Origin of the sequence: Pinibacter aurantiacus (assembly GCF_019130065.1) — a bacterium.
GTDB classification, from domain to species: Bacteria; Bacteroidota; Bacteroidia; order Chitinophagales; family Chitinophagaceae; genus Pinibacter; species Pinibacter aurantiacus.
Map to the genome: position 1 here is coordinate 1 of NZ_JAHSPG010000014.1, position 57,671 is coordinate 57,671.

Genomic DNA, 57,671 nt, shown 5'->3' on the forward strand with positions numbered 1-57,671 from the left:
TTAGTTTCTAGTAATTCTAGGGAAACGGATTAATATTTATCTAAAGGCTCTTTGCGGTTAAACAAGCCTTCTCTTAGTGAGGCTTAGTGTACTTAGTGCCTTAGTGGTAAAAGAAAGTGCTGCACTCACATTTTTTTCAAAACCTTAGCAGCCACTTCAATCGCATGATCAATATCTTCTTGAGTATGTACTGCATTAATATACCACAAACCTCTTCCAATTACACGCACACCACGATCATGCATTTGCGAAATAAATTTTCCCAGTCTCGCCTTATCGCAAGCCAGCGTATCCCGGTGATCTTTTATTTGTGCAAGATCCGTAAACGCTGTATTGAACATTGGTCCCGGGCCCTGCACAAGAAGATCCTGGTTTGCATCGAACGCTGCTTTTCTTAAACCTTCCATTAATCGGTTTCCCAGGGCAAACATGCGATCATATGGCTGTTCATTTTCAAGAACCTCAATGGTAGCCAATGCTGCGGCAATGGTTGGATTGCTTGCGTTCATGGTACCGGCATGTATCACTTTCGCATCTTCAATGGCATCCATCCATTCCTTCCTGCCCACTATTGCACTGATCGGATAACCGCTTCCCATGGCCTTGGCGAAGATGGACATATCGGGAGTGATGCCAAAATATTCTTGCGCACCGGCAAGTGAAAGTCTGAAGCCGGTGATCACTTCGTCGAAAATAAGAGCGATGCCATGCGTTGTACACAACTCACGCATGCCTTCTAAAAATCCCTGCTCCGGAAGAATACATCCATTGTTGCACATCACGGGTTCGGTGATGATTGCAGCCAATTCATCGCGATATTTTGCAACGGTTTCTTTCAGCAATGCAAGATCGTTCCATGGAAGAATAATGAACTCATCTCTCGCATGTTCAGGCAACCCTTCGCTCCATGGATACACATTGGGCGCATAGCGCTCTCCCAATGCGGGCGCATTTCCTGAAAGTCCCCAGGCAACATTATCGAACCATCCGTGATAGTGGCCCTCGAAACGAAGAAACTTTTTTCTTCCTGTCTTTGCTCTTGCTACGCGAAATGCCGTATGCACGGCGGAGGAACCATCGAGACAAAAACGCATCAACTCTGCAGAAGGTATAAGCTTGTTCAATTTCTCCGCCAGCTCAATTTCTTTTATATGTTGTCCTGCAAACAATTGTCCTTTCTCTGTATAATCTGCAACACTCTTTAACACATGCGGATGCGAATGCCCGATGATCAATGGCCCCTGGCTCAAAGTGAAATCGAGATATTCATTCCCGTCCACATCGTATATGCGGCTGCCATCTGCATGACTGTAAAAAATAGCATGCGGATGATTGTATTTTCTAAACTCAGAAGAAACGCCACCTGCTAAAACTTTTTTCGCTCTCTCCAATAGTGACGCGGATTTCGCGTAAGATACATTCTCCATAATGGACGATTTTTAAAATAACATTTTGATACTAGTAAAACTTCAAAAATCAAAAACATTTATTGTACGCTTGCCGATAGCCGGCGGGCGAATGCAATTCGCCCCTACACCCCCTGCTCCTCAGCATAACTTTCAACTTCAACAACTGCCGGCTTCCAATTCTCCAGCTTATATCCTTTGCTGGAAAAAAATACCAGCACAAGGTAACATGGAACCAGCACCAGCACTGCATTCTGTGGCCTTATGCTATTCAGGTCGATCAGTTTGCCAAACAACAAAGGGAAAACGCCGCCGCCTACTACAGACATCAACAGCATTGCTGAACCCACTTTTGTAAATTTCCCCAGGTCCCTGATGGCCAGTCCCCAAATCGTGCCCCAAAGCATGGCAGCTCCAAACCCCGTGCACACAAGGCAATACATAGAAATAACACCGGAGCTGTAATAGGCTCCCATCGTTAAAACAATGCCTAGTATTGCGCTCCACAACAATGCTTTTTGTTGTGATAAAAAACGTGGAATAAGAATTGTGCTCGCAGCATAACCTGCAATCATAGCATACAAGGTGTATTGCGTGAAATGACGTGCCTCTTCATAGGGAACGCCAAGTGATCTGCCATATATCACAATGCCATCAATAGGCAATCCTTCACATGCGGCAGAAAAGAAAAGCGCTACAATACCGATCAGCAAATAAGGATAGTGAAACACACTTGCTTTGTGTGTAACACTCGTAACTTCTTCACCGTTCCCGTCTCCCGTTTCGCTTATCTCAGGCATTTTTGAAAAATAAATGATCACCGCCAGCACAAGCAGGATCAGGGTTATGATGATGTAAGGATTAACGATCTTTAATGAATAACTACTTAGCAACGCTGCTTTCTCTGTGGGAGAAACTTTGTTTACATTGGCCACGATGGCATCTGCATCGAATAAGAAAATGGAACCAAGAATAGCGGTACTCAGGATGCCGGCAAATTTATTGGCAAGCCCCATGAAACCAATTCGCTGGGCAGTGCTTTCTATAGGACCAATGATGGCAACATAAGGATTGACGGCAGTTTGCAGCAGGGTAACGCCACCGCCCGTGATAAACAACCCGGTAAGAAACAACGGATATGTGCGTGTGTATGCAGCGGGAATGAACAACACTGTTCCTATTGCCATGACAACCAAACCTATCACCATTCCGTTCTTGTAGCCGCTTCGTTTCAGCACCCATGCTGATGGCAGCGCCATTGCGAAATACGCTATGTAGGAAGCGAACGCAACCAGCGATGCCTGTACGTTTGACAGATCCAGGCATATTTGAAAATAAGGAATCAAAATGCCCGTGAGCCACATCAGAAAACCAAACGAAAAGAACAATGTTGCGATGATGGAAAGCGGGTAAATATATGATCTTGTGTTTGCTGTCATTGCTGATGGTGTTGATAGGTTCTTACCAATTTTAAAAACTTATTTGCTATACCCTTGTCTTTTTTTTCTCACGCTGCGAAGGATACATTGCTGCAAGCCTGTAGATATCTACGTTAAATGCTGCAAATGCTTCATCCCATCGTTTTGCTTCATCGGGCGTATAAGAATAAAGCCCGAGGCAATTGCGTGTGCCTTTTGCATTTTTTTCTACCATGTTCTGCATTAAAGGGGGTATTTGTTCATCGTTACAAAAATGCGGAGCGAGCCTGTTGTATGTTTCGAATGCATCTTTCAGCCCCAGGTAGTCCAACCTTCTGAATATGCCCATGAGCGTTATCCATGAACCGACATCGTACCTGAATGCTTTATCAACATCTTCAAATGTTGCATCACCTTTGGCAACAATGCTCAGGCCTTCTCTGTACACTGCGTACATCAAACGATTGGTGACGAAACCACGAATATCTTTTCGCAATAGCGTAGGTTCCTTACCCCACTGATGTGCCAGCTCATATACCCATTCTGCAAGGACCGCATCTGTTTGCGCACCGCAGGTGATCTCCATGAATCGCGTGAAATAAGAAGGCTCCGCCCAGTGAATACCAAGAAAACGTTGTGGCGCAAAAAGACCTTTTTGCAACTCACTGATAGGTATTGCTGAAGTGTTGCTTGCAAGAATAGCATCGGTACTTATTATTGCTTCTACTTTTTTGTAGACAGAACGTTTTATTTCCGGAATTTCTATAACACACTCCAGCACAAGATCGCACGGGGCCAAAAGAAGATAGTCTTCTGAGATTACCAGTTGTGATAAATAACAATCAACCGGCCGGTCGAGCGTTCCGGCATCTTCACAAATCATTAAATGCTCGCGAATGCGTTGTGGCGCATCTTCCATATCTTCCGGGATGGGAGCGATAGCTTTCACCTTGTGACCCGCGATCAGCAGCGATACAATAAGACTTGTTCCCATAAGGCCAAGTCCTACCACGCCTACGTTTATTTTCTCTGTATCAATACTTTTCATTGGGGCGTATAATATTTTTTGATCTTGTAACTTCAAGACTGTGCTTTATTTGAAAATTTGAGGATTTGAAAATTTGAAAATTCTTTCTGTGTGACTTCTCATTTTTTTAATTAGCTCCTAAATTATCAGGGAGCAGCGATATATTCAGAATGCCGCACCCAAAGCATTTTCAAATTTTCAAATCCTCAAATTTTCACAATACAATCAATCTCCACTTTAATGCCCTCAGCCAATACGGACTGCACAGTGGTTCTTGCAGGTCTTACACCTTGAAAGTAGCTTGCATACACTTTGTTATACCGGTCAAACTCCTTGATATCACTGAGATGTACGGTGCTTTTTACAATCCGGTCCATTGTTCCGCCAGCCGCTTCTATGATTGCTTTGATATTGTCAAGTGTGCGTGTCGTTTCTTCTTCTATAGTGCCCAGTACGAACTGCGACGTTTTAAAATCGACAGAGGCCTGGCCGCTCACAAATAAAAAGCCATCCATAATTACGCCGTCGGAATAGGCGCCTGTAACGAAGGAAGGGTCTCTGTCGGGATGGTTCACTTGTATCTTATCCATAAGTATGTTTATTTCACAGGTTATGCAATGGCAAGCAAAATGATACAATCTGCCAGCGTATCACTGCATTATCTTTTTGTTCTATTTTACTGTAATTGTTGTTTGCAACAGGATATTATCTGATGCTGTGCCAGCCTGCAATTCATACTCTCCTGCTTCTACTACTTTTTGCATATCTGCATTGTACAGGCTGAGTTCGCTTATAGGAAGATCGAATGCAACTTTTGTTGTGCTTCCTTTTTTTATCAACACTTTTTCAAATCGTTTCAATTCCTTTACAGGCGTTTCTACGGAACTCACCTTATCACGTACATACAATTGCACTACTTCTTTTCCATCCATATCGCCGGTGTTGCTCACTGTTATTTCGATATGGCAGGTATCTTTTTGGGAGAAAAGTTTTTTCGACACTTTCATATCACTATACCTGAAGTTTGTATAGCTTAATCCTGTACCAAAGGCCCACAAAGCGTCTGGGCTTGAGAAAACATAATCTCTTCCCATGCTGTCAACGGAACCAGGTTTGTGATAATAACCTTTATCAGAAGGATAGTGATTGTAATACACAGGCAGGTGCCCCACACTTTGCGGAAACGACACATTGAGTTTGCCGGAAGGATTTATTTTACCAAACAACACTTCCGCGATGGCTGTACCACCTTGCTCGCCGGGATACCATTGTGTTACGATGGCTGGAATATTTTTCTTTACCCATGGCATGGCAAAAGGCTTTCCGGCTACAAGTACTACCACAACAGGTTTACCCGTTGCCTGCACCGCTTTTATCAAATCTTCCTGTGCGCCCGTCAGCGTAAGATCAGTGAGATCATAACCTTCGCCGCTTGTTGCATTTGGATATTTGTGGCCCGATGATGCGCTTGCTGACCCCACGAAGATCACTGCTGCGTCACTCTTTTGCGCCGCGGCAACTGCTTCCGCTATACCGCTTTTGTTTTGTGTATGTATCTGGCAACCTTTTGCATAGTTGAGTGTAACACTGTTTCCCACAAGTGTGCGAAGACCTTGCAAAGGTGTTACTCCATATTTGTTATCTCCCGTCCATGTATAATCACCAAACTGTACCTGGTCCGCACTCGGGCCAATCACCGCCAACGACTTGATATTGCTTTTGAATGGCAACAATCCATTTTCATTCTTCATCAGCACAATCGATTCTCTTGCAATATCCAATGCAAGCTGAACAGATTGCGGTGTATGAACAGCTGTTTTCAACAGTTCAAATTCAGGGTAAGGATTTTCAAAAAGGCCGATCATAAACTTTGCCCGTAATACCCGCGCTACTGCTGTATCAATGTATTTAACGGGCAATGCGCCAGTTTGTACAAGACTATCCAGCGTGCTATAGCAGTCGCTCCACACTTCCAGGTCAAGGCCTGCTTTCACTGCCTGCAAAGCCGCTGCAGCAGAGTCTTTTGCGGTATAATGAAAATTGTAAAGCATTTGAACGGAAGCCCAGTCGGAATAAACATATCCTTTAAAACCAAGCTCGTTACGAAGTATATCAGTGAGTATATGATGCGATGCAGCAACAGGCACCCTGTCATACGAACTGTAGGCATTCATGATGCTGAGTGGCTGCGCTTCTTTTATTACTGCTTCAAAAGGTTTCAGATAAATAGAACGCAACTCTCGTTCACCACCCGCTACTGTTGCGAGATTCAAGCCACCTGCTGGAGAGCCGTGTGCGACAAAATGTTTAGGTGTACAAACAATATCGACATCTTTGAATCCTTTCACAAAAGCAACGCCCATGCGTCCTGTGAGATAGGGGTCTTCTCCATAAGTTTCTTCCACCCTTCCCCAGCGCAGTTCGCGGGCAAGGTCAAGATCAGGGGACAGCACCTGGTTAGAACCTTGTGCCTTCAGCTCCGGCGCAATCATTTTCACCATTGCATTTACAAGCGATGGATTGAATGTACTGCCCAATGCAATGGCCTGCGGATAAATAGTGGCTCCACCGTGCACACAACCATGTAATGCTTCGGAAGATGTAAACACGGGAATACCGAGACGAGTATTCTCTACCATGTAATGTTGTATGGCATTGATCGCTTGCGCGTATTCTTCTACTGTAAGACCCATGCCTTCAAAAACGCCATAGCTAAGGCCTTTGAGCCTTTTATTCATTTTGTCCGCATCAATCTTTTTGCCATCGGCAAATTCACTGAATGACAGATCCTGCATTTGCGCTACCTTTTCCTGTAGCGTCATTCGCTTCATCAAATCCTTTACCCTTGCTTCTATTGGCGCTTTCGCATCTTTATAAAGAGGTGCTTCAACAACTTTTCTTTTGGGTTGAGCAAGCATAAGGCCGGGTACTATGGCAAATAAAAAAAGCAGCTTCTTTTTCATACGGTCACATCGTTTTGCGATCTTCTGCAATCGCTCATTTCAAAAATAATTAAACCCTATTTCGCTCTAGCATACTATTTACAACAATTATGATACTTTCTTACAGGGATGGTTTGAGATTCGAAATTCAATGTCGATTGGTTAAACATGGTGACTTTGCCATGTTAATGTCCTACGGACAAAAGGATCAGCTCTCTTATATTTTCTACTGACATTAATGCCCTACGGGCAATAGAACGTTTTCCGTAGGAAATCAATATCAATAGAAATCGGCACATCCGCACATTGTTGCCCGTAGGGCATTAATCTGTGTAAGGCGTAATCGACATTGTTGGCATCGAAGCCTGGCTTGCCGCGCAGGCGTACCAGCTACAATTGCGCAGTTGGCTGTCGGTGGGCCATACACAAAAGCTACCCTTCACATCAACACCGGCGGCCCGAATGTCTTTTGAATTTTGACTTTTTAATTTTCACTTTTCTCTCACCTCTATCGCAATAAATAATCCGGAAACTCTGCTGCCCTGGAGCCTGACTTGCTGCGCAGATCATTTTTCCCGCCATTGTCGGGATACAATGGCACGAACATGCCTTGTCCCTTTTTCAACTCATCAAACATATCCTTGTTCATTTTCGTCACAACATTTTGATAAGCGGAATCTCTTATAAGGTTCTTCGTTTCCTGCGGATCATTTTGCAAATCATATAGTTCATCGGTATCCCATATACCCGTGTAGTGAATGTATTTATAACGATCACCTCTCAATGCATGTATCGTAGGCGTTTGCGGGAAATTCCGCTCCCAGTAATATTCATACAGCAATCCTTTTCGCCACTCGGTGTTCTTGCCTTGCAGCAACGGAAGAAAACTTGTCCCATCCATATATGATGGTGCTTTCAGTCCGGCAGCATCAAGCAAAGTTTCTGCCACATCAATGTTTGCAACCACATTGCTTACAACTGTGCCTGGTTTTATAAGATCAGGACAATACGCCAGCATGGGTACACGCATGGATGCTTCGTAAGCGGTGCGCTTGTCTATAAGGCCGTGCTCGCCAAACTGAAAACCATTATCACCCATGTATATGATCAGTGTTGAATTCAATAAACCTTCCTTTTGCAATTCATCTAACACGCGGCCAACATTTTCATCAACGCTGTATAATGTTTCTGCATAACGTTTGTAATACTCGCCTATATCAAGACTGCTATGGTAAGGGAACTCTACGCCGTGCCATGAGTTCCGTTGATTTTGTAACCACATAGGCGCATCGGTACAGCTGCCGGGCGCCATAGTAAGTGGTGCCACAAATGTGTGATCTTTGAACATTCCCTTGTTGCGTGCAGCGGGCACAAAATCTGCGTGCACACCCTTATGTGAGAGGTACAACATAAAAGGTTTGTTCTTATCGCGGTTCTTCAAAAAGTCTATTGCATAGTCAGTAAGCTCATCGGTGATGTATCCTTTTTGTGCTACGTGCTTTCCATTTACATTTAATCCATTCGCCTCCGGCAAATAAGAGCCCTGCCCTTTGAAAGACACCCAGTAATTGAAGCCACGTTGCGGTTCATCATGGTCGCCACCCATGTGCCACTTGCCTATCATTGCCGTCTGGTAGCCGATTTGCTGCAGGTATTGGGGATAAAAAACAAGATTTGCATCAACCGGATTATTGTTGTCAACCACTTTGTGTTTGTGTGCATACAAGCCTGTGAGAATAGACGCACGTGATGGAGAACACAATGAAGTTGTTACAAATGCATTCTTCAAATATGCGCCGCCACTTGCGAGTTTATCGAGGCTTGGCGTTTTGATAAAAGTTTGTGCTTTCAGAAAACCCAATGCATCATAGCGATGGTCATCTGTCAAAATGAAGATGATGTTCCGTGGTTTTGCACCTGCGATTTTTTGCAAAGTAAGCGAGCCGTTGGGCTGGCGCACCACACCATTTTGCGCAAGCGTAAACAATGGCAAAGCGAAGCCAATGGCAACAAAAAGCAGCCTGTAGTAATGATTTGCTTTGAAGTTTTGCTTCATCATTTGGTCAGTTAGTTTTAATGTCGTTTTTCTACCACTAAGGCACAAAGGACACAAAGTTTCACTAAGGCATTCTCTTAGTGTAGCTTAGTGCACTTGGTGACTTAGTGGTAATTTTTGAGATGCTCCACATCTCTGTTTCTTGTCAACTAAAGTTCGCACTTTTTTTACATCAACTTTATTGCATAGTCGCCAGATCCTAATTTCACTTTGATCGTTCCGTTTTGTTTATCCACTATTACATTGGATGCGTTCTTTGCCAATACAACATCATCCAATAATATTTTTTTATTGCCCGGCAAAACAACTTCTCCGGTTGTGTTTGCAGGAATGGAAATATTGTAGGTAATAGCATCCTTTGTTCTTGTCCAGGCCGCCTTCACATTGCCATACATGCTCTGGTGCGAGGCTTTTGCCCATGTAAGTTCCGGTGCAAAATACGGACGGAACAAAATGCGTTTGAAACCGGCTGCATCTTTATCAGTATTGATTCCTGCAAGATTTTTATAGAACCACGCACTTACGTCACCAAACATGATGTGGTTGTGCGACTCTGTACCGTTCCATTGTTCCCAAAGGGTTGTAGCGCCTTGCTCTATCCAGTTGCCCCAGCTGGGAAATGTGCGCTGGTTCACAATTTTGTAGGCAACATCAGGACGACCGTTGTCTGATAGTGCATTCAACAAATATTTTGTACCCAGCATGCCGCAATCAAGATGGTTATCATTTTTCTTTACACTATCTGCCAATGCCGCAAGCGTGGGCTTTAAATTATTTCCGCAAAGTCCCTGGTAAATTGCGCAGGACAATGCGGTTTGACTTCCTTCTCCATAAACGCCTTTATTGTGATAATAACGTTTGTTGAATGCATCATTTATCGTTGTGGCAAGCGCTGCATATTTTTTTGCATCATCGGTATAGCCAAATATTGTCGCCATTTTCGAGAGTAACATTGCATCTACATAATAGTACGCCGTCGATGTGATATCTGCAGGCGTTTTTGTTTTTGCAGGCGCCCAGTCTCCCAATCCAATGCTCACAATGTTATTCTCCGCTTTGGTTCCGAGGTAGTCGACATATCTTTTAATGTGCGGATACATTTGCTGTAATATCATTGCGTCGCCGCTGTACTCGTACATGTACCAGGGAATGAGCACCATCGCATTGTCCCAGGCGGGACCATTTCCCCAGAAATAACCCCAGCCGGCAGTTGGCACGATAGCAGCCAATTCCCCTGTTGCTTTCTGTTCGTCAGCAATATCGTTCAGCCATTTTGTATAGGCATTTTGCGACCTGAAATTATACAGGCCGGTTTCTGCAGCCAGGTGCGCATCACCTGTCCAGCCATTCTTTTCGCGCTGCGGGCAATCAGTGGGATAACCCATGAAATTGCTTTGATACGAATTGAGCGTAGCTTGCTGAATACTGTTGAACATTTCGTTGGAACATTCAAAGCTTCCGGCACTTTCCATCGCAGTGTGTACTTTAACACCCGTCAACATTTTTTCATCGGGGGTTTGGGTCAAGCCGCTCACTTCAACATACTGAAAGCCATGATACATAAAGGAAGGATGCCAGGTTTCTGTCCCTTCTCCTTTGCAGATGTATTTATCTGTCTGCACCATTTTGCCCGCCACGTGTTGCGCAATATCTGCCTGGTCCACGCGACCATTGGCATCAAGACGCTCCGCATACTTCAACGTGATGGCTGTTCCTGCAGGCGCATTGATTGTAAGCTCTGCAAAACCGGCGATATTTTTTCCAAGATCAAATACATAAATGCCGGGAGATGGTTGTGTTATTTTTTTGGGAACGAATCTTTCCGTTGCATTCACGGGTTGGATCATTTGTGCTTTCAGCTTTCCCGCGGGGCCGCTTGCTATCAACGGCGCTAACCAGTTTGCATCATTAAAGCCGGGGCTGTTCCAACCTTTTGTTTCTTTCGTTGCATCGTAGAACTCGCCTTGTCGTATGCTGTTAAATACAATGGGACCTGGTGCTGTTTTCCACGACTCATCTGTGGCAACAATTGTTTTGCTGCCGTCTTCAAATATCATTTCTATTTGCGCCAGCAGGCAGGGCGCACTTCTCCACTGGGCATGGTCATAACCCCAAACATCTTTCGTAAACATGTTGTACCAGCCATTTCCCAAAGTCACTCCTATCACATTCTCGCCTGTCTTTATTTTGTCTGTAACATCGTACACAGAATAGAGTACCGTTTTATCATATCGTGTAAAAGCCGGATCAAGTAAGCGCTCGCCGATCTTTTGCCCGTTCATGCAAGGTACATTGTAACCAATGCCGGAAATATAAAGTCTTGCCTGCTTTACTTTTTTCGACACGGCAAATGATTTTCTGAACTGAGGCGCGGCATCACCGGCCTCGGGCTTATCTTCTTTTATGTGTAATTTTCTTTGGCCCACGAACGATGCCCAATCATACACTTTAGGTGCAGAGAGCCATTTGCCCTGCCAGTCATCCTTCTTCAGCAATGCCATTTCCCAGAATGCCACATCACTATATTCAGATGCTTTGTCATTGTTGTTCCACACACGTACTTTCCAATAATAACGCTGTCTTGAATTAAGTTGATGATCTTTAAAAGGAACCAACACTGAGCGATCGGACTTCACTTTTCCACTGTTCCAGATATCTGCGTTTTGCTCTGTCAACTTTTCGGGTGAAGAGGCAATCAAAACCTGGTAAGCAGATTGAAGGTAACTTTTCTCTGCACTTTCAATAACCCATGAAAGGCGCGGCGTTTCTACATCAATGCCCACGGGGTTTGAAAGATATTCGGTTGTTAATTTCGTTATCGCAACCTGCGCGGATGAAATTGTTCGCGTTGCTGCAATAAGAAACCACAGTGATAAAAATATAAGTCGCTTTGTCATTAGTTGTCGTTCAGTTATTTGTTCGAAGCCGTTGCAATATTTTTTGGAGTTACTTTCAATAGTCTTGTAACGCCTGTTGGTGTTCCTTCCACTGCCATGATGGTGAACTTAGTTTGTCCATTTTCATTGGTGAAAGCCACCGTACGTCCCCACTCTACATCCATGATTTCTCCCGGCTCAAAGCCAAGTCCTGAAAGCGTTACATCACTAACAGGATTAGGCGATTCGTGATTGATGACAAATACATAGGCTGCTTTGTCATTTGCACGCACCGTTACTTCCATGTCAGGATTTGACGAATAAGCGTGAGAAGAAATCTTCGTGTCGGCAAATACATCATGCACCAGGTTATATAACTGCGTGCGGGAAGCAGTGTCCCCTTTGAGATAGGTTTGGAAATAAGTGTCTTGCAAGCAAAATCCGAGTAAATAAGTTTTCCCTTTTCCTGTTTGCTTTTGTATGAGCAATGGCATGCCTGAATTCATTTTGCCCGCAACTGTTCCATCTGCATTGCGGCAATTTCTTGGTGAAACAATATTGAGATCATATTGCTTGCCAAACGTAGTACCTGCTGCTTTGTCAAATACTTTCAGCGGCATTGGCGGCGGCGTCTTTAAGCCGTGCGCCCACTGCGCAGGCAGCATGGAGAAGGGGTTCCATTGGCCTTTTTGCAAAGCTCTGTCAGTTGATGCTTCGCTTACTCCAAATAATTTTTTCATGCTTTGCAGCGGTTGCAGTGCGGCGTCCTGTTGTGGTACGCAATCTGCAATCACGATGCCTCCATTTTTCACGAAGCGTTCAATATTGGCAGCAACTTGCGCAGGCATTACTTTTACATCTGCCAGCACAAGAATATCATAACCATTCATTTTTTCATCGGTTACCTGTTCTTCATGAATGATGTCCATTTCTCCAAATGCACGTTGGCAAAGCTCAAACGTAAGCCCCACGTTGAAACACTCTTCGTTCAATTGTACGTATTGGCTTCTTGGAAACAGAAAACATGCACGGGATTTTGTTTTAGATGCAGCGAGTATTTCACCGCCAACTTTTTGTATCGCACGCATACCTTTTCCAAGGTCATCCCAATGACGGGCGTCTTGCGGAATGTTGATGCCGGTGATAATAAAGTTCGCGCCATTTGCTATGGCGGTATAAGCAAGCTCACGTTCGCCCCAATATTGCTTTTCCATTTCTGCATTCATGTAGCGACGGAACCAACCTTCGTTATAAGTGCCCAACCAAAAACCAAGTTCTTTCTTGTACGTTGTAGTAAGGTTGCGCATTTGCGCCATGGTGTAATGCATTTGACTGATGCGGGGATTAGGCAATTTACCGTATTCACCGTAGCGATAATCGAACATGGTGTAAGGATAAATATCGTAGAGGAACAAATCCGCAAACTCACCGCCCCAGTGAAAAATATCGTCTATGCCATATTTTGAGTCAGACTCTACACCACCGCCCATCGTGTTGTGACTGTCGTGTGTCATTACGATCTTTGGTCGTGCGTCGAATGCTTTTACTTCTTTGTAAATATTTTTCCATGCTACTACAAATGTGCTTGACTGGAAGTTGATGAAGTCAAGATGTTTCTTCGGATCTTTTTTTGCTTCTGCATAGCTTGCCGGCATTGCGTAGCCATATTGCTTTTTGAATGCATCGGTGGTTTCTTTGCGATAATCAAATGCTGTAGTATCGGCATGGAAAGGCTCATCCATATAAGGAAACATCGTGCCTGGGTTTGACAACTTTTTTATGCTGCCAAGCACTGGGTCTATTTGCTTTCTCACTGCATTCATGTATTCAGGGGAATACACGCTATAAGGTGGGGGGTCATTGCGTTTAAAGAGTTGGACCCCGTTAGAGGTCCAATCTACTTTCATACCAATTTGCTGAGCATAGTTTAGCACATGCTCATTTGCACCACTTTTTGAAAATTCACCTGAGGCGATCTGAGTAAAACCATGCGCAATAATATTGTGCATTGTTTCCTTCATCAGCTCATCGGAGAGTGGAAGCTGCTCATCTCTCCAGCCTTTGCCGGAGGGTACAGGAGTAAACTGTACCGCCGCCGGAAAAGCATTGGATCTTATAGTATCCGTAGGGGCCGATTGTTGCGCGAAATTTTTCGTTCCGGCAAGCAACAAAATAGCAAGTATATAGCCGTGATTCTTTTTCACTGTTGATTTTTTACCTCACCCCAACCCCTCTCTAAAGGAGAGGGGCCAGTCGCCGTTAAAACAAAGACGTCTATAAAATCAAACATCTTTTTAAGCCGAGGGGCGATTTATTTATTTATTATTGTTTACTCTAGTTCTTGCTTCTTAATTCCTAATTCCTAATTTCTAATTTCTAATTCCTGAACTACTTCACCCATCTCGCATACAAAATCACATCAAGATATATCGGTTTCTTAGTAATGTCGTATGCAGGAAATTTAGGTGCCGCGGTATTTTTTGTAGGATCAGGATTGGCGTCTGCAGAATTTGCATACCAACCTGCAAATGTAAAACCCGCGCGTACAGGTGCCGGTGCATTTTGCACGAGCAAACCCGCAGTGGCAGCAACGTTTACGGTATCGCCTGCTGCATTGGTCTGGTTAAGAATAAATGTAACCTTGCAGGTTTTATCTACTTCTTCATTATTTTTTTTGCATGCATTGATCAGTCCAAAACAGCCGATGAATGCAATGGATAGAAGTGCCAGTTTTATTGTTGATGTCTTCATTGTCTTTACTTAAAAAGTTATTGAATGAATGCTTACCATCCTGGATTTTGTGTAAGTGAAGAACTGTTTCTTTGATAGAAATCTACCTGGTAAGTAGGTACGCAATCGAAATAGTTTCTATCAAGTACATTACCGTTGGTTGCATTGCGCACTGTTTGCGATACTTTCAAATAACCACTACCTGTAGTTGCGTTTGCAGCAGAGGTTATATTACCATTGATATCTGCAAGGATAAGCCCTTTGGTGGTAGCATTCTTTGTTACCCATGCGCCAAGATTCTTTTTAGGATATAATTCTGTATTTGCGTAGTTCAGTTTTCTCCAGCGTTTCAAATCGTGCAGGCGGAAACCTTCATACAGCAATTCCATTCTTCTTTCACGACGGATCTCCCAGATCAATGATGGTACCGTTTGATCCCTGTCTGCATCGTCATACACCGTTGTGCCTACAGCAGGCAGTCCACCGATGATCTTCATATCCGGAAGTCTTGATGCCGCTGCATAACCTGTTCTTTTTCTCAATGCATTGATGGTTATGTCGAGGTCGTTTTGTACGACTGTGTATTGCCCCATGTCTGCCAGCTCTGCTGCTGATTCGATATAGTTTAACATCACTTCTCCAAGTCGAATGATCGGTGCATCTGTTACGTTAAAACTTTGTACAGAGGTTGCATCGTTTTGCGTAGGTTCATCCAGGAACTTCCAGCATTTGTAACCTGTGGTTGAATAGCCGGTTTCAATGTATTGAAGATAATACCTGTCGGTGCGGAAAGTATTTGCCAAACGAAGATCCCTGTTTGCCAGTTGTGCCGCGGCGGTTTGATCGCCCTGGTACTGCGGGTTTACGCCATTCGTTGTTTTTATCGGCATGCCATTGGTGCACAAATAAGCATCTATTACGTCTTTTGGTGCGCCGAAACCCTGGATTGTGTTTGCGTTGTTGCCCGATTCAATCGCATGTGTTACCTCTCCGGTATTGTATCTGCGATAAAGGATCATCTCTTTGCTTACTGCGGCTGTAGCACTGATGTCGATGGTGCTGCAAAGTTTCTGATAGTTATCTGCAACTGAGTAGCGGCCGGAGCTGATCACTCTTGCGGCTGCATCTTTTGCGGCTTGTAAATAAACGGCTGCTTTTGTTTTATCATCGGCTGTTTTTGCCGGGTCATATTTAAGCTTGGTGCCTACATACAATAGCAGTCTCGACATGAATGCATCCACCACGTCTTTTGTGATCACCAACCCATTAGGGCCCGTAAGCGGATCAGTGAGTTTTACATTTTTAGAAGCGTAATTCAAATCTGCCAACACGCTGTCCATCACGAGTGTAGCAGGATCACGTGGTTTGAAAAGAGCCGGATCATTGTCTGTGAGAGGTTTGTTATAGAAGGGTACATCGCCGAAATCGAATACAAAGTTTGCATAGTCAAAGCCTCTGAAAAATCGTGCAATGCCGTTCCAGTGTTTGTATGTAGTGCTGTCGCTGAATGACATTTTCGATACGCGATCAATGAAAATATTATCCTTTCTTATTTTGCTGAAATAAGTATCCCAGCTACCACCGTTTACAGTAGGCTGAGCTGCAAACCCTGAAAGATTGATGTTGGTATAATCATCGTTCAACGTTTCGCGAACGGAATATGCGCCACCTAAATCATTTACACCAAAGCCGGGAAATCTGTCCGGGTAATAGCCCTGTGCAAAAGCTCTTACACTTGATTCAGAGGTCCAGAAATCCTCGTCCGTAAAGGATGCCAGCGGTTCCTGTACAAGAAAATCTTTTTTACAACCTGTAAGGGATATTGAGCCTGCCAATATGTATAGTAAGAATTTATTTTTCATGACAATGTTGAGTTTTGGTTTATAGATCTACCTGTAAGCCACAAGACCATGTTCTGAAATAAGGATATGTTCTTCCGAAACTTTTCGGATCAGTAAAGCCCTGTACAGAGTTTTGTTGAATCTCCGGATCGATTGACATTGTTAGCTTATCGATGGTGAACAGGTTCTCTCCACTTGCAAACACACGTGCCCTGGCGATACTGATTTTTTGCGTCAATGCTTTTGGCAATGTGTAACCAACAGTGATGTTCTTCATGCGCATGTAGGCCATGTTGAGCAAATAGCGTGTTTGTGGTTGCCAGTTAGCATTGTGATTGTTTGCGCCAGGATTGGAAGGCGCAGGATAGAATGCATTCAGGTTATCAGGCGTCCAGTAATCCATTTGATTTTGATACACTGCTTCTGCGATGGTGAAGGCAGGAACGAAAAGAGAACCGGTTCCCCAATAATCTCTTTTTCCTACACCCTGGAAATATGCACTCACATCAAAGCCCGCATAGTTCAATCCTAATCTCAATCCATACAGGTAGCGCGGTGTAGTGTTGCCAATCACATGCATGTCACCATGGTCAAGGTTGGTGCCTTTACCAAAGTCAACGGTACCGCTGCCATCTACGTCTTTATATTTTACATCGCCGGGACCAAAGTGAAATGCAGAGCTTGTGTTCAATGCATCCTGGTTAGGTGTTTTTGCATCGTAGTTCCATGTTGGGTTTGCCTGGCCGTTGTTGCCGTTGAAGTCTGCTGTAGTAAACAACCTGTCTGATGTGTAGCCCCAGATCTCTCCCATTGTTTTGCCCTGGTAATTAGGCACATCGTTTCCACCCGGCATGATGTTCACTTCTGTATTTGCAAACTTGGTGATCGTGCTTTTCGCATCAGAAATGTTACCACCAATGCTTATACCAAGCCCATTGGAAAATACTTTATCGTAAGAAATGGCAAGCTCCCATCCTTTTGTAACCATTTCACCAAAGTTGCGTTTAGATGCTGCAGACCCCAGTGAAGACGGCACTTCCACGCCTGTTGTCACCATTCCTTTTGTTGCGCGGTTGTACACGTCGAAGTCAACGGACAACGCATCGTGGAAAAATCTTGCATTCAATCCAAGGTCGGTTGTTTGCACTGTTTCCCATGTAAGAGAATTGGATACGTTATCATACACTTCCACTTTCGTAGGGTTTTGTCCCGCACCAACCCACCAGCCTGATGGGGATGCATTCATGCTGCGCAGGTATGAGTTCGATCCTATATCATTATTACCGATGGAACCCCATGAACCCCTGATCTTCAGGAATGACAATGGTGTTTTGTCTTTCACTCCTTCCATGAATTTTTCATTGGTAACAATATAGCCCGCGGAGAATGAAGGGAACGTACCCCATTTTTGTGTTGGCGGGAAATTAGAGGCACCGTCTCTCCTGATGTTTGCTTCCAGCAAATATTTTCCTTTGTAAGAATAGTTAAGACGACCAAAGTAACCAAGTGTTGACCAGTGTGTAGGATAGCCGTTCACTGTTTGTGTACCAGTTGTAAGATTCAATGTTGGCTTGGATGCCAGCATCAATCCTGTTGCAGACGAATATTGGAATTCAGAAATATAGTATTCTGCATCTACACCTGCCATTGCTTTAAAGCTGTGGCCATTCACATCTTTTACATAAGTAGTGTATGCTTTGCCTACATTTCTTTTTGTCCATACAGCATTCTCTCTTACGTAGTCTTCTGCCGGAAAATAGTTTGCGACAACTTTTGTAAGTGTGGCATCTGTCCAGCTGTCGATACCGGATATTGGTGAAGTAGCAATGTTGGAATGTGCGTTTTCAATAGAGTAAGTATAGTCAACATCAGCGGTCCATCCTTTCATGAAAGTAAGAGTGGCACCGGTTTGCAGGCGTGCCTGGTCAGTGCTCAGCGTATTCATGTGCGCTTGCTGCAATTCAGTAAGAATGTTTTTCATTGGCAGTCCGTTGAACGTGCCGTAAGGATATGTTTCAGGATAGCGATAAATATTGAACCAGTATTCATTGGCGCCTGCTGCTGCATTTGCCAGCCTGAAGTTTGGATATTTCTTTTTAGAAGTAAATGCCATCAACGACGCACGTGCAGTGAACCAGTTGTTCACTTTTGTTTCCACTCTTGCCGTACCGTTAAAGCGTGTGAACCTGTCGGGCTCCGGTGTTACTTTCACCAAACCTTTTTGATCCATGACACCAACGCTGGCGTAGTATGTTGTTTTACCGTCACCACCGGAAATAGAAAGGTTGTGTTTCATTTGCGGTGACGAGTTGTTTAAAAATACATTGTCCGCATCGAATGCGCGGTAGTAGTAAGTTTGACCCGCGCGACGCTCAAAGTCACGTCCTTCCACTAAGTCAGGACCAAGGTCCATGCCGCCGTACAACTTTTTCCATTGTCTCATGCGATCGATACTGATATCGTCATAGTATGCACCAAGAATGTTGAAGCTTGCAGTATTCGGAGCGGTTCTCCTGTATGCCTGCAGCATGAATTCCGCACCATCTGCGCCATCCGCGATCTTTGGTGTATTCATTGGAGATGACCATGCAAAATTGTTTTCATAGGAAATGCGGGCCTGTCCTTTCTTACCTTTTTTTGAAGTAAGTAAAATAACACCCCATGATGCGCGTGATCCATAAATAGAAGCGGCTGCCGCATCTTTAAGCACAGAGATCGACTCGATGTCTGAAGGGTTTACCATCATCATGTTTGCAATGGGTACGTTGTCCAGCAGTATCAATGGAGTAGCGTCTGCATTTACAGAGCCATTTATTCCACGAAGATGAATTTCCGGAGACTGTCCAAGATCGCCGCTGGACGTTGTTATCATAAGGCCGGGAGAAGCGCCTTGCAAGCCACGGGCCAGATCCGGCACAGGGCGTGAGTCTAAAGTTTTTTGCAGGTCAATAGTAGAAACAGCACCGGTGAGATCGGTTTTTTTCTGACTACCATATCCCACTACCACCACCTGGTCCAGTGAAGATGCGTTCTTCTTCAAAGTAATATTGATAGTGGTGTTGCTGCCCAGCACTACTTCCTGCGAAGCAAAGCTTACTGAACTAAACACAAGTGTTTGTCCGGTATTGGCCTTAATAGAATAACTACCACCGGCATCAGTATGTGTTCCTTGTTTGGAACCTTTGACGGTGATGGAAACTCCTGCGAGGGGCAGGGAGCCTTCATCCACAACTTTACCATTTACTGTTGCCTGTTGCCCCCACGTGTATATGTGGGCAAGGAATGTGCACAGCAATAGCAGGGTCATTCTTTTTTTCATATGTCATGTTAGTTTTTGATAGATTAAAGTCAATGAATCAAGCGTTAGAAAAATATGGCAATTATTAAACGTCTTTGTATGATGCATTTCAAATCATCGTGTTTTTTATTAATGCCCTACGGACAATTTTACCACCTTACTTATGTTCTATTGATATGTATGCCCTGACGGGCAAGCGGTTTCCCGTAGGGGAAAAACATACATAGAAAACAGAGCGATTGAATATTATTGTCCGTAGGACATTAATAAAAAACAATTTGCACTATGTTTTTGGTAATCGAATCGTGCTGCAGATGCACGATCTTTTATTTAGTAAACGGGTTTCTTTTCAGGATCGGGTTCTGCACCATATTCACCGCCACATTTGATCAGTATACCTTGTCCTGCTGTGAGCCAGATGCCGTCCTTATGTCGCGCCTGCACCAATTCACCATTCTCACCTACATTGACGGTCCAGATTTTTTCCTGGTCTATTTTTGTTTTGATATCAAACTTTGCAGAGCGTTCAAGACTAAGATTTACGACCATCACATATTTTGTTCCGGCTGAGCTTACAAATTCTCCTACCATCATTGGCGCATCTGTTTCTATTTTTTGCACCCAATTGCCAGGCAACACAGGCAACGAACTATCCGGGGCGGGTGATGTAAAATACAATCCTGTTGATGTAAGTTTTTTCATGACAGGACCGAGCACGCTCAATTGCCTGTTCACTTCCTGCAGGTACCTCCAGGTTAATGTCTTGTTCTCATTTTTATCTATTGGATTGTAACCGTATGCCTGTCCATGATAAGTGTACCATCTTATTCCACCTGCACCTGCTGCCAATGTGGTGTATGCCTGGAATGCAAGGTTAGCGGGTGAAGGAATAGTGGTGAAAGGTCGTATCTGGTTGGCGGAAACCACGTTCACAAAAGGAAGGTTATATTTCAAAGCGATGCGACGCATTTCAACAAGGTTGGTATAATAACTTGCTGCTCTTGTTTTGTTGACCATGTCCATCGACATTTCTACCATGTAGTTGTCATAGCTCATGATCTGCGGCTTTACTTCGTTCACAAATTTCTCAAGATATTCTGTGTACGTTTTTGTGCCGAGTTGCGATTTGATTTGATCGAGTTCCCAAATGGTGGCGTAGTTAGGGTAAAGATTGATGGCCGCTAATTTTCCGGGTGCATATTTTTTTACGGCTGCCACTGCTTTTGCAAGCTGCGGGAAAGCGAGTGCTGACGGCTCATCGCAAATATGATAACCAATGATGGATTTGCTTTTGCCAGCTTTCTTCACCATGTTTTTTATGTAAGCATCGATCTCTTCGTCAGACATCTTCATCCACTCCTTTCCCGTTAAATGCGGCCCTTCGGAAACGATGACTGACAGACCAAGTTTTTCGCAAAGCGAATAGTTCTGCGGATCGGCGGCGTCAGCAATTGTGAAGTTGCATTCGGCCATGCCTTTCAAACCTTTGTCGTGGTCAACAAATTTATTGTGGTGATAATCTCTTCCGATAAGGAAAGCATCGGTGGCAAATTTTTGTGATTTGGTTTTTCCGATACCCAATTCGTCAACACTATTATTTGCACTTACGTTCTCAATATTTGTTTGCTGTGCAAATGAAGTAGCAGAGAATGTGATCGCGGCTACCAACAAATAGTGTTTACAATTGATCAACCTTCCGGTGAAAGTCCTTTTCATAGCGTAATACATTTAAGCAGATCGTTAGTTTAACTTTAAAGACAACCAAAAATAATTTGAGAGATTAGAAATTTCTTCAACTATTGTTTGGAATAGTAATACTATTTTTCAGAAGACAGGTTTGTAAGAAAATACTATAAGGATAAGAGTGGAAGTTAATTAATGACGGTATACCGGCCAACGAATACCTGACCGTCGGTATAATAAATCCGATCCGGTTAGCGCTTGCTCTAAATGGTGCTAATAACAGATTTTACGGTCTCTTGCAATAATGCTCCACGATGCTGCAACAGCAGCATTTTCAATCACTACGGCGTTTCTATACAATGCAACTGTAGGACACACATGCATAGGCAATGCATATAGCAAATCACCGATCTTCCAGGAGTGTGCACCGTTTGTTTTCAGTACAAGATGTTCCTCACTTTGCCCAACCGGCGTTAGCTCCGGTGCATTGAGAAAAGAAAAACGGTTGGCCAGCATATTTTCGGCAGCAATGGCTTTATGCCCCATATCTACACATATCAGCCCTTCAGCGGGCAGCGACACTACTCTTGTGATGACCAGTGCAGCCGTAAGAAATTTTTGTTCGGGCAAGCCATCGGTGTATCCTTTATCCCAAAAAATAAATGTTCCGGGACTGCATTCTACATCCTGTTCGTTTGCATATACGGGAAACGAAGGTGAACCACCACCTATCAGTTGCAAATTTCCTTTGTGGCCACTATCTGTAATCGCGGTTTTTAATTGTCGTACAGACGATAAAATTTCATTGCACTCGCTACGGCGCTTTTCAAGATCAATCTCTTTTATGTGACCGTCATAAAAATGCAGGCCGGCAAATGATATTCCTTTAAGAGATGTAATATGCCTGTAAAGGTCGATTGCTTCATTTCCCGGTGAAATACCTGTTCTGTTCATTCCCACATTCAAATCAATGAATACAGGAATCACTATGTTTTCGCTGATCGCTGCGTAGGAAATAGTCTCTGCAATGGTTCTATCATCAACAAGGCACGAGTATTTAGTCGCGGGATAATTTTTAACCAGGGAAATAAACCGCTGCAACTTCGGTCCTACTGGCTGATAGGCAAGCAACACATCAGGCGCTTGCACCATTCCCAGCATTTCCGCTTCTGCAATGGTAGCGCACTTGAATTTCGTGATACCCTCATCCATCATCATCTGCGTCGCTTCTTTTGTCTTGTGTGTTTTTACGTGCGGACGCAAGCGCGAAGGATCGCCGATCATTTGTGTCAGCAGCTTCACATTTTCTCTCATCCTGTCCGCATAAAAGATCAAGGCAGGTGAATCTATCGTGCTACTGTCCGCAATATTGAACCAGTTTTTTGTTGTCATGGCGCGTCGATTTGCATCAATTAGTCAAACAGCCCGGATTTTTTAACATTTAATGTCCTACGCCCGCCCGTGCCGGATCGGACGGGGACAATGTAGAAAGTCTTGTCGGTCTTTCTATTCATATTGATGCCCTACGGGCAAATTCACTTTTCCATAGGGTAACAATATCAATAGAAATGCGACAAATGCCCGCTATTGCCCATGGGGCATTAACATCTCATCACGCCCAGGCATTACGCAGAAACCTGATCCAATTTTTGTGAAATATATTTTCTACATCCTCTTGCGTGTATCCACGTTTGAAAAGCAAAGACTCATATTTCTGCAGATCTGCGATGCTGTTCATGTCCCAGGGCGATTGTTCGGTACCAAAGATACCATCAAGATCGCTGCCAATTGCAATGTGATAACTGTTGCCGGCTATCTGGCAAATATGATCCCAGTGATCAATCAGTTTTTCAAGTTTAATATCCAGTTGCCATGGATCAGAAACAGTATCGATGAAACGGATGTCCATTGCCCAGCAATCAAGCATGCCACCTATTACTGCGCCATGATCGAGTAGTTGTTTTATCTGATCATCTGTAAGCTGTCTTTGTGTAGGCACAAGGCTGCGCACATTGTGATGGCTCGCCCATACAGGGCCCCGATACGTTTTCATGGCTTCGTCAAAGCCATCATCGGTAAGATGTGTAACGTCGAGGATAATATTCAGCTTGCTCATTTCTTTAAGCAAATCTTTTCCCAACGGCTTGATGCTGCCTTGCGTTTTGGTACCCGGCGCATATCGCCCCGGTCCAAAGTGTGAGAGCCCCACGGCCCTTAATCCATATTCATAAGCTCTTTGTAAATACGATATGTCAACGAGAGAATCAGCGCCTTCGAGGCTTAGAATATATCCCACTGGTTTCTTTTCATCATCAATATTCTCATCGTTCCACAAAGCGAGATGCGCGTCCAGTTGCCTGGTGTTTGTGATCTGCACCATCTCGCCCATTGCTTCCATTTCCCTGTACCAGGCAAGCTGCGCCTGCGTCATGGCCCAGGCCTGCTGCGGAGAGTGCCACCCCGGCAGCGAGCTGCCACTCGCTGTTACCCGGGAAATTTGTGTGGCTACTACCAATCCGATCTTACCTTTTCTCAGTTCCGGCAGGCACACGGTACCGCGTCCTCTGTCGGGTTTATCTTTCATATGCATTTCCCTTTCTCTTATTTCATGCAGCGGACGCGTAAGATCGCGGTTCCACTCAATGGCATTCATTGCGAGATCAAGGTGTGCATCGAATATCAAAGTCTTTTTCATTGCTGTTTAACCTCTCCCCAACCCCTCTCCAAAGGAGAGGGGCTAGCCTCCGCTGTTGTGGGGAATTTTTTAATTATTCGAACAATACTGATTTAGCCATTTTCTCCAAACGGATATTTTCGAATGATGTGTTGCACCTCGTGACTAAACTTCCCTGCAATTTCTTTCCACTTCTCCACTACATTCTTATCATATTCATAGAAGCCGAAACCGTTCTCCATTCCCAAGCCTCCCTGGCCCATTATCTCCTGAAAAAATGCAGGTGCTTTTGATGATCGCGACAATTCACGATTAAGATCTTTCATCACCAGTCCATACGCATACGTGCCCATGAGGTCCATATACCTGAAATTGCCTGCAAACGGCAGATAATAACCTGCATCATTTCTGCATGCACGATCCACATCTTCTATGGATGCGTAGCCATTGTGAACAAGATAAAAAGCCTCGCGGGCCATCGCATATAACATTTTGGCGCGCACGCTCACCTCACCCCAAATCAGATAAGGGTCCTTGTTCCAATGTTTTTTTGCAATGTTGAGCAAGTTAGCGGTCAACACTTTATTGGTAAGGTCGTTGGTAATAATCTCAAGGAAACGCGTCGTGTGTGCGGGTTCTGTCCAGTTCAACCCCATCAGCCGTTCGGGTTGGCTGCAGTCTTTCTGCAACTCTTGCAAGGCAATGCTTTCCATGTTTATGGCGATGATGGCTTCTTCACCAACCATTCTTTCTAGGGCACAGATGGCTGTCTTTTTTTCAGATACATCTTCACCGGTAATAATGATTGCTACACCATATTTTTTGTCGTCACAAGGTTTTGCCTTTATCATCAACCTGTCTGTTGCGATCCTCTGGCCCGTTGCCTTATATGCGTCGTTGCAATGTTGCTGTATACAATCCGCGGCCTGTTCGTCTTCTGTTATCATAGTCACCCAACATCCCGCCTGCAACATACAAACAGCTATACTGTGCGATAATTTTCCTTTTCCCCAAATCAACACTGGCAAGCGCTCATAGTATTTATCCATATAAGTTATCATAGTTTTAAACAAGCTGCACCGCTGCTAATAACCCGCATCGAACCAGGCAACTTGTTGGAACCAAAACTAATTTCAACAACTATTTTTCTCTCTAACTTTTATATGGATTTATGATACTATTTTTCAAAGAGGCTCAAGATTGTTCAACGGCAATTACCCGGTGTTCTACGCTCAGCATCTTGTCTAAATTTAGATTGCCCATGCTATTCGACATGTTCCGCCGGACCTGTCGATTAAAAGATAACATGGGAATTTACAACTCCTCAATCGACCGATCATTTTACAGGATTAATATCCATTTAATCTATCGTTCGAGATGTCCTGCGGAACATCTCGAAGAGGACTGAGGAATTTATTAACATCTGCTAAGAAGGCAAACAAAAAAAGAGGCTCGCACTCTTGCAGCCATTTGGAAAAAGGCACTGAAGCTCATTTGATTAAATTACTCAATGTTGTTAAGAATGAGATTCCCGTAGAGTATGAAATATTTATTGTACAACATGGGTTATCGAAGGCAAATGCGCCCACTGACATTCTAACCTTGCCTGGAGTTACAGAAACGTATACTAAAGAATTTGCAGATATTAACCTTAATGTAATTGCCAGTGCATAAATAAATATTAAGAGCTCGTCTCAAAATTAATTGAGACGGCTTCATTTCGGTTATCATCTTTGCATGACACTAATCCTTTTCAATGTTTTATCTTTACATCATAAATTACCCGTATGGACGGAGGAATGCAAAAATCAAAAGATCCGCTACATGGCCTAACGCTGGAAATGATTGTAAAACATTTAGAGGCAAGCTACGGATGGGAAGAGCTGGGGAAACATGTTGCCATCAATTGTTTTACCAGTAATCCCTCTGTACAATCGAGTCTGAAGTTTCTACGAAAAACGCCTTGGGCTCGTACCAAAGTAGAGAATTTTTATAAGTACGCTTTGCGACATAACAAATTGAAGTAACCGTGCACATACCGCCTGCCTACTATTGCTCATCCTCGCAATATTTTGGGCCACGGATTCGGGTCCACCGCCTGAACAAAGGGAATCAGCAATCAATTTTGAAATCTATGATCACTTTTCAATTCGTCAGAGCCTGCAACGGAAAGCAATAAACGACTTCGATTTTAATTTTGCAAAAAATACTTTGAGGAAACAAACTTGGTGTAGAAATTCCGATTATTCGGAAAATAATTTGATGAGTATAAAAAAAGGCACCGATTACATCAGTGCCTTTTAAGATTCGATTATAACAGCCGCATAACATAACTGTAAGAATACTTTTTATCGAGTAGCCTGTATTCAGCGTGTGGAAGTGCACCCCAGCTGTCATCCCCGCCGAGGCCACGCTGAGCAAGATCGATGTTGACAAACACCCTCTTCTGTGGTTCAAGATCGGTAGGGTGTTGTTGCTTCTTCGTCATGCCCGGATCAAGGCTCTCTGTGGAATGATTGATGGCGCTGAAACAAATAGGCTGCATTCCTTCTACCATTAATCCTTTACCCTGGTTATTTGTTAAAGTAAACCAGCGAACATCAGTTTTATAACCGCTCTCCTGCGGCCTGATGTACCCTGCATAATATTGGTTATCTACTTTGTCCTTGTATAATCCAACAAATGCAGATAGTTTGCGATCGCTATAATTTTCCCACGGTCCACGACCATAAAAATCGAGGTTCTCATATTCGTGACCAAGCTGCGTGCGCATGCCGAATCTTGGTAATTCCGGCAATTCTCTTCCCGTCATGTCCATAGACGCGGTTACTTTAATGCTGCCATCGTTTTGTACAAAATATTCCACAACATACGGAACGGCGATTGATGTAAGCTCGTAGCTAACTTTTATCGAAAGACCGTTTGATTGTTGATCACCTACTTCTACAGATTTAATTGTTCTGCCTTCCTGCGCAGTGCGCCACACACCCAGTCTTTCAGGCATTCTGTTTCCGAAGTCATTGTCTGTTGGCGCTCTCCAGAAGTACGGCTCAGGCAATCCCCACAACTGCATACCATCTGCGCGTTTATAGTTTCTGAAGGTGCCTTGCTTTGTGTCAAATTCACCGCTTACATTTCCCGATACAAAACTGATCTTGTTATCGCCTTTGGTGATTTGCAATTTGCCTTCAACAGTGTTGTTCTTCGCAAAGTATTCATTGCTTAACTGAAGCTGCTCTCTTGCTATTTCATGACCGGCACTCAATATTTCAGTAGCCTTTTTTGTGTAAGCAAATATGTTTATATAGTATTCTATGCCAGGTGCAGACTGCAACACAGGCAATGAAAGTTGAACATCTTTTTGCTGATGTGGCTGCAGATCGAGTTTGAAAGCAGACTCATTAATTTTCTCACCGTTGCGATACAGTTCCCATTTGAAATCGTACTGATTAAGATTGGTAAAATCAAACAAGTTGTACACGGTGATAATCCCTTTCGAGATATCCTTATTGTTGAAGTACACATTCTGGTAAAACTTTTTGATGTCATAGATCCCGGGATCAGGGGTTCTGTCAGAAGACACGATTCCATCTGCACAACCGTTTTCATCATTCTGCATTTCAAAGCCGCCAAGGTCGCCACCATAAGCCCAGAAAGTTCTGCCGGTTGCGTCTTTCGTTTTAATGCCCTGATCAACCCAGTCCCAGATAAAGCCTCCCTGCATGTTATTTGCATTCATTATAATGTCCCAGTACTCCTTGAAGTTACCGTTGCTATTGCCCATCGCGTGTGCGTATTCACACATGATGTAAGGTCTCCTTTTATCAGGGTTCGATGCGTAATTTTTCATGTTGCGAATGCTCGGATACATTGGGCACACTATGTCTGTGTTCCAGTCTTCGCCCGCTTGCTCAAACTGTACTGGTCTCGATTTATCACGTCCTTTTATCCATGTATACGCATCATGAAATACGGGACCATTGCCACACTCATTACCCAATGACCAAATGATGATACTCGGATGGTTCTTATCTCTTTCTACCATTCTTTTTTCTCTGTCCATGTGTGCCGGAGCCCATTCAGGTAAATACGCAGGATGTTTGGATTTGTCGAACCATGCCTGGAACTCAGCTCCCATTGCATGACTTTCTATGTTTGCTTCATCCACTAAATAGATGCCGTACTTGTCGCATAGTTTATACCAGTAAGGATCGTTTGGATAGTGTGAGCAACGAACTGCATTGATGTTGTATTGCTTCATCAACTGAATGTCTTTTAACATCAACTCTTTTGACGGCACGTGTCCGTTCACATCATCGTGTTCGTGGCGGTTAACACCGTGAACATAAGTAGCCACGCCATTTACAAGCAGGCGCGAGTTTTTAATTTCGATTTTTCTAAATCCTGTTTTCGCGCCCACATATGAAACAGCTGCATCTTTATCGTTTTTCAAGGTAATGATGCAATCATACAAGTCAGGCGATTCAGCGGTCCACTTCTTTGGATTTTTTATTGTTCCGCTGAATGCTATTGTTTGCAGACTATCACCTGTTGGAACAAATTTCTTTTCCTGCGAAAATATTTTCTTGCCTGCATTGTCAATGATATCAATTGACACACTACCATTCTTTACTGTGCTGTTTGTAAATTGACGCAGTGTAACATCTGCATCAAACACGCCGTTCACATATTTTGCATCGAGATCGCTTTTAAGGTAAAAATCCCACAAGGTTGTTTTTGGCAAAGCGTACACAAACACATCTCTTTCAATACCGGTCAATCGCCAGAAATCCTGGTCCTCGAGATAGCTACCATCGTGCCAGCGAAATATTTGTACGGCCAATAAATTTTTACCTGGTTTCAGAAAACGTGTGATGTTAAACTCCGCCGGTGTTTTGGCCGCTTTGCTCATGCCCACTTGCTGCCCATTCACATATACAAATGCACAACCGGTGATTGATCCAAAGTGTAACAATATTTCCTTTCCATCCCAATTAGCAGGCACTTCAAATTCTTTTCTAAAAGTACCAACGGGATTGTTGTCGCCGCCATAAGGAGGTCTCTTGGGGAAAGGATAAGTAATGTTTGTATAGATAGGAACGCCAAAGCCTTGCAGTTCCCAATTTGAAGGCACTTTGATATCACTCCATGAAGCAGTGTTCAGGTCTGTTTTGTAAAAATCTTTGATCCTGTCTGCATACTTGTCCACATAAGTAAATTTCCACGTACCATTCAACGATTGATAAGAAGCCGATTTGCTGTAATCATCTGCTATCACATCTTTTTCATTATCAAACAACATAAATGTTGCATGTGGTTGTTCTTTGTTTCGTTCATACAATTGTGGATTTTCCCAATCGTTTTTTTCCTGCTGCGCAAATGCAATGGCAGAAAGCGATAAACATGCTGCCAGCATATTCATTCTAAGGAATCTCGTTCTGTCTTTCATGTCGGGCGTTATTAAATTATTATTCAGTTGTTGTTTTATTGTAGGTTGTGCGTTGAGTTATGAATGATGAGTTGTGAATGATGAATGGCATTCATAATTCATAATTCGCTACTCAAAACTATTCTCACTTGAAAAAATTCAAATCCCATTCATTCATCCATTGTATGTATGGCACGTTATCTTTAAACTGAATGGGAAGCCATATATAGCGGCTGTCTGCGAGATCTGCAGGTTTCCAGATATCTGCCAGAAAAATGAATTTGTCTTTTGAATTTTCTACAGGTAGAATGTATGTTGATTGTCCACCAAAAGTCAGGTCCGCATTTTCTCCCTGCATAGGATTATTTGCAGCGAGCTCCCATGGTCCCCATATAGATGAAGCAGTATGAAGTGTTGCTTTATTAGGGGCCCAGCCGGTACAGCCGCTTGTTATTAAATAGTAGGTATTGTTTTTTCTGAAAACTGCCGGCGCTTCACGATGATTACTGAAGAGCATTTTATCTTGCGTCGTTACTGACAGATAATCATCTGTCAATTGCGCCACGCGCAGATCATAGTTCTCATTGGAAGAATAGATCAAATATGCTTTGTCATCCTTGTCTTTGAAAATGGTCATGTCTCTCGACATATTTCCGTTGGGCCTAAAACTGCCGATGTAGGTATAGGGTCCGGCAGGTTTATCACTCATCGCAACAGCAGCTCTTGCTGCAGCGTATCCTTTTCCTTTCAGTTCGAGGTGAAACCAAAGTATGTATTTCTTTGTCTTTTTGTTGTAAACAACTTTTGGCCTTTCCATTACACAACCCCTGGTAATGTCGCTGGTTGTGTCGGCGGATGTTTCAAGGGCAAGTCCCTCCGGCTTCCATTGATAAAGATCATTTGAAGAATATACACTTACACCCCTGGTGCCATGTCGTCCTCTTGTTTCGCCAAATAAATAGTATTTGTTTGCAGCATAGATCACTGTTCCTCCGTGGGCATTTATCACTTCTCCATTTGTATCTTTCCATACTTCTCCCGGCAGAAACTTGTTCTGTGCAGGTACTGTATAACTAGTAAAAACTATCAGTAAAATTGAAATAACACGTAGCTTCATCATTGTGCGTTTTGTTCGATTCTTCAAATGATCGTTTCTATATTTTTTCTACATCTCCGTCTCCGCGCAGATATCAGTAGATTTTATTATTGTTTTTGATAGACTCTTACATAGTCAATTTCAAAGCGTTTTGGGAAAGATGTATTGTCGGGATTACCACCGTTCTGCCCGCCAATAGCGAGATTGAGCAACATGTAATGTGGTTGTTTGAAAGGGTTGAAATTGCTTCCGTCTTTGTCTATTACTGAATCGGTAATGATCCTGTTGACCACCTGGCCATCTACAGATAACACGATGGAATCTTTTGACCAATCCATTCGCCATGTATGAAATGCCGCGGACCATTTTTCGCCACCCAGTGAATCGGTCGAATATCGTTTGCTGTGCCATTCCTGTTTGCCACCGCGGCCAAGCGTTACGAGGTTTGCCAATAACATGCCTCTGTAATATTCCATGATGTCAATTTCTCCGTTTGCCGGCCACGATCTTTCAACACCCAGTGTCCACCATGCGGGCCACATGCCTTTGCTAATGTCGATGCGTCCACGCATTTCAAAGCGGCCGTAGGTCCAGGTTTTCTTTTTGTTGGTGATGAGGCAAGAGGATGTGTAATTAATTTCTTTTCGGTTCTTTTTCCAACTGCGACTTGTTTCGTCGTAATCGGGGTTTGGTTTCTTTTCTCTTCTTGCTTCTATAATAAGGTTGCCATTTTCGCACCACGCGTTATCGGGTTGATACCATTGATCTTCTTCATTGCGCACAAAGCCATGTTCATAGCCCCAGCTGGTACTGTCGGGGCGACCGTTCTTATTGAACTCATCTGCCCAAACCAATTTGTACCCTTCTTTTTTGTAAGTGTTACGAGCAGCTTTTGTGATCTGCGCGTGTGCGCTTAACATGATTGGAAAAATCGCTGTTGCGATAAGGAATATCTTTTTCATAATTTTCTTCAAAAGAGAATATTTTTTCGTCAGACTGTAGACAAATTCGTTTTTGTAATTGTCTAGCCGATGTCGTTCGCTCAAAAGAAACATCATTACATGTTAATGCCCTACGGGCAATAAGTTTTTTCTGCTGGGTTCTATTGATATTGTTCCGCTACGCGGAATGGATTATTGCCCGGAGGGCATCAATATCCGTAGAAAATGTAACAACAAGTGCAATATTGTCCGTAGGACATTAATCGTTGCGAGACTTAAATTTCTTAACCAAACAATATTCACTTATACACTGTAATTTTTATAAAGCCACTAAGGCCTCCGAAACAAATTCATTCATTGAAAAGATATCCGCTTGCAAAAGATATCTCTTGTAAACCCAATTGCCCGGAGTGCCTTAGTAGTAGCTCATTCTCTGACTAATTTGCTACTGGCTTTACAAGCTTTTTGGATAGTTGTTCAGTTTAAATGATGAAACTTTAAACCCTTGACCCGATGCAGTGCCGGGGTAGTTTACAACGAATCCCAAAGAAACCTGTGTTGGTTGAGTTAGGGTAAAGACAACTTTCTTCACAGTTCCTTTTGCTATTGATTTGTCAAACTTGTAATAGTAAATACTGCTGTTGCCTTCAACGTTATTGTAATCAGGAAGATCGGCGCCTGGTGCCACTACCACATATGCACTACCATTTCCGGCATCAGGTGCCCACAAAATGCTGGCCCATATCCACGTAACATCTACTGAGTAAGTGCCTGCAGGCAGCGTAACTGTTTGATATAATTTTCCGTTAGGAATCGCCGGCTCACCCCAACCTGCTTCAAGGTCAATCAACTGGCCATCGCCATCACTACCATAACCTCCGAAACCTGCATGGCTCATGAGTGCTGCGTTTGCGGTCCATCCGGTTAAATTGCCCCATCTTGTTTGCCCTGGTTTTAAGCCGGAGTTTTTAAATGGAGAAACGTTGTTGGTAATGTATAAAGCAGACACATCATTCGCGGGTCCCATTACCAACTCATTGATGTTTACAGAGATGATTGTTGTGCTCAATGCAGGATTCAAATCATATGCTGAAGGGTTTGCAATTTTTACCGCCAGTACCAGGTTCTTGTCTCTATAAGCTACAGACTTAAGTTGTGCAATATCTAGTGACAAACTAAAACCAGCGCCGTCGATCTGTCCGGCAGGTACACTTAATTGGGAAGGCAACGTGTACAATGAAGCAGGCATCAGGATATCTGTTGCAGGATTTAATGTTCCTGCTGTCAGCATCTTTTGTATCGTGTCGTTGTTAACAGCAATGTCAACTGTGTAGGCACTTGCATTTACCTTGTTCTTAAGCGTGCCATTCACAACTGTTCCTGTTGCTGCACTTAATTTCACATTCACTTTATTATTCGCTACATCTACGGTGTAGTTGTAAGTGGTAGGATCACCGCCCGTAGGAACAATATACTTTGCAGATGCCTGCGGCATGTAAATGCGCTGGAAAGCATTCAACATATCGTTTACATTCAACATTACCAGTGTTGTATTCTCGGCAGCATTTACATTGTAGTTAGTAGGATTGGCTATTTTAACTCCCAGTATAAGTGTCTTGCCCGTGTACGCACCTGATTTAAGTTGCGCGGCATCTACTGTTAAATAAAATGCGCCGAACATTTTACCTTGCTCCACTGTAAGCTTTGAAGGCAATGCATACATTGATTCTGGCATGATGACATACGTTGCAGGATCGAGTGTTCCCGCGGCATACAGCTTGGCAATTGTATCATTGGCAACCTGCACATCTACAGAATAGCCGAGGCTTGAATAGCCTGACAGCGCCGCACCAAGTCGCACTTGTATTTTACCATTCGCCGGATCAAGCACATAGTTGAATGAGGAAGAATCGGTTCCGGCAGGCACAGGATAGTTAATGCTTGCAGAACCGGATTGTGCCACGGCCTGTGGCATGTATAACATGGACGCACCGTATTGCTTTGCTGAATCTGCTTTCTGGCAAGCATTAAAGCCAACACAGCCCAGAAGCAAAGCTGCAACAGCGGGAATTATTTTATTGATCAATTTCATTGTTGTTCTTTTTAGTTTTAGCAAATAGATTACCAGCCCGGATTTTGAATCAGTGTGCCTTTAGATTTTGCAATCTCACTCTGAGGAAATGGATAGTAATACATTTTAGATGCATCGAACACTCTGTTCTCTACAGTTGCGGTACCATACACAAACGCAGCGCCGTTCTTGCTAACGGTTACTCCTTTGATTGGTTGATTAAGCACCTTCTCTGCATCTTTCCATCTTAACAGATCCCAGTAGCGATAATTCTCAAAAGCGAGTTCAATGCGTCTTTCGTGTTTTACCGCATCTCTGAAACTTATTTGATCAGCCGCTATTGCAACGGTTACAGCTGGCATTGCCACGCCGGTTCTGTTTCTAACCAAATTCAATGCTTCTCGTGCTGTGCGAGCATAGCCGTTGTTGTTATCCGGACCGTACGCCTCATTCATTGCCTCGGCATACAGCAGCAACATTTCGCCGTATCTGAACACTGGCCAGTTGTGCACAGCTGTTCCACCTTGCGTAAGGTTCAGGCTATTGGTCAAAAATTTCTTTAAGTAATAACCTGTTCTGCTCGCATTTACCTGGCTCATATTGTCTGCACCGGTTGGCGATTCATCAATTGTTCTGCCTGTCCATGAACTGTTGTTTGTAACAATAGAAGCCGCCAATCTTGGGTCCCTGTTCTTGTATGGATCGGTTGGATCCGGTGTGCCTTTGTATTCATAATCTGCTACAAGATTATCTGATGGAGTAACGCCGCTCTTGCCGCCCGGTGTAGCGATCGGGTAATTGTTTGTTTCAAGCGTATTGCTTGCTGTGTAACGTATTGCCCAGATAGTTTCATTGCTACCGTTTGCTGCAGTGAGCATTGCAGAGCCAATGAAATAGTTGCCGTAGTTGGCATCCAACGCATAGCCACCGCCACCTGCTGCTGTTGCAAATACGATCAGATCGTTGGCCGCTGCCGCCGCCTTTTGCCATTTGGTTACATCGTTGCCGTTGTTGTGCAAAGGACTTGCTGCATACAATAACGCACGGGCTTTCAACGCAAGCGCCGCTCCTTTGCTGAACCTGCCTTCGTTGTTGGTAAAGGCAGATGTTTTCCAGTTTACCTGCAGGCTGTCTTTGTATGTATCTACTTCGTTCACGATGAAATTGATAATGCTATCGTAAGGAGCTTTGGGAATATTCAAGTCATCATTAATCGTCAATGCTTTTGTTACCAATGGCACTCCGCCATAGCGTTTTGACAATTCAAAATAATACCATGCTCGCATGATGTGTGCCTCTCCGCGGTACCAACCCATGTTGACTACATCGTTGTTATAATTGATCTTCGCTGCCGCTGAAATAGTATCCCTGTTCACGGACAGCAATCTTTTATAATCAACTGATTGCTCCAGAAAATAGTTGGCAGCCCTGATGCCTGTGTAATAACTCGAGTAATAATTATCCGGATTAGATGCGGAGTTGTAGCTACCGTTGTTAAACAGTACAACGCTGGAACTTCCGGTGGCAGTTTGTGCCGCTTCGTCGCTAACCGGTGCAAACAAGTTATTGTCTACCATGGTAAACTCGTTGCGCAGGTAGTTGTATGGTGCATTTGCAAATGATATCAATGTGCTGTAATTGCTGTTCAGCGTTTCTATCGTTTGCGAAGAATCTATTTTAGTATCGAGAAAACTTTTGCTACATCCCAGCAGTGATGAAGCTGCCAGGCAAAGAGCCAATGTATTTATTCGTGATAATTTCATAACTGCTACAGTTTAAAAGGTCAAAGAAATTCCGGCGTTAAATGACTTCAATCCCGGATAGCCTGTGATCGTTTCCGGATCCATGTTGTAATGCTTGCTCAGGTAGGCCCATGTAAGCGGATTTACTGCGCTTGCATATATCCTCAATTTGTCGAGGCGCATTTTTCTTAACACGGATGCAGGCAACGTATAACCCAACTCAACATTGCGTACTCTTAAGAAAGCACCGTTACGCATCCAGAAGGTAGAATTCTGGTAGTTGTTGTTATTGGTTTTTGTGGTGAGCCTTGGATAGTCTGCGGTAGCTCTTGTATCAATGCCTTGCGATGGGTAATAGGCCCATGCATTTCCTGCGATAGGATACACATTGGTGTTGTTTACAAAAGCAACTGTTTGATTGTATGCTGCACTGATAAGGTTTACCTGGTTGCCGGATGCACCCTGGAACAATACAGACAAATCAAAGCCTTTGTACGCCGCTTGTGCATTAAACGAATAGTAAAGTGATGGCGCAGATGGATTGCCTATTTTGGTAACATCAAATTGATCTACTCTTCCATTGCCGTCAAGATCTTTATACTTGATATCGCCGGGTTGCACACTTCCGAATGAAGGCGTTGGCAAACCGCTTTTCAATGTACCATCTGCGTTGAAATCAGTGATGTCGTACAAGCCTTGCGCAACAAGACCTATCGGCGATCCGATGGATAGACCTGTTTGTTTGCTGAAATCATTAAGCGTAGGAATTTCGGCCATGTAGTCTACCTTATTTTTTGCATACATCAATGCGCCGCCAAGTGAGTAATTGAAACCACCAACGTTGTCATTGTATTGAGCGCTGATCTCATAGCCTTTGTTGGTTACTTTTCCAACATTCCTGTAAGGAGCTGTAGCGCCGTAAGTAGCCATGAGTGAATTATCATAAGTAACTATGCCGCTTCTTTTATCCATGAAAACATCTGCAGTAACAGACAATTTTTTGAACAATGTGAAATCTACACCCGCATCATACTTCATGCTTTGTTCAGCAAAAATATTTGGGTTGGCAGTATAAGAAGGAGCAACACCTGTATTGCCGGTAAGACTACTACCGCCGGTGTAATATGTTCCGTTACCGCCATAATATTGTTGGTAGAGGTAACGTCCCTGGTTGCTTTGATCAGAGCCTGATTTCCCTGCAGTAGCTCTTACTTTTAAATAAGTAAGCAGCGGATTATTTTTCAGGAATGATTCATTGCTTGCAACCCAGCCTAAGCTAATGGCAGGATAGAAACCCCAACGATTGTTTGGTGCATAGTTATCTGAACCACTATATCCGAATGCTACTTCAGCAAGGTATTTATCATTGTAAGCATAATGTACCCTTCCGGAAATATTTTCGTAGTGATAGAAGATGTTGTTAACCCTGTTAAGACCACTGAAGTTGTTGTTCCAGTCTGTTTGGTAATTGCTCACGTAATATCCTGCTGCTGCGGAAACACTATGCAAACCGAATGTTCTGTCATACCCGGCGGTCAGTTGAAATTGTTTCCAATCGTACTGGCTCGTTGGTGCAGACACATCGTTGGCAACAAGGTTGGTTGTTTTATCTGTGGTTGTATTTACACCGTTGTTGAACCTTGCATAAGTAGCAGTTTTGCTGCTGCTGTTTCTTGACCAAGTGTTAAAAGAAACAGCTTCGTTTAAATACAAACCTTGTGTTACAAAATCCAGCTTCTCTTTCAGGTTAAAATTTGCCTGCAAAGTTCTGTCGTGTGTTGCCGCCCAACCCAGCGCGTTAATGGAAGCAACAGGGTTATTGGGATAGGTGGTGGTACCGGACCAAAACCCAGACGCAGAATCTCTAACCGGGTAAATATTGGAAGGATATGTTGCCATATTGCTCCAAAGTGTAGGCCCATTATAGTTTGGATATTTCCTGTCTTCTATTCTACCGCCGATATCAACTTTTGCTTCAAATATTTTGAAGAAATTAAAGTCGAGATTGGAGCGGATATTATAGCGTTGTATTTGTGCACTTGAACTGGTGTAGCCGGGCAATACATTATACATCCCACGCTGGTTCATGTAGTCGAATATCAATCCGTATTTCGATGTTTGGTTGCCACCGGAAAAGTTTACGTTGGCATCCGTGTAGCCACCGTTCTTTTTTAGTACTTCATTGTACCAGTCAACATTTGTGCCGGTGCCATCTTTATAGGATTGCAGTGCCGCATCAGAATATTTCGGTGCCCACACATATTGGTTTCCATTCAATGCATAGTTGTCATTGCTTTGCGCAACGTTGTACAATCTTGCATAATCATAGGAACCATAAGGCTTATCAATCATCGTAGGTTTCTGCCATCCGTTTACAACCTGTGCCGTTATTTTTGATTTGCCTGACTGCCCCCTTTTTGTTACTACCCACAGTGCACCGTTCGCCCCTTTCATTCCAAGCGCCGCGAGAGACACAGCATCTTTCAAGAGTGTGATGCTTTCTATTTCTGCTGGTGATAGATAGGAAAAATATGATCTCGGTGTTTGAAACCCATCCACATAAATTGGCAGGTCAGTATTGTCGTAGGTGCCGACACCTCTTACATTGAGCTGCGCATCGTCATAGCCGGGCTCGCCGGAGCGTTGTAATACAGACAATCCCTGTAAAGTACCATACAAGGTGTTTGATAAATTTGCCACAGGTGTTTTATACAAAACAGTTCCCGGTACAGAAGGATTTGCAGTTAGCGATTCTCTTTTCCTCACCTTCAGCAGCACACCTTCTTCAAGTTGCTGCACAGTTGTGTCTGCGGCTACAGCTTTGGTTTGTTTTGACTGGGCGATGGCGGTATTTGCAGCAATAACGCCTGCAGCAGCCATTAACCCTATTGTATATTGAATAATATTTTTCATCTCAGTTTTAAAATTTTGAGGTTCACAAGCCTTAGTATCCAGGATTTTGAATGATGATTCCTTTGTTCACTTCGCTTTGCGGAATTGGATTAAGGAATTGCTTAGCCGACCAGAAGGCAATATATCTTTGTCTGTCTTCGTAGTTTTTGTTAGCGGTCGCCAGCGCTGCGCTACCATCATTGTACAGGAACGCTCTTATCGAGCCACCAAGGATACCATTACCAATGTTGTCGAGTTTCCAGTGTTTCACATCATGCAGGCGATAGTTCTCACCACAAAACTCAACGGCCCATTCGCGTTGAATAATTTTGCGAAGTGCTGCCTGGTTGGTTTCTGTAACGGCTGGCAATCCTGCGCGTAAGCGAACAACGTTCAATCTTGCAAGTGCCTGGGTCTGCTGATTCATTTCATTGTATGCTTCAGCAGCACTGAGATAAAATGCAGCCAATCTGAATATTGGGAAATCAAACCATGTGCGGGTTCCTGCTTTGTACCAGAATTTTACAGATTGTGCGCAACCGGAATAACCACCTTGAAATATTTTTGACCATGCCCAGTTAGCATCTCCCGGATTGTTCCATGAGTCGATTCCTGTTCCCTGGAAAGAAGCTTTGAACCTTGCTTCCATGTCATTCATCCTCGTTGTATAATCGGAGAAAACAGCTACGGTTCCTGCTTTGGGCCATACCTGGTCGGTACCATCCTGTTTAGAGTAGTTCTCCAAAAAATTAGTGGTCAGTACGTTTCCATAAGCTTGCCAGTTAGTACGTGGATTCATGAATACATTGAATCCGGTGGTATTCACTGCAGCTTTGAAAGCAAGTATCACTTCTTTATTTGCCGGAGTAGAAGTTGCTGTACCATAATCTATCAGTGCTTGCGCGGCTGTGTTCATCACGCCATCTCCAGCGGAGTTTATAATACCAAGATTGGCATTGTTTTGCGCCTCAGTGATCACAGCTTCTGCTGCAGTGGCAGCGGTTGCCCATCTGTTAGCATCAACATTGCCAAGGCAAATAAGCTCTCTGTTGCTTCCAAAATCCATGTATGGCTTATCAGTATTGAAGAGCGGACGGGCAGCGTACATCAATGCTTTTGCTTTAACAGACAACGCCGCTGCTTTTGTCATTCTACCTGTCCATTTATCTTCCCATACAGAAGGAAGCACTTGTGCAGCCTGATCGCACCATGTAGTGATGGAATCAAGTACAAGTTTCACAGAACTTCTTTTTACGTTAAGATCTTCAGAGCTTGACATACTTTTTGCCACCATTGGAACGCCGCCATACGCTATCAGCATTTGCTCATAACGATAAGCAATAAGCGCTTTCATTTCTGCTTTTATTGTCGCTCTGTATTCCTCGGTCATTGCCTTGTCCTTCACCTTGTCAATATTCTCATATACCAGCCATGCGCGGCGAATAGCAGAATAATTATTGTTGAACCCATCCATGTCTTCGCTCGTACCGTTTGCGTTGTATCCGTTGATCAACATTGTTTGCGCCAATGTCCATGAGAACCCATAAGTTAATTCGCCGGATAAATTGGACTGGATCATTGCGTTCCAGTTATCATAATCCATTTTGTAAGGAAGCCCCTGGCAAAGTGTTTTCTGGTATACATCGGCAATGGCCTGCTCCGCATTGGTAGTTGTAGAAAACACAGTATCTACCGTGGTTGTATTGGAAATGGGCATTTCAAGAAACTTCTTTTCACATGATGCAAAAAGAACCATCGCAATCATGCCCGTGCTCAGCATTTTCATAAATCTTTTCATCATAAATAGTTTTGATGGTTAAAATTGGATGTTGGCGCCTACGTTGAATGTTCTTGTAAGCGGATATAAATAACCCATGCTGTTCTTGCCCACGTCAGCCTGCTCAGGATCTATACCGTCGATCAATTTTGAACCCCACGTTATAAGGTTGTTACCGTTAGCGTATATGCGCATTCCTTTGATACCCGCTCTGCTAACCAGTTTTACAGGCAGAGAATATCCTACCTCAAGGTTTTTAAGCCTGATGAAATCATTTGGTTTCACCCAGAAATCACTCATCGTGTTATTAGGTCCGCTGCCGCTCATGGAGATTTCAGGATAGTAGATCGCTTCGCCTTTTGCATATTTCTCTGCTGTCCAGCGGCCATCATACATGTATTGTAACACCTCTCCTACATTCTTCGCAAACGGTGTACTTAAGATGTAACCTGATTGAGGGAACGAACCTTGTGCCGTTCCGATGAACAATGCATTTACATCAAATCCTTTGTACGAAAAACCAAGTGTGAAGTTGTACGCGATACGTGGTAAGTTGGAATAACCAATAGGCACGTTATCATTCTGGTTAATGATACCATCACCTGTAATGTCTCTAAACCTCAGGTCGCCCAGTTTCGCTTTGTTACCATAGTTATTATATGGTCTGTTGTTTAACTCTTCCGGAGTATTGTAAAAACCATCTGTCAACAAACCTTTGTATTGACCAATAGAATAACCAGTCGCATTCATCCATGGGTATGGATAAGGAGCTTCTGCCTGGTATTCAATTTTATTGCGTGCATAAGAGAAGTTGCCTCTTACGAAGTATGAAACATTGCCAATTTTATCGTTCCATCCTGCTTCAATTTCATATCCTTTATTGCTTACTCTTCCTACGTTCACAGGAGGGATATTGCCTGAAGGAACACCCCATGTACCAGGGATTACGCCAGATGTAACGAGAATGTTATTTCTTTTTTCAGAGAACAAACTAACCGAGAGGCTCAGCTTGTCTGAAATAAATTTCATGTCCGCTGCGATGTTTGATTTTTGTGCTCTTTCCCAGGTCACATTAGGGTTACCCAATGCACCTTCCTGGTAGGCATTTGTTTTTGGATTGCTGGTAGAACCATTGCTGTTTCCAAAGTTGTAGCCGGAAGTGGCACCGCTGCTGTATGCCCATGTATTAGGTAAATAGAAAAAGCGTCTGCCACCAATCTGATCGTTACCTACTTCACCATAAGAACCGCGGATTTTTAAAAACGTGAGCCATGGATTTTTCGGAATGAAATTTTCATTCGTTACGATCCAGCCCGCAGATACCGCAGGGAACACACCAAAGCGTTTGCCCGGCGCGAAGTTCTCCGTACCATTGATACCGAGGTTGCCTTCTACCATGTACCGCTCTTTATAGTTGTAAGTAAGGCGTGAAACAAAACCCATCAAACCGGAAGGCACATTGTACGACATTCCGTTTGCGGTATAACGTTGTGCATTACCCAACACAAGACCGGATACCGTGTGGTCACCAAATCTTCTGTTGTAGTTAACAGCTGCTTCGAGATATAATTTTCTCCATGCGCTGTTTCCCTGGTTGTCCGCGGTTGTTGTAGGATTTACAACGCCTCCTACATACACGATTTCCGCAGGGTTCGAAGGATTGCGCATAGCAGAATATTGAGGTACGCTATTTATTTGATTGTATCCTTTTGAATAACTATCATCATACGCTACTTGTACATGCGCTTCCAAACCTTTGGTGAGATAGTTCATGGAGTGTTTCAATGTTACATTGCTTGTCAATGTCGTAGTGTACATAGTACGTGTACCTGCTGTAAGCAACTGAGCAAGCGGTGAGCTTCCGCTACCACCTTTCAGGCCAAGTGGATTTGTTGCTGTACCTGCGTCACCAATAAAGCCTGTGATCAAGTGCCCGTCCACGATTCCGGGACCAACAAAGGGACTGCTTTCAAGAATGGTTTGAATGATGGATTGATACCTGTCTGCAAAAGCGGTAGAACTGGTATTGGCGCCAGGCACTTTCGCGGCAGAAGATAAACCGGCGATATTAAAACTCAACTGGAAGTTTTTCGCTACATCCACATCAAAGTTTGATCTGAAGTTATATCGCTTGTAAAGCGGATTGGTATTGGCGTCGCCATAGTCGGTGTTTGAAAGAATACCTCCCTGTTGGAAGTAACCAAGTGAAGTAAAATATCTCACTTTCTCTGTACCACCGGAAACGTTTAAGTTATATTGCTGCTGACGTCCGGTGCCACCAAATTGTTCTTTATAATAATTGTGACTTGTATAATAAAGTGCAGGACTATTTTTCAAAGCTTCTTTTTGCTCCGCCGTTATATTCGGCATTGCATCCACTTCTGCTGGTGTGTAGTCTCTGTTGTTCTGGAATTTCCAGATCTCATCGTTGGTAAACAAAATATTATCGAAACTATTGTCTCCGGAAGCTTTTGCATTGTAAATGGCTTCGTTGCGAAGCGTTGCAAACTGATATGAATTAATAGTCTGAAAAATTGAAGTAGCTTTTGTAAAACCCTGGTTCATCGTAAAGCTGAACTGAGGTTTGTTTACGCGGCCCCTTTTTGTGGTAACGATGATAACACCGTTTGCCCCTCTGATACCATACACCGCCGTAGCTGACGCATCTTTCAATACGCTGATGCTTTCTACCTCGTTAGGATCGATGGTATTGAAAACGGCATAAGGTTGTTCGGCGGGTTGCTGGATACCGTCAATTACAATCAACGGATCCGCCCCGTTTGTAGTGGCAATACCACGAATGCGGATGGTGGTGTTGTTAAGGCCCGGCTCACCGGATGCCTGCACGGAACTAAGTCCCGATGTACGACCCACCAACATATTACTTAAGTTGGCAACGGGCGTTTGCAATAATTCTTTGCCGCCAATTACGCCAACGGCACCCGTTACGGTGGGTAGTTTTTGTTTACCATACCCTACCACCACTACATCGCTAAGACCGGCGCGGTCCGCATTGGGGGATAGGGTGATATTTACTTCACCGTCTTTTTCAGCTTTCAGCGTTTTGGTAAGATAACCGAGGTAGGAAAATTCTATAACCGTATTAGCCGGTACAGTGATTGAGTAGTTCCCTTTTTCGTCGGACATTTTGCCTTTTTGTTTGGCACCCGCGGGAATGATGGAAGCATTACCGAGTACTTCGCCACTCGCATTTTTGATGGTACCATGAATGGTTACCATCTGAGATTGGCTATAACCGGCAAGATAAAAACCCAACTGAAGGACCAGTGCAAATAATAGATATCTACAAATGTCTTTGTTGTTCATAAGCAAGTTTTGTTTAGATTTTAGTGTTTAGTGTTCATTTGGCCCAAAAGATGTTTCGGGTAGAAATGAATTGTTTTGGGAGGAAAATCATGGAGTCTGGCAAGTAGGGGCAATCCGAAAATTGGCCGCAATCGTTTCATAAAAGATGTTTTTGTTAGATCGTAAAAGTATTTGGAGAAACGCCAAAACGAGGGGAGTATGAAGTAAATAAAGGGGGTCAGATTGGTAATTTGAGAAAAAAACGGAGGGGGAGTTTTTTTACACCCCATTGGAAATCAATATAATTGAAAATTGAAAGTTGAAAATTGAAAATGTAGGGGCGAATTGCATTCGTTCAATTGTAGTTGAAAGTGGGAAGTTGAAAGTGGGTGGAACACCGATTAAGGTAGCTTCAAGTAGTCGTTATATAAATGAAAAGCTGCTTCTGGATCTGACAGTTTCTTAAACCTTGCCAAGTCTCGAAGCAGCAGCACCGGATGCCGTGGTTCGTGTCCTCACGAACCACCTGTTGCGTCGTTACGGTTCGTGAAGACACGAACCGCTGCTACACCAGAGCTGACAGGTTTTAAACCCTGTCAGCTCTGGTAACCCGCAACTTCTATTTGAACATTCGCCATTTTCAATTTTCAATTCCGGAATGCGGCACCGGACAATGTCAAGGGCGAATGCAATTCGCCCCTACATTCTCAAATTTTCAAATCACCACATTTTCAAATTACTTCTTCACCTCCCCGTTCACGCTCATATTGTTGTGAAATGGCACCCGGTATTTTTTGATGTATTCGGAGGGGTTCATGGCAAACAGCTTAAAAAACTGTTCACGGAAATACTTCACGTCGTTAAACCCGACGTCAATTGTTACTTCATTGATATTCTTCTCTGTGTTGATCAGGTAGTCCGCAGCTTTGCGAAGCCGCACAAAGCGGATAAAGGAAGCGATTGACTGTCCGGAAACAGATCGTATCTTTTTGTAGAGGTTCGAATGGCTCATGTTCATGGCTGCAGCAAACTTGTCGGTGTTGAAGTCATCATTTAATAAATTGCTTTCTACGATGGCAATACATTTTTCAATAAACACCTTATCCTCTTCCGATACTTTTAAGGAAGATGGCCGCAGGGTGATCTCATTATAAAAATACTTCCGCAAGCTGTTGCGGTTCTTGAGCAGGCTGTTTACACGTGCGAGCAAAAATTCTTTTTCAAAGGGTTTCAATATATAATCATCAGCCCCGTCTTCTATACCTTTTAATTTTGTTTCCGGCGCCGAACTGCTGGTCAATAAAATAACAGGAATATGACTTAATGCCGGATTTTCTTTTACTTTTTTGCAAAACTCTATACCGCTCATTCCTTTCATTACAATGTCACTTACTATAATGTCCGGCAGGAACTGTTGGGTTAACGAAAGACCGGTTTCTGCATTTTCAGCTTCGTATACTGTATACTTATCGCCAAACAGCTGGGAAACGTACTGCCGCATTTGAGCTTCGTCTTCTACAATCAATACCGATGGCTTGGAAGTAACGATTGTTTCATCAGTAGCAACATTGCGGAAATGCTGAGCGTCATTTTGCACGGGCAATTCTGCATCAATCAATTCTTCAAACACTTTCGAAGTGCCACTGTATGCTCGGCTTACACCGTTTTGTACAAGCAGGTTTTTATCGAGGGCAATTGAAAAAGATGTTCCTTTACCGGGTTCGCTTTCATAAGATATTTTGCCCTTGTGGTTTTCTACGAAATGCTTTACCAAATAAAGTCCAATGCCAAAACCGGTTTGACCGGATGTATTGTTATTATTAACCTGGTAGAACTTTTCGAAAAGTTTATCTCCCGCCTCCTTATCAATACCGCACCCGGTGTCTTTTACAGTAACAAAAACGTCGCTGTTTTTTTCAGCAACGCTGAATATGATCTTTCCTTTTTCAGGCGTAAACTTGAATGCATTGGAAAGCAGGTTATAAAACACAATTTCCATTTTCTCTTTGTCGAGGTACAGTTCAAGGTCCGTATTATTACATTCAAAAAGATATTCAATTTGTTTTGCCTTGGCCATTTGTAAAAAGCATACGTAAACATCTTTGCAGAGGTCATAAAAATTAACCTTTGCCACGTTTAGTTTGTCCACTTCCTCCTCTGCTTTTCTAAACAATAACAGTTGATCAACAAGGCTGAGCAGTCTCTTAGCATTTTGCTGCGCCGTATTTAGCTCGTATGAAAACTTACTTTCTTCGGCACTTGTTTTTTGAAGTATGTCTTTAATCGGATTGATAATAAGCGTCAGTGGCGTTCTGAATTCATGGGAAACATTGGTAAAGAATGAAAGGCGTTTTTGATTGATCTCCTTTTCTTTTTCAGCATTGATATGCGATACTTTTACTTCGTATTCCAGTTTCGACTGGCGATTCTTATATCTTACGTAAAATGCAACCAGTGAGCCAGCCATCACCAAATAACAGCAATAGGCAAGCCATGAGCGATACCACGGCGGCAACACTTTAATGGAAAGGGTTAGTTCATTTTTGCTCCACTCTCCTTCCGCATTTGTTGACTTCACATGCAAGATGTAATTGCCTTCTCTTAGATTATTGTAATTAATATTGTGGAGGTTTGCAGCATGGTTCCAGCCGTTGTCTAATCCTTCGAGATAGTATTCGTATTTAATTTTTTGGGGAGAAGAATATTCCAACGCGACGAAACCAAATGACAATATTGCTTCGCTGTATGGTACAATGAGAGAAGTGATATTGTTCGCATCTGTTTCCACCTTATAGCGCCCTGAGTCAGACAACGTTTTGTTATTCACCTTTATATCTGTAAACAACAGATTAGGCATTGCACGGTGTTCATCAATACTGTCAGGATTAAAAATATTGAATCCGTTAATCCCACCAAAAACAAGTTCGCCCGTTTGTAATTGCAAAGCAGCGCCATAAGAAAATTGGTTACTTTGGAGCCCATCGGATTGATAAAAGTTCACAAATTTCTTAGCCGATTCATCAAACCTTGCTATCCCATTAAATGTGCTCATCCATAGCCGGCCACGTTTATCTTCCAGGATATTTAAAACAGAGTTATTGCAAAGACCCTCCGGATCAGCATACCGTGCGGCGATTGCGTTTTTTGATCTGTCAAACAATACCAAACCACTTCCTTCTGTCCCTAACCACAAGCGACCATTTTTATCTTCATGAATGGCTCTTACGGGCTTGCCAATTTCGTAATAATTATGTTGCTTATTTTTACGATCCACTCTAATTAACTGATGCGAATTGCCTGCCCACAATATTCCCTGGCTATCTTCTTCCATTGACATGATATCGTAAAGCGTTTCATCAAATGTGTCCAGCTTATCCTGTTCTCTATTTAATTTGTAAAGCTTCCCATTATAAAATGTACCTACCCACAGGTCTTTGTTTCTATCTTCATAGATGAGCCAAGTGAATTTATTTTCTTCGCCCGTTTTATCATCCACACATTTGTAGTGTTTAAAAACGCCTGTTCTTTCATCATATTTATCAAGCCCTCCACCAAATGTTGCTACCCAAAGCTGTTTGGCATAATCCCTTTTAATGTTGGCAACACTGTTATTGCTCAGTGATCCGTCAAGCCCGGTAATGTGTTTATAATTTTTGAAAATATTATTTTGGCGATCCCAGGTTGTGATTCCGCCGCCATCTGTTCCTATCCAGAGCTTTCCATTGGCATCTTCAAAAAATGAATAAATGAAATTTATCGACAGGCTATTGTTTGAGAATGGATCACGGGCAATGGTGCGAAACCTGTTCTTTTTCGCGTCTAAAATATTTACGCCCCCTTTCATTGTGCCCAACCAGATGCGTGATTCGTCGTCGTTGTAAATGGAGAATATAGATTCACTACACAATTTATCCTGACCTTCAGCGGGCAAAATATAATCAAAGGAACCAGTTGCTACATTCAAAATATTTACGCCGCCACCGTCAGTACCGATCCACAAATTTCCATTGTTGTTAAATGCAAGACTTGCAACATTACTCGAAGACAGTTCACCAATTCTTTCTTCGTAGTGCTTTGTATAAGCGTTAGTAGAAATTGCATACTTGTACAATCCGTTGGATGTGCCAACCCATATATTATTTTCTCCATCGACAATCACGCAGTTCGCCGATTTCAATGTTCCATTAACAGGAATTATCTTTTCATTGCTATCATCATACAAACACAGCCCATAGTTTTGGATAAATAACCAAATGCGCTGACTGCCATCTTTAACAATCCCTTGCACAGTATAGTTTGCATTAACCTGCTGTTCTGTTATGTAAGGAATCTGCTTTGCAACTTCTTTGCCGTGGTGTACAAACAATCCCCAACCATTTGTACCAATATAAATATTCTCCTTTGCGTCTTTTTCGATGATGTTTACACTGCAGGTGATTTTCTCGGTTCTTTTTGAATCGTATGGTCTATAGTAATCAGGCGTGAATTTTGAAAACAATCGGTTGTAAATGGCGATCCCTTGCCCCGTGCCCACCCACACGTTGCCGTGGTTGTCTTCGTTGATGGTGTAAATATAATTGTGCGGTAATGAATTAGGATCGTTGAGTTTGTTGCGAAACACTTTGAATTCAGTTCCGTCATAACAATTCAAACCGTCGTATGTACCAAACCACATGAATCCGTTTTTGTCCTGGTAAATACATCTTACTGAATTATTGGATAGTCCTTGTTCGATCTTTAAATGTGAGATTGGGGGATATACTTCAGCATTTAACTGTAGAATCAAAAATAGAAAAAACAGGATTGAGTAATACGGCTTACGGTTGTGTCTCATACATCAGTTAGTCAATCGTTCTTAACAAAAATATGAAAAGGGGGCGAATAAGTGTAAATTATACGTTTATTAGGATTATAGATCCTGAATCTGGATTAGTTGTTAACTTTAAGATTCCATTCCTTTCGCGTCCAATGCCAGCAGTAAATCTTTAAAAACTACCGATGAAAAGACTAAATATATTGATTGTTGCATTCCTTTTTTATCAGTTTAGCAATGGCCAATCTGCAAAAGAGATCGCTGATTTGCATTGCCTTTCTCAAACTGACGCAGAAAAAATATTGGGGCAATCTGCAAAGCTTTTGGAAAGCAATGTGGAAAAGAAAGATAGTGCTACTTACTATAGGTGCACCTACACATTACTGATTCAGCCTTCAGCCACTTGCAATCTTTATTACCAGTTTGAAAAATATGCAGATACGCTCCTGGCGAAAAACGTTTACAAGCAGATGATTGCGAACAATAGGGAAATGCAAGGACAAAAACCTCTGAGCGATCTGGGAGAGGAAGCGTTTCTTCATACCGATCAGCAGCATTTCGATCTGATTATTTTTAGAAAAGGAAACAAGCTGGTAAGAATTAAAGTAAATAAAATAACAAATACGACTTCTTTAAAAGGAATGGAACAAGTGGCCAGAAGGCTTGCTTCTTTAATATAAGAACACGCTAACAAAATCCGCTTAATGAAAAAAGTCCCGGTGAACCTCCTCCATATTTTCCGCAGAGCTGACCCATTGCCCTGCGCAATTCAGAAATATAAAAATGCAATCCCAAACTTACCCCTATATAAAATATAGCGACTATAGTTTTAACTCGTGGTCGACACATTTTCTTGGAATCTCTTAAAACAAATCTGTAGCGTTCTCCTCTAAAAAAATATAAATAATTTATTATTAAATAGACAAAGTAGACTATTATGATTACGGATTGGTTCGTTATAGAACTTCTTGTCTTTATCTCTATGACGTTAATAATAGTCAAAAAATTCAACCAAGGCAGCATTGCCGTTGTTACAAAGGCCGTCGCTTCGGGATAAAAATCTTCATTTCCCAAAAAGACAACAAACCGATGAATACAATAAAAAAGATAATTATAATATTTCATTGTAATATTCTACTTGTTCACGCTATTCGACATGTTCCGCAGGACATGCCGAATAAAAGACACCTAGGGATTTCAAAATCCCCTCAATCGACTGATCATTGTACAGGATGAATATCCATTTAATCTATCGTTAGAGATGTCCTGCGGAACATCTCTAACAGCACTGGATGATATCTTTGAGATTTGTCAACTTGTATTCGTAGACTATTTTTCCGCATTCAATTACGTTTCTTCAGGAAGGGTTAAATATATCAAAAGAACTCACGACGCCATACCTATCAATTCTTATGTACAATTGCCTATTATATAAATTCTCTTCACCAACATAATTTGTCAGCTTGTAGACTAGCAAAAGCCCTGTTTCGTCCGATATTTTTTTATTTGGTTGTCCAAGAAAATCTGAAATACTATCCCACTTCGTGCCCAAAAATGAACATTTACATTTTAACTGTTCGACAAAAACTTCCCTAAACCCGTTGCTACCAATACTATCTGCCGTCCAGAATCGACTATAATAGCTTAATAAGTTTTTGCAATAGTTAACACTGTCTGTTATCGTTGCTTTACTTAATGTTTTATCTTTTTTTTGTTGCCCAATGCAAATCTGGACCGCCAAGCAGAAAAAGACGCACAATGGAAGAATTCTATTTCTCATTTCTTAATTGTTTTAATCAAGCTATTCGACATGTTAATATCCATTTAATCTATCGTTCGAGATGGCCTGAGGAACATCTCGAACAGCACTGGATGAACCGGCTAGGTCGCGGTCTGGCAATCCGTCCTTCTAATTACTCGAACATTTTAATACGTCAAATCTCATTTCTGCCAAATCGAAAACAGACAAATTCTGAAACTTAACTTGAATATCATTTTTGGGGTTGGGTTTCTTTTTATAAATATCAGAATTATTTGAAATAATTAAAGAAAGAGATTTACAATTAATAACCTGATCAAAAATTAGCTTCCTTAACGGTAAGGGCTCGTGAAATGATGAAAATATTCCGACGTGATGAAAATCAAATTCCGCATCACTTAGAAACAATGGTAACTGTTCATTCTTTAGTCCATTAATAGAATCTGCAAACGTTGCAATGAACAAATCTATGGGCGACTTATCTCTATTTTTTATAAAACTAGAATCAAGTTCCAATTTGACAGATGTGTCTACATAATTAGCCGCTGACAAATTTTCTTTTTTCTGCATCTTGCAACTCAAGACAAGATTTACTAGAAAAAACATCAAAACTCCATTTAAATTCCTCATATCGGTATTTTTTTCGTTTGGCAATCATAGTTGAATCTGTTTAGAACCATTAGTGTAAGGCATTTTGTTCACCCTATTCGACATGTTCCGCAGGGCATGTCGAATAAAAGATAACAAGGGGTTTTAAGATCCCCTCAATCGGCTGATCATTGTACAGGATTAATATCCATTTATATATCGTTCGAGATGTCCTGCGGAACATCTCGAACAGCTCTGAAAGCAGCTTTCGAAGTTATCCCTGCCATTGTCAATCCAAACGGATAATAGCTTTACTCTTGCAGATTGAATTCTATATTTTCAGGAGGATTTGAGAGTTGAGATATAGAGTCAACTACACCGTAAATTTTCATTTTATTAAATTTAGCGACCACTTTGTAGCCAGGTGAGGGAATAAAATAAATACCGTCACTTTGCTTTAATAAATCATTTCCATTTGCAGAAATGGCTTCAATATCTCCTGCCACCAATTTATACAGTTTGTAGTCGAGAGATTCGAAATCAAGAGAGGCAATTTTTGTAACTAAGTTTCCATAATTTATAGACTTAATTCTTCTCCCATTTTTATTAAAAAAAAATATGCCGTTAGATTCACCAATATAAAAATCTTTATTTTCCGGAAGCAGTTTCAAGCTATCAATTAGTTGTTGACTTTTTGGAAGGCTATTCGATATTTGATTGCCTTTTACATAATACCATCCCCATCCTTTATTTTCTGATTCATCAACGAATGCGAGATACTCTTTTGAAATTCTCAACAAACAATTGGAGTGTTTTTCTATTAAGTATTCAAGCGATTGACCATTCCTCAGTTGTTTTATAATCACATTTCTTAAAGAAAACTTTCCTAATGCGCCATATTCGACTACATTAACAATATAAATTCCCTTTTCGGGAGCTACATCTAATGTGTCAATTTCAATAACGCCTTCAGCTACTTTTTGAGTATTTATTTTGGTTTTTGTTAACCATAGGTTTCTATTATCCTTACAACTGGCAACAATCACTAACAAAAAGACGAGGGCAATAAAAATTGTTCTATTTGTAATCTGCTCCATAGAATGGATTATAAAAATTTAATAGCATCACCTCTACAGCTTGATTTCTTTCCTCACGCTATTCGACATGTTCCGCAGGACATGGCGAATAAAAGATAACAACGGATTTTAAAATCCCCTCAATCGACCGATCATTGTACAGGATTAATATCCATTTAACCTAGCGTTCGAGATGTCCTGCGGAACATCTCGAACAGCACTGGAATTGAATAAGAGTTAAAACAGGCTTAACACTAAAAAAAATAAAGCAACCGAACTTACAATTAAAAATAAAGAAATGAAAATACAATAGGTTGTATGTCTTGATTTTAAACTTTGGACATTATGCAATATTTTTTCAAAATTATTCTTATCTCCCAAAAACTTTTTGTTAACCAAAAAACTAATATAACAAAGCACCAAACCAAGCGTAACAAAAAATGCAAAAGACTTAATGTGAAAGAAATAAACCGCACCTCCGAAAACTAGCGGTGCAGTTATAAAAAAACTAATGATTGAACAATATAGTAATGCTGATTCTTTCGGTTCAGTGCTTTTCAATTTTTCTGAAAAAACATAGAAACAACTAAATATATAATTATAAAGCATTTTCATTACTCTTCATATTTTGTCACAACGATATCATTTGCACCAATGCAGATTTTATTCCGTCAAACGCTCACGCTATTCGACATTTTCCGCAGGACATGTTGAATAAAAGATAAAAAGGGATTTTAAAATCCCTTAATCGACTGATCATTGTGCAGGATTAATATCCATTTAATCTAGCGTTCGAGATGTCCTGCGGAACATCTCGAACAGCACTGGCTTTTCAACTCATCAGAGCCTACAACGGAAAGCAATAAACGACTTCGATTTTAATTTTGCAAAAAATACTTTGAGAACCAACTTTGATCTTGAAACTCCGATTATCCGGAAAACTGAGTTGATGAGAAGGCAATAAAAAAGCCCGCAAAAATGCGAGCTTTCAAAATTTGGCTGCGGTGAGGGTGGGATTGTAACCTAAACCCTCTATTGCAGTCTGGATCGATATTCCATCAATTCATTTGCCCGGTACTCTACGATTTACTCGTGTTCAAAGAGATCATATCTCTATTCTAAAGTTACAAAAAATGATTATCTGTGACAGTTGACCGTCTACGGTTTTTAAATACATCCGAAATAGCTTGACTAAACCAACACTTCCAATTCTTTATTAGAAACTAGATTTCTGCTAGCTCATCAGAGAGATAAAAAAGATTCGCATTTTATATGCCTGCAAGGAGTCTCAGGTATTTATTGACCCGTGGATGTTCAAGCAGCATCGAGTATAAACAAGAAACGAATCGCATTCTCCTTATTCTCTTATCTGATCAACACGGCAGTTCCCTTTCGCTTGATTACTGTTCCGGAGAAGCTAATACCCTCAGTCATCCATATATAAGTGCCGGTTGATTGCTGTACACCGCCTATCGATCCATCCCAACTAACGGCAGGATTTGTAGAAAAGAAAATCCGCTTTCCCCATCTGTCATACACTGCAAAATATTTGAACTCTTTTATGCCAATAGGAATTGCTCGCAGTTGGTCATTTTTGCCGTCGCTATTTGGAGTAAAGGCACTGGGAACATATATATCTACCACATTATAGACGGTTACAGTAATGTCATCAACGGCGATACAACCGTTCGGAGTACTTGCTGTGACCGTATAGGTTACTTTGTGCGAAATCGCCGCTACTGGATCCTTTACAGTGTTGTCGTTTAGGCCAATAGTAGGTGTCCAGTTGTATTTCGTAAAGCCACTATTGTTAACGTCAATTGCATTCAATTGCAATGGTTGGTTAATAACAATAGCAGTATCATTACCTGCAAATATTTTTGCGATAGGTATTACTGTTACAACCGTCTCGGCTGTATTTAAAGAACTGCATCCATTGCCATCATTCACGACGAGGCTATAGGTAGTGGTGGATGTTGGTTGCGTTACAGATGGATCAAATTTTTTTTGATTGGTGAGAAAAGTAGCAGGTGTCCATACACAACTAGTGCCTCCGCTTCCATTTAATTGAACGCTCTGCCCAAGACAGATAGCGGTGTCCTTGCTGGCATGTGCAACAGGAGCCGGATTTACAATAACAGTAATATTACCTGTTTGCGTACAAACTCCAAGCATTGCTGTTAGTGTATAAGTAACACTGACAGCTGGTGAGGCAACGGGATTTTGCGAAGATGCATTGCTTAAGCCTTGCGTAGGATACCATCGAAAGCTGGTAGCGTTTGTAGATGGCTGAAGGGTCAGGTTCTTACCCTCGCAGATAGTAGGATCATTCCCTGTGGTAAGCGTTAGATTGTCTTTAAGTGGCACCGTGGTGTTTTGCATCGACACGCAACCATTTACGTCCTTTACCGAGGTTGCGTAAATCCCTGTCTGTAATTTTATAAATTTACCACTTGCCTGAAAATTAACACCGTCTAGGCTATATTGAAAAGGCAAAGAGCCTCCGGTTTGCGATATGGTGATTGTTCCATCATTGTTAATACACGAGGCGGCTGTTGCAGCAGACATGATTTCAGGGCTCGGGTAGTTGTTTACATTAATAGAAGCGGGGTTAGTTAGGCCATTCGCATCTCTTACCGTAACAGTATAGTTTCCGGATGAAAGTTTATCAAAAACATTTCCCGACTGATAACTAATACCGTCGATTGAATATTGGTAGGGAGGAGTTCCGTTTGCTCCAACGGCAGTAATTGAGCCGGCAGTGGCACTACATACACCATCCTTTTCTGTTAACGTTACTGTTGGACATATATTGCTGATTTGGACAGTGGAGGTATTGGCGTAATTCAAAGCATCCTTTATAGTAACAGTGTAGGTGTTTGCTGACAGGTTTGAAAAAATTGTGCCGGCTTGAAAGTTCTTGCCATCAATCGAGTATTGATACGGAGGGGTGCCATTTGAACCAGCGACTTCTACAGTTCCGTTTTTGCTTCCACATGTTTCATTCTTACTAGCGGTTGTTACAGAAGGACAATCGATCGTAATCGACGCTGCCTGTGACTGTGTACAACCGTCCGCATCCTTTAACGTAACGAGATAATTTCGGCTTCCGGTTAAACCAGTGAAATTACTGGATGAATTAAAAGTCGTGCCGTCAATACTGTATGTCAATGGGATGGTCCCGCCTGAAGTTACAACAGAAAGTTCACCATCATTGAGTTGGCAGGACGCAGCTTTTATATTAACTGCAGTTATCTTCGGAGGTGTATTTGCACTAACAACAACGCTTGTTATGCCCTTTTTTCCATTACCGTCGGTCACAGTTATCTTATAGCTGCCCACAGGCAAGTTCTTAAAAATATTGGCTGATTGAAATACCATTCCATCTAGCGAATACTGGTAAAGACCTGAGCCGCCAATTGCATTGACACTAATGCTGCCATTGTTAAGGCCGCAGGTCGTATTTTGTACGGTGGTAGTTAAGGATAAACAAAGGCCCTTAACTGTGGTACTTGTGGAACCGGTAAACCCATTGGCATCTTTTATCATCACGGTATAAGTACCGCTATTCAACCCTGTAAAAGTATTGGCTGATTGAAAGTGTACTCCATCTATAGAAAAGAGGTAAGGTGCAGTTCCTTTTTGTCCAGTCGCGACTATTGTACCATCATTGAGCGCACAGGTTTCACCTGTGCTAACCGCCGTTACAACGGGGCAATGATCATAAACCGTTGCAACCAATGACGTTATCACTCCATTGGCATCCCTAACGCTGACATTATAATTTCCCGACCAGAGATTACTAAAAACATTGCTGGTTTGATAATTAATTCCGTCTATACTGTACTCGTAAGGAGCGGTCCCGTTACTTGCATTAACAGTTAACACGCCATCGTTTGCCTTGCAGGCAGCATCCACCGTTACGAAATCTATCTTAACATGACAGGATTGAAGAACAGTAATTGCGAAAGTTATTATTTTCCCATCCTTATCTTTTAAGTATAATGTGTGCATACCGGAAGATAAATTATAAAAATAGACTGAATTGTTTGTCAATAAATGAGTGCCGGGTATATAATTAATTCCGTCATCTAGTGAGTAGGTGTATAAATTTAAATCAGTAGGATCATAAATATCAAATCGAGCAACTCCTTCGTTGGCACAAACGCTGTTGTACCATGATCCTCCTACGCTTACACATCGGTTATAGTCAAGCTCAAGCGGCTCACATTGGACAATGCACCCATTCGCATCTTTGACAAAAAAAATATAATCGCCGGCAGATAAATTACTAAATACATTACTGGATTGATAAGGCATCGTTCCCATACTGTATTGGTAAGGCGGTGTACCTCCCGACGCTTCAAGCGTGATGCTTGCATCATGTGCGTAGCAATTTGAAATATATTTAATACTGCCAACTTTGACTGTTGGAGGTGATAAATAATTTGTCACCGTTACAGTTGTTGTTATTGTTTCATTGTTTGCATCAGTGACTGAAATCTTGTGCGTACCCGCCACTACATTGGTATAGTTTCCGGTGTTTTGAACAAAGAAATCATCCATTGTGAATTTGTATGGGGCTGTCCCGCCTGATACAGAAACAATAATACTTCCGTTATATTGACCGCAGGTTGAATTAATTGTATTCACATCCAGCGTAAGATTTCCGGATTGAACTATGCTTTGTGGTTTTAAAGATGTAACTGTTTGAGCCATCTTGCAGCAGCTCGTAATGTCACACTGAACTAAAGATTGCCTTCCTTGCGCGAATGAATCTACAATTTTCCCGTTTGATATTTGAATAGTCCTGCGATTGCTCTTGCTCCAGACAATATATCTGCTGGATGGCTGTTGGGCTAAAAGCAAGTTGTCTGAAGCCCAGAAAAAGTTTATACAAATCAAGAAGAATACAATCGGTACAGCCTTCTTGAATAAATAAGCTAAGATTAATTTTGACGTTTTCATTAAAGCAGGCAATAATTAGACGGGAATCTTTTCCTGTTTTTCCAAACATACATCATTGGTTTGCATATAAGCAGAATTATCAAGCTGTATGAACATTAAGACACTATTTCATTTTCTTGCCTTCCATTGTTACAGCAGAGTAAATGTCTATTGGGATTTCCTTGCCCATGACTTCAAGTGTTCCTTCAAAATGCGCTTTTACTTCGCTTGAAATCAACATACCTGTTTTTGTATCCAATTGGTATTCGCTTTGCTGTGACCCCTTTAATTTTGCCAATACCGGAAATCCCATTACATCGAGCGTACTTGTATCACTATCCATTTTGCCTTCCGATTGTATTAACGTGAACTGACTATTCATTGCCTTTAAGGTGTAGATGCTTTTTAGATTCATTCCGATATCGCTACCTGAATGTGAGGCAAGTTTCCACTGGTCCCCTATTTTTATGGATGAATCGGGAAATACACTAAACAACTGTTCCATGTTTTTCTTAATAAGGCCTTTATCTATTAATTGCCTCCATCTTTGCATTGCCAGTTCCTTCGTGTTTCTATCAGTATTGGTAAAGCTTTCCATAATCTTTCCCGTCATTTCATCATAGCCATGGATTTGTTTTATTTCCCCTTTTGGTGAAATCGTTGCGGTAACATTCGCATTCTTTAGAATACCCAACATCTTTTCTACAGGATCCATTGTTGACGAGGAATTAGACATATCCAGGTCAGTTTCATTGTCTTTATTTTTTGTGTAAATATGAACACTGTCATAGGTTATATGAAACAAATAATCGCCAACACTATCTTTATCTATTTTATAATAAACGCCATTTGTTGTCCGGTTAATGTTATCAGTTTTCTTATCCTCGTACTCTGTCTTTATGCGCGTTTCGTTGTTTATCAAAAAATAATACTTTGATCCCGATTCTGGTGTCAACGTTAATTTATATGATTTTGAGGGATCATAACTTTCATAATGCTCGCTGCGCCCGGTAGAGATTTTGCAACCTGATAACAATACAAATACTACAGCACCTATTATTACAGCTAAAAGCGATTTGATTAGATTCATACTTTCTTATACACAACTTTTTCAGACTTTTAATTTTGCAAGTGCTTATTTTGGTTATACACTTTGCAGAGCTCCAATTATACCTAAGGCAGAAATCCACTGCCAGCAGTTCGAGAGACGCAGGAATCCCCTGATTTCACCTTAACTATTAATCCCAATTTCCTTTAAGTGCTCCACTGCTCGAATGGCGTTTG

At 42.3% G+C, this 57,671-nt stretch carries 32 protein-coding genes (1 of these 32 running past the window's edge); 2 read left to right on the forward strand and 30 right to left on the reverse strand.

Annotated elements, in window-relative coordinates:
* Window positions 1–125 precede the first annotated feature (125 nt).
* The 15 genes from KTO63_RS17655 to KTO63_RS17725 form a co-directional block, all read right to left on the reverse strand.
* Window positions 126–1,427: an aspartate aminotransferase family protein gene (locus KTO63_RS17655; RefSeq protein ID WP_217792823.1), complete on the reverse strand. Its 1,302-nt coding sequence runs from the start codon at window positions 1,425–1,427 to the stop codon at window positions 126–128.
* A gap of 104 nt (window positions 1,428–1,531) precedes the next feature.
* Complete coding sequence (locus KTO63_RS17660) at window positions 1,532–2,845, reverse strand: sugar MFS transporter (RefSeq protein WP_217792824.1); 1,314 nt, start codon at window positions 2,843–2,845, stop codon at window positions 1,532–1,534.
* Between the two features lie 46 nt (window positions 2,846–2,891).
* A complete protein-coding gene (locus KTO63_RS17665; RefSeq protein ID WP_217792825.1) occupies window positions 2,892–3,872 on the reverse strand; it encodes a 3-hydroxyacyl-CoA dehydrogenase family protein in 981 nt (326 codons plus the stop codon).
* Between the two features lie 185 nt (window positions 3,873–4,057).
* Window positions 4,058–4,441 carry a RidA family protein gene (locus tag KTO63_RS17670; protein ID WP_217792826.1) on the reverse strand — a complete coding sequence of 128 codons (384 nt, stop codon included), beginning with the start codon at window positions 4,439–4,441 and terminating at the stop codon, window positions 4,058–4,060.
* An 81-nt stretch (window positions 4,442–4,522) separates the two neighbouring features.
* The gene (locus KTO63_RS17675) at window positions 4,523–6,814 is read right to left on the reverse strand and encodes a glycoside hydrolase family 3 N-terminal domain-containing protein (RefSeq protein ID WP_217792828.1); all 2,292 of its coding nucleotides are present in this window, start codon (window positions 6,812–6,814) and stop codon (window positions 4,523–4,525) included.
* Between the two features lie 487 nt (window positions 6,815–7,301).
* Entirely contained in the window at window positions 7,302–8,852 is a 1,551-nt protein-coding gene (locus KTO63_RS17680; protein ID WP_217792829.1) for a sulfatase family protein, read from the reverse strand.
* 164 nt (window positions 8,853–9,016) lie between these two features.
* On the reverse strand, window positions 9,017–11,746 hold the full coding sequence (locus tag KTO63_RS17685; protein ID WP_217792830.1) for a glycoside hydrolase family 78 protein: 2,730 nt from the start codon (window positions 11,744–11,746) through the stop codon (window positions 9,017–9,019).
* 14 nt (window positions 11,747–11,760) lie between these two features.
* Window positions 11,761–13,929: a type 1 glutamine amidotransferase family protein gene (locus KTO63_RS17690; RefSeq protein ID WP_217792832.1), complete on the reverse strand. Its 2,169-nt coding sequence runs from the start codon at window positions 13,927–13,929 to the stop codon at window positions 11,761–11,763.
* Between the two features lie 184 nt (window positions 13,930–14,113).
* Window positions 14,114–14,476 carry an InlB B-repeat-containing protein gene (locus tag KTO63_RS17695; protein WP_217792834.1) on the reverse strand — a complete coding sequence of 121 codons (363 nt, stop codon included), beginning with the start codon at window positions 14,474–14,476 and terminating at the stop codon, window positions 14,114–14,116.
* Between the two features lie 32 nt (window positions 14,477–14,508).
* The gene (locus KTO63_RS17700) at window positions 14,509–16,317 is read right to left on the reverse strand and encodes a RagB/SusD family nutrient uptake outer membrane protein (RefSeq protein ID WP_217792835.1); all 1,809 of its coding nucleotides are present in this window, start codon (window positions 16,315–16,317) and stop codon (window positions 14,509–14,511) included.
* Window positions 16,318–16,336: 19 nt separating this feature from the next.
* The gene (locus KTO63_RS17705; RefSeq protein ID WP_217792836.1) at window positions 16,337–19,615 is read right to left on the reverse strand and encodes a SusC/RagA family TonB-linked outer membrane protein; all 3,279 of its coding nucleotides are present in this window, start codon (window positions 19,613–19,615) and stop codon (window positions 16,337–16,339) included.
* A gap of 309 nt (window positions 19,616–19,924) precedes the next feature.
* The gene (locus tag KTO63_RS17710; protein WP_217792837.1) at window positions 19,925–21,310 is read right to left on the reverse strand and encodes a hypothetical protein; all 1,386 of its coding nucleotides are present in this window, start codon (window positions 21,308–21,310) and stop codon (window positions 19,925–19,927) included.
* 240 nt (window positions 21,311–21,550) lie between these two features.
* Entirely contained in the window at window positions 21,551–22,669 is a 1,119-nt protein-coding gene (locus KTO63_RS17715) for a D-TA family PLP-dependent enzyme (protein WP_217792838.1), read from the reverse strand.
* Window positions 22,670–22,889: 220 nt separating this feature from the next.
* Window positions 22,890–23,972: a dipeptidase gene (locus tag KTO63_RS17720; protein ID WP_217792839.1), complete on the reverse strand. Its 1,083-nt coding sequence runs from the start codon at window positions 23,970–23,972 to the stop codon at window positions 22,890–22,892.
* A 92-nt stretch (window positions 23,973–24,064) separates the two neighbouring features.
* The gene (locus KTO63_RS17725; RefSeq protein WP_217792840.1) at window positions 24,065–25,000 is read right to left on the reverse strand and encodes a 3-hydroxyacyl-CoA dehydrogenase NAD-binding domain-containing protein; all 936 of its coding nucleotides are present in this window, start codon (window positions 24,998–25,000) and stop codon (window positions 24,065–24,067) included.
* Between the two features lie 738 nt (window positions 25,001–25,738).
* On the opposite strand from KTO63_RS17725, the gene KTO63_RS17730 reads away from it, so the two are divergent.
* Window positions 25,739–25,978, forward strand: a complete 240-nt coding sequence (locus tag KTO63_RS17730) for a VF530 family protein (protein WP_217792842.1) — start codon at window positions 25,739–25,741, stop codon at window positions 25,976–25,978.
* Between the two features lie 284 nt (window positions 25,979–26,262).
* On the opposite strand, the gene KTO63_RS17735 is transcribed toward KTO63_RS17730, so the two are convergent.
* The 9 genes from KTO63_RS17735 to KTO63_RS17775 form a co-directional block, all read right to left on the reverse strand.
* The gene (locus tag KTO63_RS17735) at window positions 26,263–29,400 is read right to left on the reverse strand and encodes a glycoside hydrolase family 2 TIM barrel-domain containing protein (RefSeq protein WP_217792844.1); all 3,138 of its coding nucleotides are present in this window, start codon (window positions 29,398–29,400) and stop codon (window positions 26,263–26,265) included.
* 124 nt (window positions 29,401–29,524) lie between these two features.
* Window positions 29,525–30,499: a glycoside hydrolase family 43 protein gene (locus KTO63_RS17740; protein ID WP_217792846.1), complete on the reverse strand. Its 975-nt coding sequence runs from the start codon at window positions 30,497–30,499 to the stop codon at window positions 29,525–29,527.
* An 83-nt stretch (window positions 30,500–30,582) separates the two neighbouring features.
* The gene (locus KTO63_RS17745; protein WP_217792848.1) at window positions 30,583–31,437 is read right to left on the reverse strand and encodes a glycoside hydrolase family 16 protein; all 855 of its coding nucleotides are present in this window, start codon (window positions 31,435–31,437) and stop codon (window positions 30,583–30,585) included.
* 433 nt (window positions 31,438–31,870) lie between these two features.
* Window positions 31,871–33,508: a DUF5013 domain-containing protein gene (locus KTO63_RS17750; RefSeq protein ID WP_217792850.1), complete on the reverse strand. Its 1,638-nt coding sequence runs from the start codon at window positions 33,506–33,508 to the stop codon at window positions 31,871–31,873.
* 29 nt (window positions 33,509–33,537) lie between these two features.
* Window positions 33,538–35,250, reverse strand: a complete 1,713-nt coding sequence (locus KTO63_RS17755) for a RagB/SusD family nutrient uptake outer membrane protein (protein WP_217792852.1) — start codon at window positions 35,248–35,250, stop codon at window positions 33,538–33,540.
* Window positions 35,251–35,262: 12 nt separating this feature from the next.
* Window positions 35,263–38,142, reverse strand: a complete 2,880-nt coding sequence (locus KTO63_RS17760; RefSeq protein WP_217792854.1) for a SusC/RagA family TonB-linked outer membrane protein — start codon at window positions 38,140–38,142, stop codon at window positions 35,263–35,265.
* Between the two features lie 31 nt (window positions 38,143–38,173).
* Complete coding sequence (locus KTO63_RS17765) at window positions 38,174–39,922, reverse strand: RagB/SusD family nutrient uptake outer membrane protein (RefSeq protein ID WP_217792855.1); 1,749 nt, start codon at window positions 39,920–39,922, stop codon at window positions 38,174–38,176.
* 15 nt (window positions 39,923–39,937) lie between these two features.
* A complete protein-coding gene (locus KTO63_RS17770; RefSeq protein WP_217792856.1) occupies window positions 39,938–43,225 on the reverse strand; it encodes a SusC/RagA family TonB-linked outer membrane protein in 3,288 nt (1,095 codons plus the stop codon).
* A 715-nt stretch (window positions 43,226–43,940) separates the two neighbouring features.
* Window positions 43,941–48,038, reverse strand: coding sequence for a two-component regulator propeller domain-containing protein (locus tag KTO63_RS17775; protein ID WP_217792858.1), 4,098 nt, complete (start codon window positions 48,036–48,038; stop codon window positions 43,941–43,943).
* 164 nt (window positions 48,039–48,202) lie between these two features.
* On the opposite strand from KTO63_RS17775, the gene KTO63_RS17780 reads away from it, so the two are divergent.
* Window positions 48,203–48,697, forward strand: a complete 495-nt coding sequence (locus KTO63_RS17780) for a hypothetical protein (RefSeq protein WP_217792860.1) — start codon at window positions 48,203–48,205, stop codon at window positions 48,695–48,697.
* A 1,229-nt stretch (window positions 48,698–49,926) separates the two neighbouring features.
* On the opposite strand, the gene KTO63_RS17785 is transcribed toward KTO63_RS17780, so the two are convergent.
* The 6 genes from KTO63_RS17785 to KTO63_RS17810 all read right to left on the reverse strand — a co-directional run.
* The gene (locus KTO63_RS17785; RefSeq protein WP_217792862.1) at window positions 49,927–50,406 is read right to left on the reverse strand and encodes a hypothetical protein; all 480 of its coding nucleotides are present in this window, start codon (window positions 50,404–50,406) and stop codon (window positions 49,927–49,929) included.
* A gap of 269 nt (window positions 50,407–50,675) precedes the next feature.
* Complete coding sequence (locus KTO63_RS17790) at window positions 50,676–51,461, reverse strand: hypothetical protein (protein ID WP_217792863.1); 786 nt, start codon at window positions 51,459–51,461, stop codon at window positions 50,676–50,678.
* Between the two features lie 1,344 nt (window positions 51,462–52,805).
* Window positions 52,806–56,159: a T9SS type B sorting domain-containing protein gene (locus KTO63_RS17795; protein ID WP_217792864.1), complete on the reverse strand. Its 3,354-nt coding sequence runs from the start codon at window positions 56,157–56,159 to the stop codon at window positions 52,806–52,808.
* 19 nt (window positions 56,160–56,178) lie between these two features.
* Window positions 56,179–56,457, reverse strand: a complete 279-nt coding sequence (locus KTO63_RS17800) for a hypothetical protein (protein WP_217792865.1) — start codon at window positions 56,455–56,457, stop codon at window positions 56,179–56,181.
* 54 nt (window positions 56,458–56,511) lie between these two features.
* On the reverse strand, window positions 56,512–57,477 hold the full coding sequence (locus tag KTO63_RS17805) for a DUF6263 family protein (protein ID WP_217792866.1): 966 nt from the start codon (window positions 57,475–57,477) through the stop codon (window positions 56,512–56,514).
* Window positions 57,478–57,618: 141 nt separating this feature from the next.
* On the reverse strand, window positions 57,619–57,671 hold the final stretch of the coding sequence (locus KTO63_RS17810; protein WP_217792867.1) for a DUF4304 domain-containing protein. The gene runs 547 nt beyond the window's last position; only the last 53 of its 600 coding nucleotides appear in the window; its start codon lies off the right edge, out of view; it ends in the stop codon at window positions 57,619–57,621.

What these genes read in the sequence shown, in the direction of transcription:
- KTO63_RS17745 (WP_217792848.1), bottom strand. Translation starts at nt 31,437, where the DNA reads ATGAAAAAGATATTCCTTATCGCAACAGCGATTTTTCCAATCATGTTA.
- KTO63_RS17695 (WP_217792834.1), bottom strand. Translation starts at nt 14,476, where the DNA reads ATGAAGACATCAACAATAAAACTGGCACTTCTATCCATTGCATTCATC.
- KTO63_RS17755 (WP_217792852.1), bottom strand. Translation starts at nt 35,250, where the DNA reads ATGAAATTATCACGAATAAATACATTGGCTCTTTGCCTGGCAGCTTCA.
- KTO63_RS17700 (WP_217792835.1), bottom strand. Translation starts at nt 16,317, where the DNA reads ATGAAAAATAAATTCTTACTATACATATTGGCAGGCTCAATATCCCTT.
- KTO63_RS17805 (WP_217792866.1), bottom strand. Translation starts at nt 57,477, where the DNA reads ATGAATCTAATCAAATCGCTTTTAGCTGTAATAATAGGTGCTGTAGTA.
- KTO63_RS17660 (WP_217792824.1), bottom strand. Translation starts at nt 2,845, where the DNA reads ATGACAGCAAACACAAGATCATATATTTACCCGCTTTCCATCATCGCA.
- KTO63_RS17775 (WP_217792858.1), bottom strand. Translation starts at nt 48,038, where the DNA reads ATGAGACACAACCGTAAGCCGTATTACTCAATCCTGTTTTTTCTATTT.
- KTO63_RS17685 (WP_217792830.1), bottom strand. Translation starts at nt 11,746, where the DNA reads ATGACAAAGCGACTTATATTTTTATCACTGTGGTTTCTTATTGCAGCA.
- KTO63_RS17770 (WP_217792856.1), bottom strand. Translation starts at nt 43,225, where the DNA reads ATGAACAACAAAGACATTTGTAGATATCTATTATTTGCACTGGTCCTT.
- KTO63_RS17725 (WP_217792840.1), bottom strand. Translation starts at nt 25,000, where the DNA reads ATGGATAAATACTATGAGCGCTTGCCAGTGTTGATTTGGGGAAAAGGA.
- KTO63_RS17800 (WP_217792865.1), bottom strand. Translation starts at nt 56,457, where the DNA reads ATGTTTGGAAAAACAGGAAAAGATTCCCGTCTAATTATTGCCTGCTTT.
- KTO63_RS17720 (WP_217792839.1), bottom strand. Translation starts at nt 23,972, where the DNA reads ATGAAAAAGACTTTGATATTCGATGCACACCTTGATCTCGCAATGAAT.
- KTO63_RS17780 (WP_217792860.1), top strand. Translation starts at nt 48,203, where the DNA reads ATGAAAAGACTAAATATATTGATTGTTGCATTCCTTTTTTATCAGTTT.
- KTO63_RS17680 (WP_217792829.1), bottom strand. Translation starts at nt 8,852, where the DNA reads ATGATGAAGCAAAACTTCAAAGCAAATCATTACTACAGGCTGCTTTTT.
- KTO63_RS17795 (WP_217792864.1), bottom strand. Translation starts at nt 56,159, where the DNA reads ATGGCTCAAACAGTTACATCTTTAAAACCACAAAGCATAGTTCAATCC.
- KTO63_RS17710 (WP_217792837.1), bottom strand. Translation starts at nt 21,310, where the DNA reads ATGAAAAGGACTTTCACCGGAAGGTTGATCAATTGTAAACACTATTTG.
- KTO63_RS17790 (WP_217792863.1), bottom strand. Translation starts at nt 51,461, where the DNA reads ATGGAGCAGATTACAAATAGAACAATTTTTATTGCCCTCGTCTTTTTG.
- KTO63_RS17750 (WP_217792850.1), bottom strand. Translation starts at nt 33,508, where the DNA reads ATGAAATTGATCAATAAAATAATTCCCGCTGTTGCAGCTTTGCTTCTG.
- KTO63_RS17655 (WP_217792823.1), bottom strand. Translation starts at nt 1,427, where the DNA reads ATGGAGAATGTATCTTACGCGAAATCCGCGTCACTATTGGAGAGAGCG.
- KTO63_RS17730 (WP_217792842.1), top strand. Translation starts at nt 25,739, where the DNA reads ATGGACGGAGGAATGCAAAAATCAAAAGATCCGCTACATGGCCTAACG.
- KTO63_RS17760 (WP_217792854.1), bottom strand. Translation starts at nt 38,142, where the DNA reads ATGAAAAATATTATTCAATATACAATAGGGTTAATGGCTGCTGCAGGC.
- KTO63_RS17670 (WP_217792826.1), bottom strand. Translation starts at nt 4,441, where the DNA reads ATGGATAAGATACAAGTGAACCATCCCGACAGAGACCCTTCCTTCGTT.
- KTO63_RS17785 (WP_217792862.1), bottom strand. Translation starts at nt 50,406, where the DNA reads ATGAGGAATTTAAATGGAGTTTTGATGTTTTTTCTAGTAAATCTTGTC.
- KTO63_RS17735 (WP_217792844.1), bottom strand. Translation starts at nt 29,400, where the DNA reads ATGAAAGACAGAACGAGATTCCTTAGAATGAATATGCTGGCAGCATGT.
- KTO63_RS17715 (WP_217792838.1), bottom strand. Translation starts at nt 22,669, where the DNA reads ATGACAACAAAAAACTGGTTCAATATTGCGGACAGTAGCACGATAGAT.
- KTO63_RS17705 (WP_217792836.1), bottom strand. Translation starts at nt 19,615, where the DNA reads ATGAAAAAAAGAATGACCCTGCTATTGCTGTGCACATTCCTTGCCCAC.
- KTO63_RS17765 (WP_217792855.1), bottom strand. Translation starts at nt 39,922, where the DNA reads ATGATGAAAAGATTTATGAAAATGCTGAGCACGGGCATGATTGCGATG.
- KTO63_RS17665 (WP_217792825.1), bottom strand. Translation starts at nt 3,872, where the DNA reads ATGAAAAGTATTGATACAGAGAAAATAAACGTAGGCGTGGTAGGACTT.
- KTO63_RS17740 (WP_217792846.1), bottom strand. Translation starts at nt 30,499, where the DNA reads ATGATGAAGCTACGTGTTATTTCAATTTTACTGATAGTTTTTACTAGT.
- KTO63_RS17675 (WP_217792828.1), bottom strand. Translation starts at nt 6,814, where the DNA reads ATGAAAAAGAAGCTGCTTTTTTTATTTGCCATAGTACCCGGCCTTATG.